Origin of the sequence: Ramlibacter sp., assembly GCF_036676645.1 — a bacterium.
Classification (GTDB): Bacteria; Pseudomonadota; Gammaproteobacteria; order Burkholderiales; family Burkholderiaceae_C; genus Ramlibacter.
The window spans coordinates 109,667-166,209 of the sequence record NZ_JAKFCM010000104.1 but is presented as its reverse complement, the minus strand read 5'-3'; the positions used below and the strand labels follow the sequence as shown (position 1 = coordinate 166,209).

51 protein-coding genes, 1 tRNA gene and 1 pseudogene (2 of these 53 running past the window's edge) are annotated in these 56,543 nt (G+C 64.3%); 11 read left to right on the top strand and 42 right to left on the bottom strand.

The genetic code is table 11. The features are described 5' to 3' along the window. The 9 genes from cofD to V6M57_RS15975 all read right to left on the bottom strand — a co-directional run. On the bottom strand, positions 1 to 685 hold the 5' portion of the coding sequence (gene cofD / locus V6M57_RS16015; RefSeq protein ID WP_332815994.1) for a 2-phospho-L-lactate transferase. It extends 269 nt beyond the left edge of the window; the window shows 685 of its 954 coding nt (coding positions 1–685); it begins with the start codon at positions 683 to 685; the stop codon falls past the left edge of the window. Then, positions 682 to 1,452, bottom strand: coding sequence for a coenzyme F420-0:L-glutamate ligase (gene cofE, locus V6M57_RS16010; protein WP_332815993.1), 771 nt, complete (start codon positions 1,450 to 1,452; stop codon positions 682 to 684). Before cofE ends, cofD begins: the two co-directional genes overlap by 4 nt. A gap of 14 nt (positions 1,453 to 1,466) precedes the next feature. After that, on the bottom strand, positions 1,467 to 2,132 hold the full coding sequence (gene npdG / locus V6M57_RS16005; protein ID WP_332815992.1) for an NADPH-dependent F420 reductase: 666 nt from the start codon (positions 2,130 to 2,132) through the stop codon (positions 1,467 to 1,469). 10 nt (positions 2,133 to 2,142) lie between these two features. Then, the gene (gene cofH, locus V6M57_RS16000) at positions 2,143 to 4,509 is read right to left on the bottom strand and encodes a 5-amino-6-(D-ribitylamino)uracil--L-tyrosine 4-hydroxyphenyl transferase CofH (protein WP_332815991.1); all 2,367 of its coding nucleotides are present in this window, start codon (positions 4,507 to 4,509) and stop codon (positions 2,143 to 2,145) included. 10 nt (positions 4,510 to 4,519) lie between these two features. Then, a complete protein-coding gene (locus V6M57_RS15995; protein WP_332815990.1) occupies positions 4,520 to 5,530 on the bottom strand; it encodes an LLM class flavin-dependent oxidoreductase in 1,011 nt (336 codons plus the stop codon). Positions 5,531 to 5,572: 42 nt separating this feature from the next. Further along, positions 5,573 to 6,538 (bottom strand): tripartite tricarboxylate transporter substrate binding protein, encoded by a 966-nt coding sequence (locus tag V6M57_RS15990; RefSeq protein WP_332815989.1) that lies wholly within the window; start codon positions 6,536 to 6,538, stop codon positions 5,573 to 5,575. A gap of 119 nt (positions 6,539 to 6,657) precedes the next feature. Beyond that, complete coding sequence (ribA, locus tag V6M57_RS15985; RefSeq protein WP_332815988.1) at positions 6,658 to 7,269, bottom strand: GTP cyclohydrolase II; 612 nt, start codon at positions 7,267 to 7,269, stop codon at positions 6,658 to 6,660. After that, the gene (locus V6M57_RS15980) at positions 7,266 to 7,907 is read right to left on the bottom strand and encodes a flavin reductase family protein (protein ID WP_332815987.1); all 642 of its coding nucleotides are present in this window, start codon (positions 7,905 to 7,907) and stop codon (positions 7,266 to 7,268) included. The genes ribA and V6M57_RS15980 overlap by 4 nt, the downstream gene beginning before the upstream one ends. After that, entirely contained in the window at positions 7,907 to 9,088 is a 1,182-nt protein-coding gene (locus V6M57_RS15975; protein ID WP_332815986.1) for a Xaa-Pro peptidase family protein, read from the bottom strand. Before V6M57_RS15975 ends, V6M57_RS15980 begins: the two co-directional genes overlap by 1 nt. A 178-nt stretch (positions 9,089 to 9,266) precedes the next feature. Between V6M57_RS15975 and V6M57_RS15970 the strand changes: the two genes are divergently transcribed. Next, a complete protein-coding gene (locus tag V6M57_RS15970; protein ID WP_332815985.1) occupies positions 9,267 to 10,052 on the top strand; it encodes an IclR family transcriptional regulator in 786 nt (261 codons plus the stop codon). 25 nt (positions 10,053 to 10,077) lie between these two features. On the opposite strand, the gene V6M57_RS15965 is transcribed toward V6M57_RS15970, so the two are convergent. From V6M57_RS15965 to V6M57_RS15925, 9 genes and pseudogenes are all read right to left on the bottom strand, one after another. Then, on the bottom strand, positions 10,078 to 11,049 hold the full coding sequence (locus V6M57_RS15965) for a Bug family tripartite tricarboxylate transporter substrate binding protein (protein WP_332815984.1): 972 nt from the start codon (positions 11,047 to 11,049) through the stop codon (positions 10,078 to 10,080). A 43-nt stretch (positions 11,050 to 11,092) separates the two neighbouring features. Continuing rightward, positions 11,093 to 11,458: a Rieske (2Fe-2S) protein gene (locus tag V6M57_RS15960; RefSeq protein ID WP_332815983.1), complete on the bottom strand. Its 366-nt coding sequence runs from the start codon at positions 11,456 to 11,458 to the stop codon at positions 11,093 to 11,095. After that, positions 11,455 to 11,748 carry a hypothetical protein gene (locus V6M57_RS15955; RefSeq protein ID WP_332815982.1) on the bottom strand — a complete coding sequence of 98 codons (294 nt, stop codon included), beginning with the start codon at positions 11,746 to 11,748 and terminating at the stop codon, positions 11,455 to 11,457. Before V6M57_RS15955 ends, V6M57_RS15960 begins: the two co-directional genes overlap by 4 nt. Before the next feature lie 12 nt (positions 11,749 to 11,760). Then, positions 11,761 to 12,324 (bottom strand): amidohydrolase family protein, encoded by a 564-nt coding sequence (locus V6M57_RS15950; RefSeq protein WP_332815981.1) that lies wholly within the window; start codon positions 12,322 to 12,324, stop codon positions 11,761 to 11,763. A gap of 12 nt (positions 12,325 to 12,336) precedes the next feature. Then, positions 12,337 to 12,987 (bottom strand): hypothetical protein, encoded by a 651-nt coding sequence (locus V6M57_RS15945; protein WP_332815980.1) that lies wholly within the window; start codon positions 12,985 to 12,987, stop codon positions 12,337 to 12,339. Positions 12,988 to 12,999: 12 nt separating this feature from the next. Continuing rightward, the gene (locus V6M57_RS15940; RefSeq protein ID WP_332815979.1) at positions 13,000 to 13,884 is read right to left on the bottom strand and encodes a divalent metal cation transporter; all 885 of its coding nucleotides are present in this window, start codon (positions 13,882 to 13,884) and stop codon (positions 13,000 to 13,002) included. Further along, positions 13,838 to 14,503, bottom strand: a pseudogene (locus tag V6M57_RS15935) (tyrosine-type recombinase/integrase); the annotation flags it as partial. The pseudogene V6M57_RS15935 and the gene V6M57_RS15940, both read right to left, overlap by 47 nt. A 363-nt stretch (positions 14,504 to 14,866) precedes the next feature. Continuing rightward, entirely contained in the window at positions 14,867 to 15,289 is a 423-nt protein-coding gene (locus V6M57_RS15930) for a very short patch repair endonuclease (protein WP_332815978.1), read from the bottom strand. A gap of 6 nt (positions 15,290 to 15,295) precedes the next feature. Continuing rightward, positions 15,296 to 16,603, bottom strand: coding sequence for a DNA cytosine methyltransferase (locus V6M57_RS15925; protein ID WP_332815977.1), 1,308 nt, complete (start codon positions 16,601 to 16,603; stop codon positions 15,296 to 15,298). A 204-nt stretch (positions 16,604 to 16,807) separates the two neighbouring features. Between V6M57_RS15925 and V6M57_RS15920 the strand changes: the two genes are divergently transcribed. Genes V6M57_RS15920 through V6M57_RS15905 form a run of 4 tightly spaced genes read left to right on the top strand, consistent with a single transcriptional unit; the run spans position 16,808 to position 29,525 of the window. Next, a complete protein-coding gene (locus tag V6M57_RS15920) occupies positions 16,808 to 19,624 on the top strand; it encodes a hypothetical protein (RefSeq protein ID WP_332815976.1) in 2,817 nt (938 codons plus the stop codon). A 17-nt stretch (positions 19,625 to 19,641) separates the two neighbouring features. Next, on the top strand, positions 19,642 to 22,368 hold the full coding sequence (locus V6M57_RS15915; RefSeq protein ID WP_332815975.1) for a hypothetical protein: 2,727 nt from the start codon (positions 19,642 to 19,644) through the stop codon (positions 22,366 to 22,368). Between the two features lie 12 nt (positions 22,369 to 22,380). Continuing rightward, positions 22,381 to 28,359, top strand: a complete 5,979-nt coding sequence (locus V6M57_RS15910; RefSeq protein WP_332815974.1) for a DEAD/DEAH box helicase — start codon at positions 22,381 to 22,383, stop codon at positions 28,357 to 28,359. Continuing rightward, positions 28,356 to 29,525 (top strand): RecB family exonuclease, encoded by a 1,170-nt coding sequence (locus V6M57_RS15905; protein ID WP_332815973.1) that lies wholly within the window; start codon positions 28,356 to 28,358, stop codon positions 29,523 to 29,525. Before V6M57_RS15910 ends, V6M57_RS15905 begins: the two co-directional genes overlap by 4 nt. An 84-nt stretch (positions 29,526 to 29,609) precedes the next feature. Here the strand turns inward: V6M57_RS15905 and V6M57_RS15900 are convergent, their stop codons facing one another. Next, positions 29,610 to 30,743, bottom strand: coding sequence for a restriction endonuclease (locus V6M57_RS15900; RefSeq protein ID WP_332815972.1), 1,134 nt, complete (start codon positions 30,741 to 30,743; stop codon positions 29,610 to 29,612). A 317-nt stretch (positions 30,744 to 31,060) separates the two neighbouring features. Here V6M57_RS15900 and V6M57_RS15895 point away from each other — a divergent pair, with 317 nt between their 5' ends. Beyond that, a complete protein-coding gene (locus tag V6M57_RS15895) occupies positions 31,061 to 32,176 on the top strand; it encodes a hypothetical protein (RefSeq protein ID WP_332815971.1) in 1,116 nt (371 codons plus the stop codon). A 91-nt stretch (positions 32,177 to 32,267) separates the two neighbouring features. Here the strand turns inward: V6M57_RS15895 and V6M57_RS15890 are convergent, their stop codons facing one another. Together V6M57_RS15890 and V6M57_RS18545 are read right to left on the bottom strand one after the other, a co-directional pair. Continuing rightward, the gene (locus V6M57_RS15890; RefSeq protein ID WP_332815970.1) at positions 32,268 to 34,097 is read right to left on the bottom strand and encodes a hypothetical protein; all 1,830 of its coding nucleotides are present in this window, start codon (positions 34,095 to 34,097) and stop codon (positions 32,268 to 32,270) included. 618 nt (positions 34,098 to 34,715) lie between these two features. Continuing rightward, a complete protein-coding gene (locus tag V6M57_RS18545) occupies positions 34,716 to 35,441 on the bottom strand; it encodes an endonuclease/exonuclease/phosphatase family protein (RefSeq protein WP_442968840.1) in 726 nt (241 codons plus the stop codon). Between the two features lie 721 nt (positions 35,442 to 36,162). Here V6M57_RS18545 and V6M57_RS15885 point away from each other — a divergent pair. After that, positions 36,163 to 37,710 (top strand): KAP family P-loop NTPase fold protein, encoded by a 1,548-nt coding sequence (locus V6M57_RS15885; RefSeq protein WP_332815969.1) that lies wholly within the window; start codon positions 36,163 to 36,165, stop codon positions 37,708 to 37,710. 372 nt (positions 37,711 to 38,082) lie between these two features. Further along, positions 38,083 to 38,325 carry a hypothetical protein gene (locus tag V6M57_RS15880; RefSeq protein ID WP_332815968.1) on the top strand — a complete coding sequence of 81 codons (243 nt, stop codon included), beginning with the start codon at positions 38,083 to 38,085 and terminating at the stop codon, positions 38,323 to 38,325. A gap of 36 nt (positions 38,326 to 38,361) precedes the next feature. On the opposite strand, the gene V6M57_RS15875 is transcribed toward V6M57_RS15880, so the two are convergent. The 12 genes from V6M57_RS15875 to V6M57_RS15820 all read right to left on the bottom strand — a co-directional run bounded on the left by V6M57_RS15875 (position 38,362) and on the right by V6M57_RS15820 (position 49,009). Then, positions 38,362 to 39,093, bottom strand: coding sequence for a hypothetical protein (locus V6M57_RS15875; RefSeq protein ID WP_332815967.1), 732 nt, complete (start codon positions 39,091 to 39,093; stop codon positions 38,362 to 38,364). Positions 39,094 to 39,442: 349 nt separating this feature from the next. Further along, positions 39,443 to 39,802, bottom strand: coding sequence for a hypothetical protein (locus V6M57_RS15870; protein ID WP_332815966.1), 360 nt, complete (start codon positions 39,800 to 39,802; stop codon positions 39,443 to 39,445). Then, complete coding sequence (locus V6M57_RS15865; RefSeq protein ID WP_332815965.1) at positions 39,799 to 40,014, bottom strand: hypothetical protein; 216 nt, start codon at positions 40,012 to 40,014, stop codon at positions 39,799 to 39,801. Before V6M57_RS15865 ends, V6M57_RS15870 begins: the two co-directional genes overlap by 4 nt. Before the next feature lie 276 nt (positions 40,015 to 40,290). Next, positions 40,291 to 40,653 (bottom strand): YdaU family protein, encoded by a 363-nt coding sequence (locus V6M57_RS15860; protein ID WP_332815964.1) that lies wholly within the window; start codon positions 40,651 to 40,653, stop codon positions 40,291 to 40,293. Further along, entirely contained in the window at positions 40,646 to 41,482 is an 837-nt protein-coding gene (locus V6M57_RS15855; protein WP_332815963.1) for a toprim domain-containing protein, read from the bottom strand. The genes V6M57_RS15860 and V6M57_RS15855 overlap by 8 nt, the downstream gene beginning before the upstream one ends. After that, a complete protein-coding gene (locus V6M57_RS15850; RefSeq protein ID WP_442968839.1) occupies positions 41,479 to 42,957 on the bottom strand; it encodes a DEAD/DEAH box helicase in 1,479 nt (492 codons plus the stop codon). Before V6M57_RS15850 ends, V6M57_RS15855 begins: the two co-directional genes overlap by 4 nt. Continuing rightward, complete coding sequence (locus tag V6M57_RS15845) at positions 42,938 to 43,666, bottom strand: hypothetical protein (RefSeq protein ID WP_332815961.1); 729 nt, start codon at positions 43,664 to 43,666, stop codon at positions 42,938 to 42,940. Before V6M57_RS15845 ends, V6M57_RS15850 begins: the two co-directional genes overlap by 20 nt. Positions 43,667 to 43,668: 2 nt before the next feature. Next, complete coding sequence (locus V6M57_RS15840) at positions 43,669 to 43,938, bottom strand: helix-turn-helix transcriptional regulator (protein ID WP_332815960.1); 270 nt, start codon at positions 43,936 to 43,938, stop codon at positions 43,669 to 43,671. A 288-nt stretch (positions 43,939 to 44,226) separates the two neighbouring features. Continuing rightward, entirely contained in the window at positions 44,227 to 45,414 is a 1,188-nt protein-coding gene (locus V6M57_RS15835) for a tyrosine-type recombinase/integrase (protein WP_332815959.1), read from the bottom strand. Between the two features lie 152 nt (positions 45,415 to 45,566). Beyond that, positions 45,567 to 45,657 (bottom strand) — tRNA-Ser (locus tag V6M57_RS15830). 55 nt (positions 45,658 to 45,712) lie between these two features. Next, a complete protein-coding gene (gene serS, locus V6M57_RS15825) occupies positions 45,713 to 47,029 on the bottom strand; it encodes a serine--tRNA ligase (protein WP_332815958.1) in 1,317 nt (438 codons plus the stop codon). 9 nt (positions 47,030 to 47,038) lie between these two features. Further along, the gene (locus V6M57_RS15820) at positions 47,039 to 49,009 is read right to left on the bottom strand and encodes an ABCB family ABC transporter ATP-binding protein/permease (protein ID WP_332815957.1); all 1,971 of its coding nucleotides are present in this window, start codon (positions 49,007 to 49,009) and stop codon (positions 47,039 to 47,041) included. 35 nt (positions 49,010 to 49,044) lie between these two features. Between V6M57_RS15820 and V6M57_RS15815 the strand changes: the two genes are divergently transcribed. After that, on the top strand, positions 49,045 to 49,485 hold the full coding sequence (locus V6M57_RS15815; protein WP_442968838.1) for an acyl-CoA thioesterase: 441 nt from the start codon (positions 49,045 to 49,047) through the stop codon (positions 49,483 to 49,485). Then, positions 49,482 to 50,618 (top strand): AI-2E family transporter, encoded by a 1,137-nt coding sequence (locus V6M57_RS15810; RefSeq protein WP_332815956.1) that lies wholly within the window; start codon positions 49,482 to 49,484, stop codon positions 50,616 to 50,618. Before V6M57_RS15815 ends, V6M57_RS15810 begins: the two co-directional genes overlap by 4 nt. Here the strand turns inward: V6M57_RS15810 and aroD are convergent. Together aroD and V6M57_RS15800 are read right to left on the bottom strand one after the other, a co-directional pair. After that, the gene (aroD, locus tag V6M57_RS15805) at positions 50,571 to 51,341 is read right to left on the bottom strand and encodes a type I 3-dehydroquinate dehydratase (RefSeq protein ID WP_332815955.1); all 771 of its coding nucleotides are present in this window, start codon (positions 51,339 to 51,341) and stop codon (positions 50,571 to 50,573) included. The genes V6M57_RS15810 and aroD overlap by 48 nt on opposite strands. Before the next feature lie 4 nt (positions 51,342 to 51,345). Then, positions 51,346 to 51,831, bottom strand: a complete 486-nt coding sequence (locus V6M57_RS15800; protein ID WP_332815954.1) for a thioesterase family protein — start codon at positions 51,829 to 51,831, stop codon at positions 51,346 to 51,348. 119 nt (positions 51,832 to 51,950) lie between these two features. On the opposite strand from V6M57_RS15800, the gene V6M57_RS15795 reads away from it, so the two are divergent. Beyond that, a complete protein-coding gene (locus tag V6M57_RS15795; protein WP_332815953.1) occupies positions 51,951 to 52,214 on the top strand; it encodes an H-NS family nucleoid-associated regulatory protein in 264 nt (87 codons plus the stop codon). 4 nt (positions 52,215 to 52,218) lie between these two features. Here V6M57_RS15795 and V6M57_RS15790 read toward each other — a convergent pair whose 3' ends face one another. The 7 genes from V6M57_RS15790 to V6M57_RS15760 all read right to left on the bottom strand — a co-directional run. Then, complete coding sequence (locus V6M57_RS15790; RefSeq protein WP_332815952.1) at positions 52,219 to 53,493, bottom strand: RNA polymerase sigma factor; 1,275 nt, start codon at positions 53,491 to 53,493, stop codon at positions 52,219 to 52,221. A 22-nt stretch (positions 53,494 to 53,515) separates the two neighbouring features. Next, positions 53,516 to 53,929: a VOC family protein gene (locus V6M57_RS15785; protein ID WP_332815951.1), complete on the bottom strand. Its 414-nt coding sequence runs from the start codon at positions 53,927 to 53,929 to the stop codon at positions 53,516 to 53,518. Positions 53,930 to 53,972: 43 nt separating this feature from the next. Next, positions 53,973 to 54,395 carry a YciI family protein gene (locus V6M57_RS15780; protein ID WP_332815950.1) on the bottom strand — a complete coding sequence of 141 codons (423 nt, stop codon included), beginning with the start codon at positions 54,393 to 54,395 and terminating at the stop codon, positions 53,973 to 53,975. A gap of 17 nt (positions 54,396 to 54,412) precedes the next feature. After that, positions 54,413 to 54,808, bottom strand: a complete 396-nt coding sequence (locus V6M57_RS15775) for a VOC family protein (protein WP_332815949.1) — start codon at positions 54,806 to 54,808, stop codon at positions 54,413 to 54,415. A gap of 134 nt (positions 54,809 to 54,942) precedes the next feature. Then, entirely contained in the window at positions 54,943 to 55,299 is a 357-nt protein-coding gene (locus V6M57_RS15770) for a YciI family protein (RefSeq protein WP_332815948.1), read from the bottom strand. 70 nt (positions 55,300 to 55,369) lie between these two features. Then, on the bottom strand, positions 55,370 to 56,245 hold the full coding sequence (locus V6M57_RS15765) for a cytochrome c oxidase assembly protein (protein WP_442968837.1): 876 nt from the start codon (positions 56,243 to 56,245) through the stop codon (positions 55,370 to 55,372). 4 nt (positions 56,246 to 56,249) lie between these two features. Next, positions 56,250 to 56,543, bottom strand: the 3' portion of a protein-coding gene (locus V6M57_RS15760; protein WP_332815946.1) for a dienelactone hydrolase family protein. The gene runs 387 nt beyond the window's last position; only the last 294 of its 681 coding nucleotides appear in the window; the start codon falls outside the window, past its right edge; it ends in the stop codon at positions 56,250 to 56,252.

Genomic DNA, 56,543 nt, shown 5'->3' with positions numbered 1-56,543 from the left:
CCACGAGCGGGCTGACGGCGACGACCGGTGCACGGGTGCGCTGCAAGGCTTCGCGCACCCCCCGCAGGGCCAGGATCGGGTCGATGCTGACATAGGGGTTGGACGGACAGATGATCACGCCAGGGGGGATGCCCGACGCGAGCGCATCGAACCACGTAGCGGACGGCCTGGCCTTGTCGAGGCCCGCGAAGCGGAAGGCGCTCACGCGCGGCTGGCAGTGCCGCCGCACGAAGTAGTCCTGGAACCCCAGCTCGCCCTCGGGCGTTACCACGATGGTCTCGACGGCATCGTCCGTCATCGGCAGGACGCGGCACCTGATGCCCATCCGGCGCAAGATCTCCTGGGCGGCATCGCCGACGGTCGCACCGGACTTCAGCAGCGACAGGCGCAGCAGGTGCATCGCCAGGTCCTTGTCGCCCAGGCTGAACCAGGCATCGACGCCGAGTTCGACCAGCGACTCCTTGCATTGCCACGTCTCGCCGGCCCGCCCCCAGCCGCGTACCTCGTCGTTGCGGCCCGCGATGGCGTACGCCACGCTGTCGAAGTCCGGCATGATGCGCAGGCCGAGATAGTCGAAGTCGTCGCCGGTGTTGACGACGATGGCGAGCTCGTCACCCGCGACCTCGTCCGCGAGCCCGCGCGCGAGTTTCGCGCCGCCGACGCCACCGGAAAATGCGTGGATCACGGGAACAGGTCCTCGCGCTTGCTGCGGATCAGGTCCGCCGCCGTGCCACCGCGCGCAGGCAGGTTCACGCCCCGCACCAGCACCGCCGCGATGCCCTCTCCGGCCTGCCCCATGACGAGCGAAGCCGCCGCCGCTATCTCGTCCGCGCCACCCACCTCGGTGGTGATCAGGCGGAATCCGTGGCGGTCTTCGCGCCCGCGCAGGTCGAGCAGGCAGGGCATGCCGGCCGCGCCGATCGCGGTTCCGATGGTCCCGCGCCGCCAGGCGCGACCGAGGCTGTCGTTGATGAGCACCGGCAGGTGCACGCTAAAGTGCTGCGACGCAGCGCGATGCAGCCGCTCGGCGGACGCATCGGGGTCCTGCGGCCACAGGAGCACCGACTCGCCGGTCCCCTGCTGCTGCACGTTGGAACGGTCGATGCCGGCATTGGCCAAGACAACGCCCGTGCGGTGCCGCACGATTAGCACCTGTGGCGTGGCGCGCACCACCTGCGTCGACTCGGAGAGGATCAGCTCGACGACTCGCGCGTCCTTGCCCGTCTGCTGCGCGAGTTCGAGCGCACGACCGGAGGGCGTGACCGTGTCCAGGTCCACGGTGCGCCCCTCGCTCTTGGACACCACCTTCTGCGCGAACACCAGGATGTCGCCCGCCTGCACGCGCAGGCTCTCCTCGCCGCACATCTGCGCCACCCAGCCTACGAGATCGTCGCCGGCGCGGATCTCCCGCGGGCTGGCGAGTCCGAACAACTGGAGATGGCGCATCGGCATGGGCAGCGGAACGGTCAGCGCAGGCCGCTGATGCGGATGCCGGAGGCCGGCACCTTGTAGGTCTTGTTCAGGTGGATCAGCACCGAGGTGAGCGTTTCCGAGACCACCGAGTTGGCGAGCGGGCCCGCGTCGATGGCCACCAGGCCCATCTTCGTGACCAGGTCGCGGACGATCGTCTTGGCCTCCGGGTCGTCGGCGCATACGAGCACGTCGCAGTCCACAGGCTTGTTCGGATTCATCAGCGCATGCGCCGAGACGTTCTGGAACGCGGAGACCACGCGCACGCCCGTGCCGAGCCTGTCCTGCAGCGCCTTCACGCACGAGCCTTCGGGCGGCAGCTGCACGAGCGACACTTTCGGCGGCTTGAGCGGCACCGTGACGTCGATCAGCACCTTGCCTTCCAGGGCCGGGCGGACCTGTTCGGCCGTGGCCACCTGGGCGGCGTAGGGCACCGCCAGCACCACGACCTGCGCCTGTTGGGCGGCCTCGATCAGACCGGCGCCACTCACGTGGTTCGAACCGGCCTGTGCGTTCAGTTCCGCTGCACGGGCGGCGGCCCGGGCGGCGGCCCGCGAGCCGACCACCACCTTGCAGCCCGCCAGCGCTGCGCGAAACGCGATGCCGCTGCCTTCATGCCCGGTGCCGCCGAGAACGGCGAGGGTCGGGAGTGTGTTGCTCATAGAAATCCTTTCAGTGGCTGCCGGGGCACACCGAAAGCGCGGGCACGTTCTCGGTGATGACGGGAATGCGCGCGAGCCGCGACAGCGGACGCGCGACGGGCTGGTAAAGGGTGGTGCGTTGCTCGGAGACGCGGCCGACCTCCGCCAGCAGCTGCTCGATCTGCGCGGCGGTCACGCCCTGCCCCCACTCGGCGCCGGCCGCGCGCGAGATGCTCTCGTTCATGAGCACGCCGCCGAAATCGTTGGCGCCGGCCAGAAGCGTCTGCTGCGCGCCCTGCGGGCCGAGCTTGACCCACGAGGTCTGGATGTTCGGGATCAGGGGACTGAGCGCGAGGCGCGACACCGCGTACATCAGCACCGTCTCGCGCCAGGTGGGGCCTCGACGGGCCTGTCCGCGCTTGTAGATGGGGCTGTTGGTGTGCACGAAGGGCAGCGGCACGAATTCGGTGATGCCCCCGGTCTCCTGCTGCAGGTCGCGCAGGGCCAGGATGTGCCGGGCCCAGTGGTCGTAGTGCTCGACGTGGCCGAACATGATGGTCGACGTCGTCGGGAGCCCGGCGCGATGCGCTTCGCCGACGATGCGCAGCCATTCGGCCGTCGTTACCTTGTCGGGGCAGATGATCGCCCGCACGTCGTCGCTGAGGATCTCCGCGGCGGTGCCCGGCAGCGAGCCGAGCCCCTTGCGCTTGAGCTCCTGCAGGAACTCCGCCGTGCTCACCCCCAGCGTGGAGGCGCCATGCAGCACTTCCAGCGGCGAGAACGCGTGGACGTGCAGCTGCGGCAGCGCGGCTCGGAGGGCGGAGAGCAGGCCGAGGTAGGTGTTTCCGTCGTACGACGGGTGGATGCCGCCCTGCATGCAGACCTCGGTGGCGCCGCGCGCGACCGCCTCGCGCGCGCGCTCGACGACTTCGGCCACGTCGAGGTCGTACGGGCTCTCCGTAGGCTTGTTGCCGCCCGTGCGCTTGGAAAAGGCGCAGAACCCGCACCGGTAGGCGCAGATGTTCGTGTAGTTGATGTTGCGGTTGATGACGTGGCGGACCACGTCGCCCGCGTGCGCCTTGCGCATGGCGTCGGCCGCATGGACCACGCGGGTGTAGTCGTTGCCGCGCGACTCGAACAGCTTCGCCACCTGCGTTTCGGTCAGCCGCTGCCCGCCCTGCGCGACGCTGACGATGTACGCGATCTCGGTGGGCGTGTGGACCGCGGGCGCGCCACGGGGCACGCCGGGCGGCGCCACCTTGGCCCCGCCTGCGAACCAGCGGTCCTCGCGCGCGAGGCCGAACGCATCCGAGGGCATGAGCAGCTTGCGGTGGTGCGTGGCATCCACCCACTGCGCGCGCTCACGCACGTACGCGGGATACACCGGCAGGCGCGGCGCCAGGGCGAAGCCGGCCGCTTCCAGCTGCTTGCGCAGCGCCCCGATCTGCGGCCAGGCGGCCTCGGGGTTGACGTGGTCGGCCGTCACCGGCGAGATGCCCCCGACGTCGTTGATCCCGGCCGCGATCAGCGCCTGGACCTCGCCCGGCCGCAGGTTCGGGGGCGACTGGATGGAAATGTCTGCGGGGAGGATGTGGCGCGCGGCCGCGATCGTCCAGAGCTGCTCTTCGAGCGCCGCCGGCGCGACGGCCTGCATGGGCGTGCCCGCCTTGGGACAGAAGTTCTGGATGATGACTTCCTGGAGGTGCCCGGACTCTTCGTGCAGGCGGCGGATGTCGCGCAGGGTCTCGATGCGCTCCTCGCGCGTTTCGCCGATGCCGACGAGCAGCCCGGTCGTGACCGGGATGCGCAGCTCGCCCGCCTCGCGGAGCATGCGCATGCGCACTTGCGGGTCCTTGTCGGGGCTGCGGTAGTGCGGCATGCCCTTGTCCATGAAGCGCGGTGCCTTGACCTCGAGCATCAGCCCGATGGACACGCTGACTTCGCGCACACGAGCCAGTTCGTCGCGGCTGAGCACGCCGGCATTCACGTGCGGCAGCAGCGAAGTCTTGGTGGCGACCTCGCGGCAGGCCGCCACGAGGTAGTCGACCGTGCTGGCGTAGCCGCGCGCCTGGAGCCATTCGGCGGCGCGCGGGTAGCGCAGCTCCGGCTTGTCGCCCAGGGTGAAGAGCGCCTCGTGACAGCCGGCGGCTTCGCCGGCCCGGGCGACCGCCAGGACTTCCTCGAGCTCCATGTACGCCTTCTCACGCGCGACCGAGTGGTCGCGCGAGAAGGTGCAGTAGCCGCAAAGGTCCCGGCACAGCTTGGTCAGCGGGATGAACACCTTGGGCGAGTACGTGATCGTGTCGCCCCACGCCAGCCGCGCGATGGCGCCGGCCCGGCGCGCGAGGTCGCCGCATGGCACGGCGAGCAGCTCCTGTTCGAGATCGGTCTGGCTCATCCCGGGTCCCTCAGTCCTTCGGCAGCTTGGCCATGACTTCCTTGGCGAACCACTCGATCTGTTCGTCCAGTTCGGCAACTGAGTTGGCGGGGAACATCAGCGCGCTCACGTGCTGCACCCCGATGGAGCGCAGCTTCTCGATCTTCTGGAGGATCACTTCGGGTGACCCCACGAGGTTGGCGGTGACCTGGTGGCTCAGGTCTCGGCCGGTGTAGGCCAGCGAGACGCGGTGGGCGACCAGGCCGCTTTCCATGTAGCGCTTCTCGGCCAGCTCCATGGTCTGGTCCACGGTGCAGGACAGCTGCGGTGCGATCTCGAAGCCGGCCAGGTCGCGGCCCGCTTCCACCAGCCGGCGCTTGAGCGTGGCGATGCGGTCCTCCATCACGGGCAGCGGCTGCCAGCCCGGCAGCCAGCCCTGGCCGTACTTCACGGCGCGCTCCATCGCCTCGACGTTGTGCCCGCCGATGTACACGGGGAAGGGCTGCGCGATGCTCTTGGGGAACATCTCGACGTCCTTGTAGCTGTAGTACTTGCCGTCGTAGCTCGCCTTGGCTTCGTTGAAGAGGCGGTGCATCGCCTCCAGCCCCTCGTCCATCATGTCGCCGCGGCGCGGGTTCTGGAACCGGTTGCCGGCCCAGGCCTCGAACTCCTCGCGGTAGGCGCCCAGGCCCACGGCCATGATGAAGCGGCCACCGCTCATCTGGTCGAGCGTGATCGCCTGCTTGGCCAGGTACACGGGATCGTGCATCGGCAGCACCGTGATGGCGGTGCCGATCTTGATGGTCCTGGTGGCGCCGGCGATCGCGGCCAGCACGATGAGCGGGTCGTAGAAATTCGGCGGCCGGCCCGGGAACAGGTCTCGCACGTAGTTCTGGGTGGTGATGTGGTCGTTGCCCCAGACCGAGTGGTAGCCGAGTTCCTCGCAACGCCTGGCCTGCCGGATGAAGTCTTCCGGTCCCGCGAAGGGGATGGGGTACATCACCCCCTCGAAGCCTGTCGACAGGCACACGCTGAATTTCATGGGATGCTCCTTTTGCCTTCGGGGTGTCGCGGGACGCGCGGCCTACTTCTGCGCGGTGCCGAGCGCGCCTTCGCGCTCGAGCTGTTGCGCCCGCTGGAATTCGCGCTCGACGAGCGCCTTGGTGTCCTTGCCGGACATGTCGATCACTTCCATGGACATGCGATCCATGACGTTGACGAAGGCGGGGTCGGTCAGCGCCTTGCGGAAAGCGCTCTCCAGCTTCGCGCGGATGGCCTCCGGCAGGTTGGGGGGCGCGATGATGCCCTGCACCGAGCGCAGAAACGGGAAGCCCAGTTCGCGCAGCGTCGGCACGTTCGGCAGGTGCTTGGAGCGCTCCGGCGTGTTGACGGCGAGGACCCGCACGTTGCCGTTCTGCAGGTGCGGCATCCAGACCGAGGTTTCGATGGAGAAGTCCACGTGCTTGCCGAGCAGCGCATTGATCGAGCCCGCCGAGCCGTTCATGGGGATGTGGTCGATCTGGGTGCCCGTGGCCTTCTGCAGGCCGGCGCCGATCAGGTGCTGCGTCGTCACGGCGCCGGCCGTGCCGTAGGTGAGTCGGTGGGTCTTGGCGTGCGCGATCAGCTCCTGCAGCGTCTTGAACGGGCTACTCGCCGGCACGGCCACGCCGATCAGGTTGTCGCCGTAGTAGCTGATGTAGCTGAAGCCCTCGATTGGGTCGTACGCCAGCTTCTGTCCCGAGAGCGCGAAGTTGTACGAAGTCGAGGAAAGCGTGCCGATGGTGTAGCCGTCCGGCGCCGCCCGGTTGAGCTGGCCCATGCCGATCGTGGTGGACGCGCCGGGCACGTTCACGATGACGACGGGCTGACCCAGGTGCGCTTCGGCGGCCTTGGCGAGCGCGCGTGCCGTGGTGTCGGTACTGCCACCCGCCGCCCAGGGCACGATCATGCGGATCGGCTTTTCGGGATACTGGCCCTGGCCCTGAACCGCGGAGGCGACGGTGGCCAGGCCGAACGCGGCCAGCTTCAGGAGGATTCGCTTGGAGATCATCGTCGTTCCTTTCTTGTCCCGTTTATCGGAACAGCGTTCCTGTTATTGAAATTTTAGGTCGAGGTGGGTGGCGTGTCAACGCCGGCTCTTGGATTCCTGCCTTTTCTCTTTTTCGGTGTTCAGCCGGGCGCAGGCAGGTGCCCCAGCTTTTCGCGCTTGGTGCGCAGGTACTGCGCGTTGTGACGGTTGGCGGTGGCCGCCGATGCGATGCGGCCCTGCACGTGCACGCCCAGGTCGGCCATCGCCGCGAGCTTGTCCGGGTTGTTGGTGATCAGCGCCACCGAACGGAGCCCGAGTTCATGCAGGATGGCCGCCGCCGCTGCGTAGCTGCGCGCGTCCACCGGCAGCCCGAGATCCGTATTGGCCTCGACCGTGTCCCGGCCGCACTGCTGCAACCCGTAGGCGCGGATCTTGTTGGCCAGGCCGATGCCGCGGCCCTCGTGGCCGCGCAGGTAGATCACCACGCCGCAGCGGCTGGCGGCGACGTGGCGCAGTGCCGATTGCAGTTGCTCGCCGCAATCGCACCGACAGGAGCCGAACACGTCGCCGGTGAGGCACTCTGAATGGATGCGCACCGGGACGTCCTCCCGCCCGGCCACATCGCCGCGGACTAGGGCGGCGTGTTCGGCCCCCTCCGCGTCGCGGAAGACGTGCATGTCGAAGTCGCCGTGCGCCGTCGGCATGCGGGCCGAGGCCATGCGGCGAACGCGTCCCTGGAGCGCCGCGGTCATCGTGGTTTCTCCTCGGCGGCCGCGAGCACGGCCTGCGGCGTCTGCGCGATCGGCCGCAGCGTGGTGATCCGGCCCAGGGTGGCGTAGTTGGGCCCGGCCAGGCGGCACACCGGGTTGAGCTTGGCCGAATCGATCTTCCCGTCGGCGATGAAGCCATCCCCCACGTGGAAGACGAGCACCTCGCCCACCACGAACTCGGCGCCCGTGTCGCCGTAGGGCGTGGCACTGTGGAACCGGCACTCCATGGCCACGCGCGGTGCCACGAGGCGCGGGACGGCGACGCGCTCGGAGGCCGTCCAGGACAGGCCGAGCAACTCGGCTTCGCTCACCTCCGCTGGGTGTTCGGCCGAGCTCTCGTGCATCGGGCCGAGGAGGCTCTCGTCGACCACGTGCACCACGAACTCGCCCGTGGCGAGGATGTTGTTCGCGGTGTCCTTGCGGCGCCCCGCCCTCCGGCCTGCGTTGAAGCCGACCATCGGCGGCCGGGTGGAAACGTAGGTGAAGGCGCTGAACGGCGCCAGGTTGACCACGCCTTCGGGCGACCGGCTCGTCACCCAGGCGATGGGGCGCGGCACCACGACGCCGGTCAACAGCCTGTAAGCCTGCGGGGCGTCGAGGTCCGCGCCGAGGATCTTCATCACCGCAGCATCAGGTCGCGGGGCAGCGTCATCAGCGACTCCACCCCCGCCTCGGTGACGGTCACCATGTCCTCGACCTGGAAACCGCCGAAGCCCAGCTCGTAGTAGGGCGTCTCGATGCACATCACCATGCCGGGCTGCAGCACGTCCGTGCTGTTTTCCGTCAGCGCCGGCACTTCGTAGCCGTCCAGGCCGATGCCGTGGCCCACGTGGTTGCGGCGGTAATGCGGCAGGCCCGACTTGCGCACCGTGTCCATGATCTCCTTGAACAGCGTGCTGGCCGGCAGACCGGGACGGATGATCTCGTAGGCGCGTTCGATGCCGGCCTGCACGGCGTGGTGGCTCTTCCGAGCGCGATCGCTCGGTTCGCCAAAGGACGCGATGCGGGCGATATCGGCCCGGTAGTGCCTGTAGCGCCCGCCGACGTCGAAGCGGATCGTGTCGCCGCGCTTGAGCTTCCGGTGCGGCGACGGGTCCACGTTGGGCAGCGCGCCGCGCTCGGAAAACCCGATGCAGCCGAGCACCGGGAAGGCGCCGTCGGCCACCGTGCGGCCGTGGAAGCGCAGCGCGAGGTCCGCCTCGCTCTCCCCTTCCCGCAGTCCTTCCAGTGCAGCGAGGATGGAACGCTCGGCGATGCGGCCCGACTCGCGCAGTCGCGCCACTTCCTCGGGCGTCTTGATCGCGCGGAACTTCTTCGAGAGCGCGTCCGAGCGGATCAGCTCCACCTCGGGCGCGAGTTCGCGCACGCGCTCGAACACGCCCGAAGCAAGCCCGTCGAGCTCGATGCCCACGCGGCCTCCCCGCATGCCGGCCTGCCGGAGCGCCTGCGCCAACGCGTGGGCGGGGCTCTCGTGCTCGGGGCCCCGCAGCATCTTGCGCAGCCGCACGGCCTCGGGTCCGCCGCCCTCGGCGAAATCCTCGTACGCGAAGAAGCCGTAGCGGTGGAAGGCACGCACGTAGAGATCCTGGTCGGCGGCGTGGTCCAGCAAGCCGGTGCCGGTGACGACGAACGATTCGCCGCCGGCCTCGCGGGGCTGGAAGGCGTAGGCCTGCGGCCCGCGGCGGATCCACTGCGGCATCGCCCAGTAGCCCGAGAGCCAGGTCACGGATTCGGCCGTGGTGCCCACGAAGCCATCTAGCCCGTTGTCTCTCAGCACGTCTTCGAAAAGGGGGCGGTTCATCAGCATCCGCACGAGGGAGTTCCTTTCATCCTTGCGTTCCGATTATCGGCACGCCGTTCCTATAGGACACGTTCATTCTAGATTTGAGGTACGAAGCGCGTCAACGGGCGCCGCTATGATCGGAACGAGAAGACCGGAACAGTTGCCAGACGCGCCGAGGAAGAAGAGAGCAACGCCCATGCCGGGGCGAAGCGAGGTCGTGATACCGAAGCAAACGGTGGGGGCCTCGAGTGCGCGGAAGATTCTCAAGCTGCTCACGTACTTCACGCCCGATCGCACGCACGCCCGGGTCGAAGACCTCGCGGCGCACGTGGACGTCCCGAAGAGCACCGCGTACCGCCACCTCGCCTTGCTGAAGGAGACAGGGCTCATAGCGTCCGGCGCCGACGGACGCTGGCACCTCGCACCCGCGCTCATCCGCCTCGGCGAGGCCGCGCGTTCTGCGGTCGGGATCATCGAGCTCGCGCTGCCGGCGATGCAGCGGCTGTCGCACCAGACGCAGGAAACCGTGCTCCTGATCGAGCGTATCGGCGATGCAGGCGTGTGCGTGGCCAAGCAGGATGCGCCGCAGATGATCCGGCTTTCATTCGAAGTCGGCACGGGGGTGCCCCTGCACCGCGGCGCAGGCGCCAAGCTGCTGCTGGCCCATCTTTCACTGGAGGAGCAGCAGCGGTATTGGGCGCATGCCACGGCCAATTACGCGGACCTGAAGGGCCGCGTGACCCGGCTCAAGAGCGACCTGGAAGAGATCCGCGCGGCCGGCCACTCGGTCAGCAGCGGGGACCTCATGCAGGATCTCTGGTCGGTGGCCGCACCCGTGCGTCGCGGCAGCGAGGTGGTAGCGGCACTGTCGCTCGTGGGTCCCATCTACCGCATGCCTCCTTCGGCGAAGCCGCAGCTGGTGGACGCCGTCAAGCGCAGCGCGGACGAGATCAGCGCGGAGATCTCCCGCCGCGCCGGCTGAGCGCTCCCGCCGCGCCGGCTGAGCGCTACTCCGGCTTGATGTTGGCCCCTCGGATCACCGCGCCCCACTTCTGCACTTCCTCGGCGACGAAGCCGGTGTAGCGGTGTGGCCCATACCCCGGCGTCACGTCCATGCCGAGCTGCTTGACTTTCTGCCTGAACTCGGTCTTGACCAGCACCTTCTGGATGGCGGCGTCGAGCCTGTCGACGATGGGCTGGGGCAGCTGCGCCGGCCCGGAAACACCGAACCACGAATAGGCGACCAGGTCCTTGTAGCCGAGTTCGGCGAAGGTCGGCACCTCGGGGATGAGGTCGGAGCGTTCGCCGGCCGCCAGCGCGAGTGCGCGCACGCGATTTCCCTTGATCATCTCCGCGTGAGTGGCCAGCACGTCCGTCATCACCTGGATCTGCCCGCCCACGAGGTCCGCCAGCGCCGGCGCGCCGCCCTTGTAGGGGACATGCTGCATCTGGAACGGCACCTTGCGCTTGGCCAACTCGCCCGTCAGGTGGCCCACGCTTCCCAGCGCCGAGCCGTACGAGATGCTCTTGGGGTTCGCGCGCGCCGCCGCGACGAGATCGTTGAACGAGGTCCACGGCGAGTTCGCGCTGACCAGGATCGCAACCGGGCCTTGCGATACCAGGGACACATGGGTGAAGTCTTTCACCGGGTCATAGGGAACGTTGGGCAGCAGCGTCGTGTTGATCGACTGGGCCACCGTGCTGGTCAGGATCAGCGTGTAGCCGTCCGCCGGCGCCTTGGCGACGTGGCCCGTGCCGATTGTCCCGCCGGCGCCCGCGCGGTTGTCGACGATGAAATTGCCGCCGAGCTGCGCCTGCAGTTCGTTGCACAACAGCCGCGCCACGAGGTCGGTGGGCCCACCGGCGGGATACGCCACGACGACGCGCACGGGCCTGGCCGTGGGCCAATCCTGCGCCGCGACGGGCCCCGCGAGAGCGCACAAGGTCGCCGCGACGGCGATGATTTTCCTGCGATTCATCACGAAAGCTCCTTCATGGGTGAATGGAGGCAAGGTCCTCGGACTACAGCACGAGGTAGACGTCGTCGCCTTCGAGCTTGACCTCCCGGCCGCGCAGCCGGACCGAAGAACTGCCCTGGTGGCAGCCGGTGCGGATGTTGAACTCGTAGCCGTGCCAGGGACAGACGACGTGCGTTTCGCTTTCGGAGAAGCGGAATCCGTGCCCCGTCTTGTCGGCTGCGATCACTTCCTCCACGCGCTTGATGATCTTGCCCTGGCACACGGGGCCGCCCGCGTGCGGGCATGCGTTGTCCCAGGCGAAGAAATCGTCCCCTTCGCGGAACACGCCCACCTCCCGCCCGCCGACGAGTACGACCTTGCGGCCGCCCGCGGGCAATTCGGACTTCTTGCAGACGAAGATCCAGTTCATGAGCGCATCCCCCCGGCGGCGATCTCGCCGCATCCCGGCCGCCGGTACCACATGGCAACGTCGAACAGGTTGAGGTTGGCCGCGTGCAGCATGCCGGAGACGGTGGCCACGACCTCGGTCGCGCTCACCTCCGGGCTCACCGGGTGGAAACTCAGGCCGAACTGTTCCGACTTGGCAGCGTACAGCTGGGTCGCCAACGTCATGACGCGCGCGAGTTCCTCGTCCGTCACCGCGGAGAGCTCGCCCGTGCGCAGCGCCTCGCTGGCGCGCGCTTCGAAATCCAGGTTCATGGTCGCTCCTTCTCAGAACTGCTTGAATTGGGGGGGCACTTCGAGGTTGAACACCCTCGCGGCATTCAGGCCCAGGATCTGCCTCTTGGCCTTCTCGTCGATGAAGGGCAGCTTGGTGATCGCACTGGGCAGGTCAAAGTCCCAGTGCGGCCAGTCGGACGAATAGAGCAGCTGCGTGTCGGCCTTGATCGCCTTGAACGTGGCGTGGAGCAGTTCCATGTTGCTCGCCTCCATCGGCTGGCATGAGTAGTACATCTCGCGGATGTACTCGGAGGGCAGGCGCTTCAGCAGCGGCGCCTCCGAGGGGCGCATCATGTATTCGGCGTCGAGCCGCTGCATGATGAAGGGGACCCACGCGAGGCCCGACTCCACCCACACCATCTTCAGCTTCGGAAACCGCTCAGGCAGCCCGTTGACGATCCAGTTGGACAGATGGATCAGGTTGTAGTGCACGAAGGTGATCGCGTGCATCGCCATGAACCGGTTCATCTGGAGCATCGACGGATCGTTCCAGTAGTACCCTGCGTGGAAGACGAGGGGCATGCCGCGCTCCTCTAGTTCGCGGTAGAGCGGCATGTAGTCGTTGTGTCAAACGGGGCGATTGCGCGTCGACGTGACGGTGAAGCCGATCACGCCCGGGCGGCCCGCGAACCGCTTGACCGTTTCCACGCATGCGGCCGGGTCGTTGAAGGGCAGGTACATCAGACCTTTGATGCGGTCGGACTGGGGCAGGATGGATTCGGACATCCAGCGGTTGAACGCGTTTCCCAGGGCGACCTCGACCTCGATCTGCGGGTGCATGCCCAGCAGCAGCATCGGCGTGGGGAACACCACCTGCGTGTGGATGCCCATGGAATCGATGGCACGGGTGACGAGCTGGATGACGGGGTGCACCTTCCCGCCGCGATCCACCTCCTCGAGCAGGCCCGCCTGGTGAGGGATCCGGCCGAACACGTCCTGGTAGTACATGCCCACCGTGTGATTCATGAGCCCGGGCGGGCTGCCCAGCTTCAGCCGGAAAGACTGGGCGTTGTGGCGGATCACCTCGTCGTCGATGAACTCAATGATCTCGTTCCAGAACGCCGTCTCGGTGACGTGCCCGTCGATGTCGACGATGAACGTATCCTTGTAGCGCTCCGCCTGCCGCGTGGCGTGGGCGAGCACGTCGCGCGTGTCGGACTTGATGGTGATCTCGGGCAACTCGCCCGTGATCGCCCCAGAGGGCTTTTCGATTGGCATGGATGGGACTCCTCAGTGGGAAAACAAGAGGGACGCGAGCATCGTCAGATTCAGCAGGACGATTACGGAACAGCATGCCCACGCGAGCGCGCCGAGCCAGCGCGGCGCGGCCAGATTGCCCATGACCGCGCGCGAGGTGGTGAAGCGCACCAAGGGAACCAGAGCGAAAGGCAGTTGGAGCGAGAGCACGACCTGGCTTGCGATGAGCAGCGTGGCGGTGCCTGATTCGCCATAAGCCGCGGTAATCACCATGGCAGGCACGATCGCGATGGCGCGCGTGGCGAAGCGGCGCACCCATGGCGGCAGCGTGCGATGCAAGAACCCCTCCATGACCACCTGCCCCGCCAGCGTGGCGGTTACCGTGGACGCAAAGCCGGATGCGAGCAAGGCCACAGCGAAGGCAACCGCCGCTCCGCTCGCGCCGAGCACCGGTGCGATCAGTTGGTGGGCCTGCTGGAGTTCGGTGACGTCGTTGTAGCCGCGGGTGAAGAAGGTCGCTGCCGACAGGACCAGGATCGAGCCGTTGATGAACAGCGCGAAGAGGAGCGCACCGGTGGAATCGATAGTGGCGCACGCGATGGCAGTGCGCTTTGCATCCTCCGTCGGCCCCACCTCGCGGGTCCGCACCAGCGAAGAGTGCAGGTACAGGTTGTGCGGCATCACCGTGGCACCCACGATACCGACGGCCAGCCAGAGCATCGTGCCGTTGGATAGCACGTCGCCTTTCGGAAGGATGCCGCTCAGTACTGCCCCGAGCTCCGGCTGCGCGAGCGCAAGGTTGTACGCGAAGCAGCCACCGATGAGGAGTACGAGGGCGAATGTCACCGCCTCCAGCGTTCGCACCCCGCGGTCAAATAGGTACAGCAGCAGGAAAACGTCGAGCGCTGTCAGCAGCATCCCGACGAGCAGCGGGAGCGTGATTTCCCGAGGCGCGTTGCGGCAGCACGTCGGAAGGCTTGAATTCCGAGGCGGGATTGCGGCTGCACAGCCCCCGCGTGATCGCATACCGGAACACCTGACTGCAGGTATTCCGAACTCGACGGGCGACGTCTGTGGCTCCACGCCCTTGAACCCGCTCCATCATGGCCACAACGTGTTTGGGCTCAATCTGGTCTACGGGCTTGTGCCCGAGCACCGGGAAGACGTTCCGCTCCAATCGGCTCATCACATCCTCTGCGTACCTCGCGTGCCGCCCTGTGGACCACCTCGAGTGCCAGGCACGAGCGACGGCTTCGAACGATGACTCCTGCGCGATCAGCAGAGCAAGCTTCGCCTCCCGCTTCTCGTCCGCAGGGTCAATGCCGGCCTGCACCTTGTCGCGAGCCTGGTCCCGGGCGGCGCGCGCCTGTTGAAGACTGACCTCCGGGTACGACCCAAGGAGCAGCACTTTCTCCCGCCCCCGGATGTAGTACCGCCACCGCCAGGAGCGCTGCCCGCTCGGTGTGACAAGGACGAAGAGTGAGTTGCCGTCGAACACCTTGTACGGGCGCTCTCGAGTGATCAGGTCGGCCAGTTGCTGGTCGGTGAGACGGCAGTCTGGCTGCCGGGGTCGACGTTGAGGAGTGGTGGTTGCGGTCGTTCAGACATCTTTCGGGTCCTTCAGTTGAAGAAAAGTACCCCGATAGCTGCTGTCTCGATACCCCGATTCGTACCCCGATAAGGTGCTGGATCGTCATGGACGTCCGTGGACCTCAGAAGACATAAAGCCCTGATTTCTCAGGGCTTTATGCTGCTTGGGGGACTTCGATGGACCCCTGTGGACAGGGTCCTGGCGGAGCAGGAGTCCGCCTAAGAGCTAGGTACCTCGGCAAAGAACGAGGGCACGTCGGCTGTACCCAACATCACGCCCTACATGAACCTCAAGGGTTGATTGCCACGGCTAGCCACAGTGCCTCAGCTTTGCAATTACCGCTCCCGCAGCCTCTTCGGCCTTGACGGGAGTGTTTGTTTCGCATTCCCAGACAATCAATACTCGCCACCCCAGCTCCTGCAACCGAACTATGTTCCGCTGATCGCGATCAACGTTTGCCTGGAACTTGGCTCGCCAGAAATCGATGTTCGTCTTAGGCGTATTCGCGACCTTGCAGCCTGCGTGACGGTGCCAGAAACAACCGTTGACGAACAGTACCGTCCTGAACTTCGGAAAAACGATGTCCGGCTTACCGGGAAGCGCCTTGACGTGCAACCGATACCTAAGCCCAAGTCCGTGCAGTGCGCGCCGAAGCAAGAGCTCTGGCTTGGTATCCTGACCTCTGATTCGCCCCATGCGCTCGGAGCGCTCGGCCGGCGTAAGCGTGTCCATTACGCACTATGCAGCCATCCGGAGCACCTCGCCGCGAGCAACCAACATTTGCTTCGATGCTGCCTCAAGCACCTCCGCCACGGCCAGCCCAACAGCCCGGCCCAAGAGCGGCGGGACTGCGTTCCCGACTTGCGTATATCGCGGACATTCAACTTTTCGCCGGCTACCACCGGTGGTGTACTTACCACGGAAGACGAACCAGTCCGGGAAGGATTGCAGCCGCGCACACTCACGAACGCTCAGGATTCGAGGCTCGGAATAGTGAAGGATGTCGTCCGGCAAAGTCGTAATCGTCCTTGCCGGCGCATTGGCATCCAGCGTGCAAACCCTGTGCTTCAACAGTCCGAAACGCTCTCGATCTTGAGCCCCCATCTTGTAGCCAGGACCAAACTCCTCAAGGATCGTTCGGAATCTCTCCGAGACCTTGGCACTGTGATTTGCTAGCCGAGCACTGTCCATCGGCCCAACGTGACCCGATTGCATAAGCCTCTGGTACGCCGTTCGAGGTCCACTGTACTTAGGTTCCAAAAAGCCTGGCGGAGACTCTATGTCCTCGCACTTCTTCGTCCCGGCTCGCGCAATTTCGAGGTCCGAGATCGCATCGGAAGCTGTTGCAGGAACCCGGAATTCCAGACCAGCAAGGAGTTTGTCGCTTTCACGCTGAAGCAAATGGAAGGCAAGACGCACTCCTCCGGGCCTGCCTTCATTTGCGCTCACATGGGCGGCAAGGTCGCGACGGATCCCGATGACGATGAGCCTCTCCCTCTTCTGCGGTACGCCAAGGCGAACTGGGTTGACGATCTCGCCCTCTACGTCGTACTCGTCCCTCAGTGCATCTTTCAACTTTTCAAAGAAAGACCGCCTGCGCTGGCCATTCTTTCCGCTCAGCTCAGAGTGCACTACAGCCATCCCCGGAACGTTTTCGACGATCAGCGCCTTTGGCTTCACCAGCTTGACGACCTTGACGTATTCAAGGAATAGCTTGTTCCGTGGGTCCGCTTCATCCCTCCGGCCAGCGAAGCTGAAGCCTTGACAGGGTGGCCCGCCCGCGATGACATCGATGGTCCCTCGCAGCTCCATTAGGCGGTCCGCATGCCGCAAGAGGAGTTCATCGATTGAGCACTCACGTTCGGGAAACCAAGCACGAGGCCACTCGAACCTGAACTTCTGGTTATTTGCGGACTGTAGGAAGTTCGCGGCGAAGGTGCGGAAAGCCATTGCGTCCTTCTCCACCGCGAGAACGCCGCGCATGCCGGCCATGGATAGCCCGAGGGAAAGTCCGCCGCAGCCGGCAAAGAGGTCGATGAAGCGCACGTTTGATCTGGGGGGGCGGTATGCCGATTTTAGCCAGCTGAACTCGGCGGCCCATCGGCCGCCGCGACCCGCATCATCCTAGACAGGCGGCCGCACTACACCCGGGGCAAGTTCGCGTTGACCGCTCGCCAAAGCTCTGCGAGAGTCGATGAGCTGCCGCAGGTCCTCCATGTACTTCTTTCGACCTCCCCTGCTGGATTCCGAATGACCTGGCAAACCTGGTCGCTTGAGCAGTGGAATGAGGCTTTACTACGCGCGGTCTTCCTTGACCCGAGTCGGGTAGGAAGCACGATCAGCCGAATCGACGCGAACGCTCGGTTCTTAGCCAGATGCACTGGTGACGCAGGGTGCCGCGACGTTGACGCGCGTAAGGCTTTCATCGCCTCCTTCGGCAGTACCCCAAGCTCCCTACGAGCGCGGTTCCATCTGTCGTCGATCATCACCGCTGCCTCGCGGAAGCGATCGATCCCGCCAATCTTTGCTGCGCTCTACCTTTCACTGCTTGCTGCATCGGCCGACGACAACACGTATACGGAAGGAGATTTCAGGAGACGATTTGCCGAATTGGTGAGCCCAATAGAGCCGGGAAACATGGGATTCGAAGATCTACCGGCAATGTGGAAGCGCCTCCGGGAATGGAGCGTCACTCGCGCTAAATCGCGCGGAGATTGTGCAGTTCTCGTGTTGCCCGATCCAAAGCATGAAACCCGCATCGGACACTCCAAGCGCATTGCATTTCCTACCTACAAGGATGAACTCGAACTGCGAAAACTCCTGTCCGAAGTTGGGCTTTCGGCGGACTCGCAGTTTGCTGAAGTCGCAACTGCTGCATACGCGCGGTTGAACGCGTTCTCTCCCTCTTTCAAGGAGGAGCTACGGGAGTTTTCCACATTACTTAGCAGAGCGGATTTTCACGCCGCGTACGACTCTCCCTTTTGGGGGGCAATACGAGACATCACGCTCGAGGAAGAGGCGGCGCGGCAAAGAGTACGGGGAAAAACGTGGATCCAAGTCGACGTCTCTGACACCAATGCGCCCCAACTCTATGTGTTGCTGGATGCTGTTGCAAAGGCTCGGCTCGCCCCTCACGTCGAAACCATTCAACTTGGATTGAGGGGCGACGACACGTACGTTCTGTCGGACGGTTCGGCATACCCCGATCTACAGACCTTGGCCGGTCTGTTTCGACGCCATGTAACCATCAGGGAGAGCAAGGCGGGCAAGGAACTGGCGGAAGGTTGGCTCGCCCTTTTCCCAGATGCGCTCGGCACGTTCTCCACGGACGGAGCCCATTACGACAACGGTCCAGCATGCTTCGTTGTGAAGTCCACTCTCGCGACGCAGCTTGAGCTGCAATTGCGTCACCTTGGGATTCCTTGGATTCAGCTTGGCGAGGAAACCACCCTGGATGGCTGGCGTGGATTCCTATGTCGCGGCATCAGCACGAAAGGACTCGCCAGGGTCCTTGCAAATGCGCCACCCTCAGTCCGACGCATGATCGGCGCCGGCTGGAGCCCACCGAGACCCCGCCTTTCAGGGGGCGCCTGGGTAGGCCGGGCTTTACTCCTCAGCCCGGCGAGCAACCCGAAGGTGCGGATGGATGGAGCAGTGTCGGGGTACCTTCGCTTGTTCGGCTTCGAGGGCGCCGAACTACTGCGCGTTGTACTTGCGCAAGACGACGAAGGCTCGTTCCAACCCATGGCTTCCGAGCTGTCTGGCACAAGCGAGGCAGCGAGTGCAGAGTACATGTTGGAACGGCACGATGGGAGCGTGGAAACCTTGAAAGTCTTCCTCGTTCCAGTAGGCCTGCCCGGTTCTCCTCAAAGCATCAAAGACCGATCACGTTGGCTGGTGGACGGCCGCCGTGGCACGCTTGAGGACCTCGACGGACGCGAGGCGCGTGTCGCGTCAGCTGGGCCTACGTCAAAGTGGCCTCGCGATGTCAGGTTCGTTTTGGACGTCCCAGCAAAGGATTCGCCGCCCGTTGTTGACGTACTCAGGGTGGATGGCTTGGTAGCGCCGTGGCATTGGCTGGCTGAAGCACTTTTTGTTCGGTTCCAGAACCGGAGCACCCTCACGTTCGATCTCTTGGAGGAACACCTTCAAGGAGCTGCCACCGCCTGCGGCCTACGCCCGTGGCAAGTGCGGCGGCTACTGTTCGCGGGTCAGTGGCTGCGGACCCTGACAAACCGCAGCACGCCGCACAATTGCGTTGCCCTTTCCGAGCGGCAGATAAGCGTCTCACTCGACGGCGATCGGGTGGTCGGCCGAGTGGTAGGGCTGCTATGCCAGCACGACGTTACCCGAATCCGCTCATTCATGAACGGAGGCGAGTCGTGCAGCTGGGTCACGTCTCGTGGCATTCCTTCGTTGGGATGCCTGGAAGTCGAACTCGATGCGCCCTCTCGGGCACATGAACTTGCGCGTGAGATTGGGTTCGCATCCGTAGTGAACCCAGATGAGGACGCTCCGTTTGATGGCGTTCTCCCCGAACGTACGGCGATCCAAGTAACTCCATCGCCCCCGATGGGTACTCCCTTGGAAAGCTGGAATGCTCCTGCGCGGAAATGGGAACCATCCGGAGCTACGCCAGGGGATGCATCCACTGGTTGCGTACTACGCAGTACCCGGGGTGAGAGGACACTGATTTGGGTGAAGCTCTCCGACACGGCCTATGCAAGAACTGATTCTGTCCTCTGGGCATGGTTGCTCTCAGAGGCCCTGCAAAGGAAGAGCCTTGCAACGCGAATGATCGACGGCTCGCTATGGTGGCCCAAGTCCTTGCTGGAACTGCCAACACCAATAAATCGATGGTGGATGCTTCACGGGGGGGGCTGTATTGGCATCGCACCGTCGGGGCACACGGTATTTACCGGAACCATGTTACAGAAGCGCGCGCTGGACCTTGGTTGGCCGGCGGATCACCGCGACGCACCTCGCCAAGGCGTTGGCGTGGCTCGTCGCGAACTTGCGCTGCGGATACGCCGCAGGACGAGTGGTGCTAGGCGGCCCTTTCAATAAACCACCCAGAGTTAGCAGTGGCACATCGAAATTCGACACCAAGAAACAAGCAGATTGAATTGCTTTTCTCGCTAGGAGCCGAGGAGCACGAACTCGCTCGCTGCATCGACGAATCTCAGAAACGCCTGATCGTCGCGGGAGCCAAGGTCCAGAACGTTCCCGCAACCCCCAAGCAAGCTGCAGCGGTACTTGCGACGTTTCCGGACGCAGCTTTACGCATCGTTCGAGAGTGGTTCTTGAAGAACTGCACCTTCGACGACGCCAGGCAACCAGAGCTTGCGGTCGAGCTTCTGAGGAATCTGCCGCAAGAGCGACTGCCAGATGCGCGGCTGAAGCCGGAATGGCGTGCAATCCTGGCGGGATTTGTTCGACCAAACCCGCCCGCAGAAATCCTGGACTTCGTCCGGCCCGCTGAAACTCGGCGAGCTGTTGCGCATGTTCGCTCCAGCGACGAGAAGGACCCTACCGCACTTTTCGGTGAGATTCTCGGAGGGCGCGAAGTGCAGGCCGGCGACGAACCGCTGGTTGGATTTGTCGCCGCCCTCGCCGCCTTAGTTAAGGGAGACGAGGCTTCGTTTCAGCGATCCCATGACGTCCTTGCACAACAGCCCGCCGGTCGTTCCTTGCTGCCCCTGCTCACAGGGATAAAGGAACAGCAGCCACGCACACCTCGATCATTCGATACCAGACCCAAACGTAGCTTACAGGACTCTCCGGACTTTGATCCTGAAGATGTCGCAGTGGTCGCCCAGGTCAGCAATCAACTTGAGGGCGGGCAAGTCTTCGCGCACGTCCTGGGAGTGGTCGGCCCATCTGGATTCATTGAGCTATCCAGGGACGAGGCGAAATCGATCTATCAACATTCCGGCGACATCACAGCGTTTCCGAAAGCAGGGCCTCCTGGCTCATACATCGTCGGCGCGACGTCTACCTGGAGGGTTGAACGGAAGGCAACCGACAAGCCGACGCAATTCGTCGCGTCATCCGTGCTTGGTCGAGTCTATGACGTGGTCAGTGTCCCGCACGGCTCCACTGATCCGGATGCCCTGAGGCAGTGGCTCCAAACTGAATACTCTGCCCCACAAGGGTGCTTGCCATTATTCGAACTTTCGGACGGGCTCCTACTGAGGCCGCCGGCAGAGGCATCGGCAGGACTGGCCAGCTATCGGTTCGACAAGCCGTTGGATGCGTTCGCGTCCGTCCATGGCGTTACCCTAAAGGGCGGCCGGCGCATCGTAATAGGGCCACTACCAGCATCTACGGCTAAGTTGGACTGCGCACCTCCACTGCTGCTGTTGAAACGCTTATTGCGCGCCGAGCACCTGTCGCGGGGGTTTCCTCCTTTCACTCGGGCGCAAATAGCCGCTCTCTGCGAATTTCTCGAAGCCGAGCAAGGCGAGCAATGGGGTTCCGCGCTGCACAGCGCACGCGAGCGCTTGGAGCGCGCAGTTGGACTACGGGAAGGCATCGCTGATGTGATAGACCAGCTCATTTCAATACCACAGATAAAGGCTCGCATTGACGCCGAGGTCGCAGCTGCCAGGGAGCGGGTGGTAAGCGACCTCAATAAGGAGCGCGAGGCGACAGATAAATTGAGGGATGAGCAGCGCCGGCTTACTGAAAGTCTGGAGGGCGCAAGGAAGGCAGCCCGCGAACAAGAGGCCACTCTAGCGAAGAAGATCAAATCCGTTTTCGAGAAGGCGAGCGCGGAAGGCCTAGATACCCTCGCCTCAATAGCACTCTTCCGCGGCATCGTGGGAGACGCCCAACGTGCAACAGCATCTTCGGCGGCGCCGATCTCCAGCCCCTCAAGTGAGTTGGATGCCGACATCGGCAGGTTCACTGTCGGAGCGCCACTTAGATCGGCAAAGGACATCAAGAACGCAGTAATGCGCGCAACCTACGCTACCGGTCTCAGCGGCCAGATGCTGGCGGGGATCGTCGCCGCGGGACGTGCCTGCGGAGTGGTCGGCCTCCACGGAAGGAGACGTGACCAAGTAGCGTCAGTTCTAAGCCACGTTCTCGCTAGCGGGACGCGATGTTCAATATCCGTCAGTGCGGATGTTTTCGGGATGACTGACTTGCTGAGGACGCCTGCACTCATCCAATCTCCCTCTGCGTCGAGTGCCATGCCGCTGGGCGAGTTCATTTCGGCGCAGTCGCGGCATGGCCGGTCGTCCATGATCAGACTCAAAGGAACAAACCGGGTACCTCCTGAAACCTTCTTACCGGATCTCCTTTCAGCGCTCTCACAACCGCTCATTGAGCGGCGCATTGCGTGGGATGACCGAGGGACCGCAAGGCTGTGTGATCTAAGCGCGCCGTTGATCTTCCTTCTCGAATTCGAATGCGGAACAGCGACTTTCCCGATCTGCGAGCCGTTGTCGCTAGAAATTCCCATCGTCAGCGTAGACCACGTCTGGGGGGATGAACCGGAGCCAGATCACACCGTAGATTCGACGCCTTCCGAGATGACTCTAGAGAGTTGGTGCGATCTCGCACCAGAAGCGCCGCTGGAGACGATTCACAAACCAGAGAGCGCCATTGCAGGGATAGCCGAGAAGCTGGGCACCCATCCAGCTGAGACGGGCCTGCTCGCTGCAGCGCTGCTGCGCGCAGGAAGGCCGGGCCAGTCGGTCATCTCCGCTAACACTGGTGGTGGAGTGCCGTCCTATTTGGAAGCGCTCGTAGAAGCTCTAACTACGAGCAAGGCCCCCAGCTTCACGCGCGGAGCCGAAGATTGAGGAGGTACCACAATGCAGAATCCACTCCAGACATTCCAGTCCATCCAGGACTTCTACATCACCTATTTGGAAACTGCCTTCCGCATAGGTGACCCCGAAATCCAACGCAAGAGGCGCCTCTTACTCGAAACACCCGAAGCGTTATCGACGGAACCGTTCCTTGAGCCGCTGCCGCAATATCTTGACTACGGGTTGAGGATCGACGACCTAAGCGACAACGAGCACGGCCGGACATGGCTGCCGGGCTTTTCTCCTCGCGAGCGCCAAGCGTTCATCGACCTTTGTCTTGCTGGATTGATCCCAGCAGACAAGGCGGAACCAACCAAGGGGCGGTTCAAGCTCTTCACGCACCAGCTCGAAATGTTAAGGAACGGGATCGGTGTTGCGTCCCCGGGGATAGTCACTTCTGGAACAGGATCGGGAAAGACAGAGTCATTTCTCCTCCCAATACTGGCAGCAATTTCCCGCGAAGCAACTGGCTGGACTCCTAGCCCCCGCCTTGGCAGCTGGGTTCCATGGTGGAAGGACGAGGAAACTTGGCCCACGTTCCCCCGTGAGGCCCCATGGGAATCGTCCACCCGGCCGAAAGCCGTACGCGCGCTGGTCCTGTACCCGATGAACGCCTTGGTCGAAGACCAAATGGTCCGGCTACGACGCGCACTTGATTCCGATGCGGCTCACACGGTCATGTCGAGGCACTTCGGCGGCAACAGAATCTTTTTCGGGCGGTACACGGGCGCCACGAAGGTAACCGGCTGGCTCGAACATCCGCGCATCAAAACCAAGCAAGAGCAGGAGCGAGCCGCACGTCGGGTCGCCGAACTCAGAAAGTACATGCGCTTGCTGGAAGAGACCCACACAAAAGCAGTGAACGAGCTCTCACGAGGCCGAAGCGGTACAAGCGATGAGTCACTGCCGTTTAATTTTCCCCGACCGCTTGGTGGCGAGGTTGTAAGCCGATGGGACATGCAACGGCACCCCCCTGACATCTTGATTACGAACACGAGCATGCTGTCTACGATGCTCGTGCGCGAGATTGACGAAGGCATATTCGCGCAGACGCGGGAATGGCTCCAAAGTGATCCGAACGCGTACTTCTACTTAGTTTTGGACGAACTGCACCTGCAACGCGGCTCCGCAGGCACTGAGGTCGCCTACTTACTCCGTGCAGTCCTCGAGCAACTGGGGCTGCATCATCCTCAGCACAGGCATAAGCTTCGGGTCCTTTGTTCCAGCGCCTCCCTCCCTGTAGACGGTGATCTGGGAGAGCAGAGCCTGGACTACTTGTGGGGCTTCTTCGGCAACTCGGGTTTGCCGTCGTCGGCTAAGCGCGAAGACTGGCGATCTGCAATCGTCCGGGGGGCGTCTCCTCAGGTGCCCAACGAAGCGTTCACGGGAAGGATCGAAGAGTTCCGGGACGCAGTCGACCAGATGAAGTCGCAGGTGGAGGAGTCACAAGGACTCCCAACCGCTGCCGCATGGGGAACGATTGCAGAAGCACTGGCGCTGCCTCCTCACACAGGACCGACAGAAGACCTAGCCGCGCTACTTGTTGCGAAGGCGGGGCGCCTCTTGGAGGTAGGTTGTACTTCTGGTGGCGCCAGCCGCGCGACCGCCATCAGCAACGTGGCGGCGAACATTTTTGGCAGGCACCAAGATGCGGTCGCGGCCACACATGCGCTGGTGTGGCTCCGGTCGTGCAGTGACAAGTGGGACTCGTGGTTTGGACGTGAATTTCCCCATGCGTCGGCCGCGCCAAGATTCCGGGTACATACGTTCATACGCGCTATAGAAGGTTTATTCGCCGCACCCCGGCCCGCGCCCATTGGGCTACCGCTTCGCGAGAGGACTGACCTGCTATTCGGAGACCTAACCGTTGAGTCCGGCGTCCGCTATGGCCATGAAATTGATGGCAGGCGGACCCGACGGGTAGACCTGCTGTATTGCGAGTGTTGTGGCACTCTCTTCTTCGGCGGTCGAAAGGGACGCGCAGCAGGTGGTCAGGTGGAGCTCTTGCCGAATGACCCGGACACCGAATCACTGCCGGAACGCGCGAAGGTCAATCAGGTGGAGCAACGATCCGCGGAAGAATACGCGTTGTTCATGCCTGTGGTCAGTCGGTTCGCACCCATCGGGAACGAGCAGCCTGACTTCGATGATGCTCAAGGTGCCTGGAAGCAGGCCGAATACGACACGTTCTCAGCAACGATCACCCCGAGCCCCCCGATTCTCAAAGAATCCGACCGCATTGCCGGGTGGTTGTACCACGTAGATCCCGACCCGGCGAAGTTCCGGGGCGAGATTCGGCGAAATCAGAGTTCGTGGACGGATTCCGGTTCGGCCCTTCCTTTTCAATGCCCCGCCTGCGCCATCTCATACCGCAAGGCTGGTGGGCGGAGTTCGCCGATACGAGGGTTCCGCGTCGGTTTCGCGAAGACAACGCAGTTGCTCGCGAGTTCGCTTATGGCGGAACTCCAGAGATCGAAGCCGAACGAGCGGCTCGTTTCGTTTTCAGATAGCCGGCAGGACGCAGCGAAGGCCGCGTTCGACCTAGAGGGCGGCCACCACGACGACGTCAGACGCGAGCTCGTCGTACGCAGCATGCAGGAGATCGCCGACCGGCTTGCCTCCCCTGAACAGATCCAGCGGGACATCACTCGCGCATCGAGCCGGCAAAAAGAGCTGGTGCTGAAGGACGAACGGACTGACGACGAAGAAGACGAACTGGCTGAAATCAGCAGGACGATAGCCGAGCTTCGGACCAAGCTGAAGCAATCAGCACAAGACTGCCTTCCTCTCCGTGACATCGTCGAGCCCATCGAACCACAGATGGGAGCTCCGTTGAGGCCGCTGCTCGCCGGACTAGTCCAGGCCGGAATTCACCCGATAGACCGGACAGGCGTTTCCACGGTACCTGAATCTACAACCACAGGGATAGCCTTTGCGTGGCAGCAGCTGTTCGAGCGAACTGCGGGTGCATGGTGTTGGGCGCGAAGCCCAAGTCGCATTGATGATTATTCGGCCGCATTCCGGTGCATCGCGACGGAACTTCTGAAGCTTGTAGGCGGCACCGTCTTCAGCAAAACTTACTTTGCAGTCGAAGAGTCCGGATGGGGATATCCGTGCCTCCCGGTAAGAGAAGGCATTACACGTGCCCAGCTCGCTAAGTTCGACGCGATGCTGCGGGTCTTAGCGGATTCGTACCGGCTCGACCCTTCTCCGTTCGATGGACCAATATCTATTTGGTCGACGGGCGCAGATGCGATGAGGATGCGCAGACTGGCCCACTTTCTCCGGGCGGTAGGTTCAGCCACTGGCGACGATCCCCTAACGCTTGCAGACGAACTCTTGAGCGAAATGCAACGGGCCGGCCACCTTGGTGGCATCGTATCGATTGCCAACTTGCACTACAAGCCAGTCGCACACGACGCACACTATTGGAGATGCGTGAACTGCGGGCGCATACACCTGCACCGCGGCGCGACTGTGTGTACCCGTTGCGGGACATTGCTCGCAGACGACCCCAACGGAACAGTGACAGAACTCAGGGCGAGTAGTTTCTTGGGCAAGCGGATCCTGCTAGCCAAAGGACTGGGAATTCGCAGGATGCGTGCCGAGGAACTCACAGGCATGACCAACAATCCCGCCGCGCGATTGCGAAGGTTCAAGGGCATCTTGATCAACGACGAGGATGACATACTGCCGCTTGGTTTCGAGGGTGCCGCAACGGACCCAGAGCTTGACATGCAAGCGAGAGTCGTCGACGTCTTGTCAGTGACGACAACGATGGAAGTCGGAGTTGACATCGGGGATCTACGTTCGGTCTTCCAAGCCAACATGCCGCCTCAGCGCTTCAATTATCAACAGCGAGTCGGTCGCGCTGGGAGACGAGGCCAGGCGTTCTCATTTGTCTTGACGGTGTGTCGGAGCAAGAGTCATGACCTGCACTACTTCCGCAATCCCGCACAAATAACAGGCGATCCGCCCCCGCCACCGTTCCTTACTACGACCTTGAACCAGATTGCGAGTCGGCTGATTCTGAAGATCTGGTTCGTCGCTGCATTCAGGGAGCTCCGCAGGACGCATGCACGGGGCTGGCCGGGAGACGAACTACGCGTTCAGCCGGACAATCACGGAGAATTCTTTAGGGTGCGCACGCTGAGGGAAGCACGCCCGAAATGGCTCCCCCGGATCAAGGCTGCCTTGACGAGTTGTGAAGCGATACGAGATCAGTTTGCGCTACTCTGTTTCCAAGGGGAAGCCGCACGGACTGCCGAGGTACTTGCCGCACTGTCTGTCGAAGCCGCATTGCGGTACATAGAGATTGTTCTAGAAGATCGATCGCTCCAGGCGAAGGGGCTTGCGGAGGCACTGGCTGAACACGGTTACTTCCCGATGTACGGCATGCCCACACGCGTGCGACTCCTACATACGCGACCGACAGGAAAAGGCAATGACTTGAAATTCCTGTCCATGGACAGGGATCTTGATGTGGCAATTCAAGAATTTGCTCCAGGGAAGGTGCTAGTCCAGGACAAGCGCAGGTATTTCACTGCCGGGTATGCCGGCGAGACGTTGCAGAAGGACTGGGCTAGTCCTTCCCGCTTCAACGCGGAGCCCCGGGAACTTGGCATTCCTCGGTACTTGGTGGAATGCAGCGTCTGCCTATCTTGGTCTCGTGCCTCAACCCCAACTGCACCACAAGGCACTTGCCTGGCATGTGGCTATGACCTGAGCGGAAGCTCGGTTCACACCGCGTACGCTCCCTTTGGATTCATCACGTCGCTCGTGACCAAGAAGCCGGACGAATCTGGCGAGGAAAACACCGCACGGGCGGCCAAGACCAGTGTTGCCGAGGCGGAACCGCTGGTTGCAACAAAGCTAGAAGGCTCGAACGTTCGCATTGGGACGAGCACGCAATCGCAGGTGTATCGCCTGAACAGAGGCGAATTTCGGGACGGTGCTTGGGTAGGTTGGCACGCGGATCAAGGCGACATCGTCGTGCCGTATCGAAACGGCGGCCCGCAACAGAGGCTATACGTGAACGGAGTATGGATCGATCCCCAGGCCGCACAGTTGGACTCGAGTTCTTCTCCGATCAGCAGCAGGTTCGTTCCACGCGGCGAGCACTCTGGTCCGTTCTATCTAGCAGCGCCGAAAGTCACGGACTCACTGGTCTTGGTGCCTGATGAATTGCCGCCTCAACTGGCGATCGTCGCCACCAGCCAACAGGGTCAACGAACCCTGTCGTCCGGATTCAGAGCCGGCGCCTTGTCCGCTCTCTTCCTTTTGGTGAACCATGCATCGCGCGAGATCCTCGATGTCGACCCCGACGAGTTCGAGATCCTAGAGCCGAGGCTACAAGCCACCGGAGACGGAGCATTCCTGCCAGTGCTCCAATTGTGCGACGACCTTGTCAATGGCTCAGGGCTCACTAATCGCCTTTCGCAACCGTCCGTTGGATCCAGCAGTCCCATCATCTGGGATGTCATACGCCGGGTAGCCGCGACGCCGTCGCAATCGCCGCTTGCCGATTTGTTGGCTGAAGAGCACGCGAAATCTTGCTACACGGGCTGCTATAAGTGCTTGCACCGGTACGGGAACCAGGCCTATCACGGTTTACTCGACTGGCGTCTGGGCCTCGACGTGTTGCATCTTCTCTTGTCCCGTACTTACGTAGCAGGATTCGATGATGACTTCTCGTACCCGGGCGTTCACGACTGGCCAGAAATTGCGAAGAGGCTTGCGAGCGAGGCGGCTGCCTTACTTGGCGGGGAGGTTACCGTACTCGACGGAGTACCTACCTTCCGGCTTGCAGCGCGTCGCTGGGCGGCAGTCGTTCACCCTTTCTGGTCTGTGGATAGGCTCAAGGATTCAAAGCCAGAGTTGGACTCGTTCGGCTTGGAAAATGATCTTCAGTTCGTGACGACGTTCGACCTGTCGCGCAGGATGGGAGAATCGTTATCAAGGCTCAAGGAGGCGAATCCTTGACTTTGGATGGCAGCAAGCGATCTGGATCTGCAGCAGCGCTGCAACGAACTAGGCCCATCCGACCATCCAAGCTAGGACTTTTCAACCTCTGCGCGCTACGCTACCTATTCGAAACCGAACGGCCGGATCTGGAGCGACTGAGCCCAGCGCCGGCTGCGCTCCTTGGATCTGCGTTCCATAAGGTTATCGAGACTGGACCAACTCAGAACGAATTGTCCGGCAAGCTCGTGCGAGAGCTGATACGCGACGAATTCCGGAAAGCTGTCCTGTCGAACGGTGGGTGGCTTGCACGATGGGCGTGTGCACGCGAAGGTATCGATTCGGTGTTGCCAAGATCGCTGCTGGATCAAGCCACGCAACTTACCTACCACGAACTGAAGCTCAGACCAATCGCAGCAGGAAGGGCGGCAATCGCGCGCGGAGATTTCCCGAGCGAAAAGCAGATGAACCCATTCGGGAGCGAACTATGGCTTCACAGCGATAAGATGGATATCGAAGGTCGCGCAGATCTAATCGAGCAACGAGGCTCTGTAGTCCATGTTGTCGATTACAAACTAGGCGCGACTCGTGCGGGAGAGCCGAATCCTGACTACGTCCTACAGCTCTCTGCGTACGCCATGGTCGCATTGGAGAGGCTTGGTCCTCGAAAGGTGGTTCTTGAGCTCCGCAGCCCGCGAGCGACATGGGCCAAGGAGCTGGATGACGGGCTGCGAGCTAACGTGCTCCAAACATTGCAGCAGATCCAGACTGTTCTGCCTAAGCATGAATATATTTCATCGGAGGCGCTGGCGACGCCAGGAACACACTGCATGACCTGCAGTTATCGCCCATCATGCACGACGTACGCGCGTGGACTGCTAGGCAGAACCCCCAGCGATTTTCTATCGCCGTACGACGTCGCCGGTAGCACGGAATCCACGACTAGCTGTGATGGCTTCACAACTATTCGCATCCGAGCGGAACCTGACGACCGCGCCGTCTCGATCACCGCAGTTCCGAGCGCCATGCTCGATGCTCTTTTGGGCGCAGGTTCGAACGTTGTTGCTTACTCCCTCAAATCGCCCGAGACCATGGGTCGCGGCAGATATGTTGCCAACTTCCATGCCTGGAACCGCATCACTGCCGTTGACTCGGCTTATTCGTGCTCAATAGGATTTCGTCAGTAGGTACGCGTCGCCGCGTTCACGCATATGGGTCCGGTGCATCGAACAGCGCCTCTAATGCACTTGGCTCGTGATAGCCAGCCTGCATCAGCACTTCCGTGATATCGCGCGCGCAAAGCAGAAGAATCGGGTGACCATCCTCCCGAACTTCCTCATAGACCTGCCGTCCATCACCGAGGTCGTGACCAGGACACCAAATTGGCGCTGCCTGATTCTTGAGATTAGCCGAGCCACTTCCTTGACCCCGACCGTTGTTCCCGGTTGGCCATTAGCGGGCGGCTTGTAGCATTTCGCCTCCAGGGCAAATTCGGCGAATACCGGATCGGCCCCAAGTCCAAGCCGATAGCGGCCGAATGCATCCCTGCCTCCGTCAACCGCCGCACGAGTGACGCCGTCGATGATCACACGTGCATCCATGAGCTGGAAAACGCGAGCGGCAAACCGTTCGAACCCGTGAGGGTCCTGTGCATAACGCTCCCACACGCGATTCAGTAGGGCCCACTTACCTTGCGTATTCGGCAACTGCTCCTCTACGCTGCGGCTCACCCGGATCGGCGGGGCCGCGAGCGGGGCATATTTACCTGTTTGCACCCAATCACGCCACTCCTTCGGTGCTGCCGCAACATCAGGACGGACATTGCTCAGGGTATCCAGCCACTGACGACTGGCCGTACTGCACTTCAGCACCGTGAAAATCGCGCGGTAGTTTTGAAACCGCTGTCCACCGGTGCTTTTCCAAACAGCGACTAGATCGTCCGTCGCCGACACGCCGGGAAATCCAGGAACCGCCAATCCCAAAAACTGCACGGACCTCGCGCTACCGGGAGTTGGTGAGCTCCGGAACACAAAGAAAGGGGGAATCAGATCACGTGAGGCGGGCGTTTGGTGCAAGCAGGTGAAGACCTGTTGCAGCAAACGATTCCCTCCTTTAGCCGTGTCATGCAGCTCGCTTCCCGGCCTCCGGTTGTCGCCGTAATACGTAAACTGACCAGTGGCCGCGTCCAGGCTGTCAGGCCAATCCGTTTCCGCCCCGCTGGTGTACAGGACGACGAAGCTCTCGCGACCTGCCACACGGCGCTTCCGAAATCCTCCTTGATTCCCTGCGCCGGCAAGCAACTTCGAGATGGGATCGTCGCCAGCGTGATTCTTGCGCCCTCCCTCGTAAATTCGATCTACGATGAGGTCCGAACTACCGAGATCGGCGAATGGGACGATCTGCATGGGTCTCCTTCTAGCTCCGATCAGCGTTCCTGCATGTGGTCAATTACCCGAACGAGCTTTTGATTCGGCCGCAACCATGTTTCTCGCGCATGTTGGAAGCTCAGGGCCGACGTACCGCAGCTGCCGGCGCGACCGGGCGTCATCGTAGCTCAGCTTCGCCTTGCCTTGACAGCCTCCGCGCGGACCTGCAGGACGAGCGCGATGTGGCCGAGAGGGCCTGCGATTGCTTGGAGCGGCCCGGGCGCGTCCGCGTGTTGTAGTCCGTCGCTAAGCGAGCGGGATACTTCGACTAAGCTTCCGTGATTCAGCTACACGCCATGGAACGCACGTTTCGCTATACGTTCGAACCCGCAGCACTGGACCCGGTCAAGGCCCCTTTGGTAAAGCTTGACGTGGGGGATATCGAAGATGCCGCACTGAGGGAAGTGCTTCAGACGCCAGGTCCAGCACTAGGAACCTGGAATCTTTTGGACGCCCTTCTCACGCGCACTGGCGCTAATACGCCGTTTGTCTTCCAGGAGCCATTGGGCCAAGCAAGAGAAGTCAAGGTAGCACTCTCGGGGCTATTGGGTCGTTTTGTTGCTCGCGCTTATCTCGAGCGCTACTTTGGGCTCTCTGCCTTTGCTCATTTGGGGAAATCCAATCTAGTGCTGGATCCAAGGCGCCGGATCTCCGTCGTCCGCATGGCACGTGGCGATCTGCCGGATTGGGTCGCCTGTTCTGCCACTTGGACCACCCCTATGATTGCGGAAGCGAAGGGGTGTCACGACCGCGGCGGTCCCGGCAAGGCGCTGGCGCGCGCTTGGTTGCAGACGCAACGTGTGGCGATAACCCACAACGGAGCCCAGCTCACCGTGAAGAGGATCGCGGTTGCGACGCGGTGGGCCTCGGCCAAGGCGGGCACTGGTCTGCCGATGATGGCGGTTCAAGACCCGATAGATTCGGGGAAGGACCTTTCTCCTGAAGACGAACGTGCGATGGTCATCGGCCTGTTGCGCCGGCATCTGGCGACGTTGCTAGCTCCGCTTGGCCATTCGCAGTTGAGTAGCTCGCTAGTCAATCTCACATCTTCAAGAAGACCAGAGAAGACACTTATCGAAGAGGCGTTGAAATCGCTGGAAAACACGCGTCTGTCCCATGTTGCACCCATTGACCGCGAACTCGCTACTGATGGGCTCGTCGGCGGTACCGTGACACGTTTGGGCGTCGTTGCTGGCCACCGCCTATCCAGATTCGATGAAAAAACGCTGACTAGACTCGACCTACGGCCTCGCTTCATTGGTGTGTCGCGTCGAATCGTGCGGACCGCGATACTTGGACATGACCTTGCCGTCGAGGGCCAGCGGTCGGGCCTGATTCAGCCGCCAACGGTTGCGCGCGGCGACGAGGTAAAAGGCTGGATCATTCCCCTCGATAGCCCAGACAGGTTTTAGCAGTTATCAGTTTGGCGAGCGGTGGAGGGATCTCCGGCATCCGCTTGACCTGAACAGACCGGGAGCGCGGTCCCGGCGTCCGGGGCTGATGCTACAGAGCACGCGCAGGAAAGCCCCCCGCCTCCCCAGGTGTGGCTCCATCTTCGATGCGGTTCCAAAAATCGTGCATATTGAGTGTCGATCCCCCAACTCGAATTGAAACCGGGATCGGATGGACATTGGGTACCCGCGCGTGCTCTTCAAGCAGTCGCGCATGGATGTCTCGCAAGGACCGCTCTGAAGGGCCAATTTCCATGCGCACACGGGCGAATTGTGGCCAAACCGCCATAGCCAATCCAGGAGCACCGGTCTCGATGCCGTAACCTTGGGTGCGGATAGACGACCTTGAAATGGCGAAGAGCTGAATGCTTCTGACGGCCTCGCGACGTTTCTGACTGAGCCGCAGCGACTTGTCGAGCGCGGAAACGCCGTTCTCCTCGATCCAGGACCTGACCTTGCAGGACCAATCAATCAGTTCGGCCGAAAGGTTTGCAGCCTTGCTTCGGAGTTGGCGCACGTCGTTGGTGGAATAGTCTTGCCACTTCAACTGAAAGAGGCCGACATCCCCGGTGAGCCGGTCGAATACGGTCGCGTCGACGTCCGTCAAGACTGCATTGCCGCGGCGCAACCTGAGGTTGCCGGGGAAGCAGATGTATCGCCGGCCGCCGAACATCGCGTAGAGGTGCTCCCGCATCCAGTCCTCTCGGTCCGCGGCAAGGGCGTGTTCAGCGCGTGCATCCAGCCACTGGTGCTGGGTTCTGGCGGCAGTAAAGGGATTTCGCGTCAGGCACGAGACCGGCCGCAGTACAAAGCCATTGCCTAGGTCGAAGAGCAAGGGAATTAAGGGCGTCGAGTGGTCTGCCAGCTTCTTCGACTGCTCCGATGTCATAGCGAGCGCGTTGAACACGGAGTGAACTAGGGGCTCGGGTCGGCCGCTCATTGTGGAGATCGACTCTTCCAACACATTCCTCGGCCCCCAGATGGTCAGGCTCTGGGCGACCGACACTTCGCCAAACAGCTTCTTGGCGACCGACACGCAGCCGAAGTGCTTGGAATGCAGACTAATGAGCGCCGCGCCCACAGCTGCGATGTCGGCGCCACTGATCGAACCGAGCATGGCTTTGGCATGTATGCCCGCGTCTTCACGCCAAAGGCTCGCAAGAGCGAGAGCCTCGGCCATGTAGTGCTCGTCTACCTCGATTCGCGCGTCATAGGAGACCATGACTCCACGCCCCGTGTCCCACGGTTTGACGAGCGGCTTGATGAACTCCTCGATGTCGGGCCTCAGCCACTGCGTGACCGGCGGATCGGCCAAGGCCATGTAGTTTCCCGGCATGCCGGGCGAGCGCAAGGCGTCTTGCATCGAAGCAATCGTCCACCCCGCGCTCGACGATTGCAATCCTGCCTCGGCGGCCTTTAGTCGGTCCATCTCGGTGGAGTCGGCAAACTGAGCCCGGGCGTCTTTCGCCATGCGTATGAAATACTCATCCCCATTCGGGGCGATCTCCACGAGTCCCCGCTCGCTCATGTCGGCGAGCCGGCGCAGCAGCGACACCTTGCCAAACTCCTGCATGAGTGCGGCCGCGTAGCCACGGGATTCTTGAGTGCTCTCCATCAAGGGGAAGGCGCCGGGTTGATCCAGTGGTTCAAAGAGCTCGGCGACCGCCTTGTTCCATCCCCAATACATCAGGTCAAGAGATTGCGCGACTTTGTCGCTGTCGCCGATCAGGGCGGGAGCATGCGTTCCCCAGTAGTCCATCGCCCGTACCGCTTCGATGAACAGGATAAACCGCCCCATCCGATCACGCGGCAATAAGCTGCGGACGGCCGCGAGATGGTTATCGGCCAAGCCTCTAAGGACTTGGGCAATTGAATCGACCATGGCTCAGAGTTGCGATACGCGGCTGGGCCCAGCGGCGTGACACCGGGCGCCAAGGATTCCTAACGAAAAGCATTCTCTCCTGACATTCGGGACTGTCGTGGCGCCGCCGGGGTGCGCAGCTGTGACCGAGGGAGCAGGCGGCCGGGTCCGCATGGGGGCGAAGGCCATGCATCCAGTTCATTCCGCATCACGACTGGCAAATTGACGCCGGAAGTCTGGCAGCTGACGCTGTGCCGGGCAAGTCCTGAGTACCCATGCCCGATGCCGCCGCCAGAGCTCCAACCCGTCCTGGGCTACCTGCATCGAGATCGCCAATTCCGCACCATCTGCACCACGTCGCGGCCATGACCAGATTTGCGGAGTAGGGTAAGTCCCTCAGTGAGGTGCGTGTCGAATCGAGAGCCCACCGCCAGCTACTCGCGAATCAGGCCCTCAAGCATTTTCGCTTTAGCCTCTCGGCACACACTCACTCACCTCCAATGGCGCGCTGTACAGGTGCGACTTGGACGCCTGCTCAGCTCTGCGAGTGGTCCTCTTCCGCGGACGCCGTCAGTTGGTTATCGCTTCAAGCGCGGGGAGAGCTACGCTCAGTCGCGGCGCACACCCGGATCGCAAGGGCTACGCCGGGATCAGTACCTCGGAAATGAGGATCGCATGATCAGGATGCCCCCTCTTTCCCCTAGACTTGTCGATCCACGACCAATCGTACTGAGGTCCATTCACCTTCATTCCGGAGCTCACGTAGAGATGATCGATTCTGCGGGTGCCTGACGGCCCGCCGTAGCTGGCTCCAGCCGAAGGCGTTCCGCAGATCCAGCCCAACCCCACGAGGCGCTGCAAGTAATCCCCGCACTGATTCGAGGGGTCTCCGGGATCCGTGTTCAGGTCGCCAGTGAGGATTGCCCTCAACTTCGCGAGTGGTGCAGCACTTTGAGCCAACCAATCCCATAGGGCCCGCTTGTGCGAAACATTGAAGTCACCACCATACGGCACTCGCACGGCTAGGCATTGCATTTCCAGCTGCGGGAAAAGAACGTGCAAGAAGTTCGGAGGTGCAGACGGATGAATGGGGGGCGCCTGCAGTGGGCCGAGCGCCAACGCGAATCGGCTCGCCACCAATATTTGATTTTGACGGGGCACGTGCGTCGAGATCAAAGCATGTTGAAGTCCGATAGCGCGCAAGTCTGAAATGAACCCAACATTGCTGTCACCCGCCACGAACTCTGTGAGAACGACCAGATCCGGCGCATGTCGGTCGATTTCGTCGAGTACCCATTCGGGAACAGCGCGATGCGCAGCTCTATGGTCAAGATTCCAGGTGAGGGTCCTCAAACGTGTTTGCACGGATTCTCCGTTGAACAAAAAACTCGCTGGGGCACAGCTTGGACAGAGCCAGCGAGCAAATTGCCCGCCTTCCTGGGTAGCTTCCTCGCAAGGTACTGTCAGCGCGACCGCTTAGGTCGCGAACCGTAGATTACTCAGGACCGTGGCGATGGGGAATCCTCCTCGTCCGCAACCCCGCCTTCCAGAGATTCCGCCCGTTTGCCGTTGACAGCCGAGCAATGCGGCAGCAAGCTCTCTTGGCGATGAGAGAGGAGGACTCGAAATGAATGATGCGGACGCGAGCTCGGAGCCAAGTAGGGGATTAGGTCAATCGCCTGCGTCCAGCGTCAATGTTCCTCTGGGCGGACAGACGGTGCAGCCGCAGACAGGATCGATGGAGGTATCGCCCTCGCCTCCACCACCGCGGCCCCCATTGCCACCACCAGCGGCCTACGCCGGAAGCCGCCACGCTTTCGAGTCGCTGGCGAATGCAGCAGAGAGAACTTCGGCTGGTGAGGACCTCCAGTTGCGCGTGAGCGACACCGTGCAAGCCTCAGACCGGCCGGAGGCCTCAGTAAGCAGCCCGGCACAGGTGAACGAGGTCGGATCAGCGGGCTCCAAGCATGATGGGACGGTGACTCGAATGGCCACGGGTCAGGCGAGCAACCGCGGCACACCCGATGGCAGGGCGACCTCCGGATCACCCGGTACCTCGACCCCGCCTACAACAACTGCGAGCATCGTGCTCGTGCAGGTTGCACAAGATGCTTCGCGAGCGGAAGATGTCGCGGAAGCGGACGCGCTCTCGCGCGAGAAGATCGCGGCTGCACTGGCGCAGCTTCTTGTTCGGAGGCGAGACGAGAAGCCGCTCGCGGTGGCGCTCTTCGGTGCATGGGGCGCCGGCAAATCGACCTTGATCCACCTTGTGCGCCAGCAGCTCAATAATCCCGCAGTGCCGTTCGAGTGTGCCGAGTTCAACGCCTGGAAGCATGAACGCGTCGACAACATGGGTGCTGCGCTTGCGCAGAGCGTCGTCGATGCACTGATCGGTCAGATGGGGTTCTTTCAACAGCTTGGAATCGCGCTGAAAATCTCGGCGGCGCGCAAGGCGCGTGTGCGCAGCGCGATCGCGAAAACGGCGAAGTCAGCGAGCGACGGATTGAAGCTTTGGCTGCTCACGTACATCGTGCCGTTTGCGTGGCCGGCCTCGTTGCTATTGCTGACACTCATATTCCTCGGCTACGCCATCTTGTCGGACTCAAGACTTAGCTGGCTTGCAACATCCATTACCGGCACGGCAACCGTGATCATAGGATGGGTCGCGGCGCACGTGGCAGTGTTCAAGGGGCTCATGGAGTCCTTCAAGAAGGCCGCTAAAGACCAAGCGCTGAAGGACAAGTTTTTGCTCCCTGACTTCTCTGAGAAACTGGGGACGGCGCACGAGATTGGAAGGACGCTGGAGGACCTCTGCCAGCTCGCATTGCGCAACAAGGGTGGCCGCCTCCGAAAGCAGCTTCTCGTAGTCGTCGACGATCTAGATCGCTGTACCCCGGGCGCGATCAAGCAGGTGTTCGACGCGGTCCGACTCGTCGCACACATACCCGGCGTGTCGGTGATCGTTGCTCTAGATCACCGGATCGCATACGCGGCGATCGGGAAGTTCTTCTCCGAATTCGGCATCGCGGATCGTGAAGCGAGCCAAGTGTCCCGCGATTACCTCGGTAAGGTGTTCAACGCCAGCGTGGTGCTCGAGGATCCCTCTTCCGACGCGGTCGAGCGGTACATCCGTGTCCACATCTTTGAACAGCCGAGCGCATCGGCCGCCCAATCGCCCACCGAGGTGCCAAGGGAAACCGATATAACTCCCCGCGACGCAGCAGCGCATGAGGTTGAGGCATTCGTTGAATACGCGAAAGAGTTCGGCTTCACGAACCCGCGCGAGCTGTGGAGACTAAGGCAAACCTGGTCGCTGCTCAAGGGAATCGGCTTGCCCTCCCCAACACCGGAGCCGCTCATGCGTCAATGGATCCGCCACATGTTCTTCCGCGAGCGGCTGCTGCAAGGAAGAAACCAGGAAAGAAAACTTGCAGACCGATACCTCGATACTTTCGCCGGTGACGTTCCTGGCCCCCTTGCCGTCATGATCAAGAATTTCCAGCAAGTGGCACGCGACCTGCAGATTGGATTCAAGGAGCGCGACTCCAAGATACTGACCGTGCTGCTTCCTGCGGCGCCGCCAGAAGTCGGCAAGCCGGCGGCCGGCACCACCACCAGCGAAGTTCACGGGTGAGCAGCGAGGTTGGTCTCATTCCCCGCTTCAATGCACTCAAGCGCGGTCCGTTGGCTTCAAACGGGAGCGTCCAGGCGTAAAGCGAGCACCAACGCCTTTGCGGCTTGGCATTCGACTGCCCCGAACCAGCGCTACGAACCCTTCTGCACGGGCGCGCACGGCCGAAGCACCTCACCTGTCGCTTACGGGCCGGGATTGTTTTTCCGTCGAGATGTTGGGTGGGACGGCGGGGCCGCGGCCTTCGCCTTTTACGCCGCAGCTTTGGCCGGCGGTGCTCGGCGGAGGTAATCTCCGCCGTGAGTTCCATGCTCCGCGCGCTTGCGGGGTTGCCGGGCCGTGCTCAGCACACTGTTTGCCGGAGAGAATCGCTGCGTGAGCGACCAGCTTCTGCGACTCAAGACGCTCCAAGCGTATGGAGCAGAGCGTGAGCACGTCTTTCCCTCGAAGACGTCTTTGGCATGGTTCCTGCGCCGACACAAGCCAGCCCTCATCCAGGCTGGCGCACTGCTGATGATCACCGGCCGGTGGTTTGTCGACCCTGAAAAATTCGACGACTACGTCATATCCGAAGGCCGCTCGGCGGCAGCGCGGCATGACCCAGAGTCTGGTGAATGATGACTCCGCGGCGCGAGCCGCTCGTTCGCCGGGGCCCTAAGAGGGTCTCAGGCGCTCCTCAAACCGTCGGCGCAATTCCTCGAATTTGCGATCAATATCTTCCTGAGTCATCGGCTCTGGGGTTGGCGCTTGAATCGGGTTGTCGACCGGTTTCAGTCCGTAGGCCTGCCGCTCCAAGGCGATCACTTGTTGCATCGCTGTTGCGAGGTCGCGCACCGCTCCGGCATGCGCGGCCAAGCTAATCGCGTGGAGCATTGACCGCCTGCGCCGCGGCGTCGGGTCTCGTTCAGTTTCCTCGATGACCATCTGCTGGAGCAGGTCTCGGTTTTCGGCGGCAAAGCCAATGAGATCGCCCAACTGCTCGATCAGAGTCCGGGCACGATGCAGTCGCACGCGCTGCTCGCGCACGACCTCAACCACTGCTCTACTGGCAAGGCCGGTGATCTCGTCTTCTTGCCTCGTGGTTCGCGTTTGCGTAACTGTCCTCGCGCCCGCGTGAGCGGTGCGCACACCAGCGAGCACGTGGGCTTCGCTTTTTCCTGGATCGGCAGCGAGGATCTCCCTGGCTCGCTCCATGACTCGCGCTTTCAGGTCTCGCGTCCAGGGAGCGGCACGCCCCTCCGCGTCCACCGCATTCTTCGCCCACTTGCGTACGGCAGCCTCGCTGACCCGGTGCTTGCTAGCGATGCATCGAACCGACAGCACACCGGCACGGTAGTCCGCTTCGATGCTCTGCAACACGTGCAGTTCAACACGCTGGTTAGCCATCGGAACGCACCTTCCCCCGCGCGCTGCGGGCTCCGGCTCGCCTCACGTCCTCGCGAACTTCCACTGCTTCCCAGCCGGCGCGCTGCGCGAGCACCCGGCAAGCCTCCGCGGCTGCGCGCAAGGCGTAGCGCCTGGCGCAAACCGGCCGGATGGGCGCTGAAGCCCGCCATGCAGTTTCATCCCACGCAGCCGCAGAAGTGCCGTCTGCCCGAGCCGCCAGATGTTGGCGCATGGCTTGCTCTCGGGCTTCGGGTGGAATGCCAACGACCTTGAAACCGTAGTGGCAGCCTTCAGCGGGCGGGGCCTCACCGGTGTCATCGTCGAAAAGACTGGGGGTGTTCACAACGCTTTACCCTCCGGCTGCTTGCGCGCACGGCCGCACCTCGATTTCGACCGCGTAGGTGCCGCGGCGCGCGGGGCGCCGCTGCGCGTAGATCCACGTGACGCGCGGGTCGGAGTCGGCGACCTTCAGCCAGTCAGCAACGCCATCGCGTGTGGCCTTCAGGCTTCCTTGCAGGTTGTCACCATCCAGGTCCTTCGCGCCCAGCCGCGTCATTGTTACCGAGCACGGCAGCATCCCGACGCCACATGAAATGAGCGCCCAGTACGTGCTCTCCCTGTGGACCTTGGCGCGCCGCGCTCGCGCTGCCCAGTGGCAGCGCGCATTCAGTTCGCTGATCGTCTTGATCGGAACCAGCACTCTGATCATCGCCATCCTCCAGCAGGCTTGCAGTAGCCGGAGGGGATCCGGAAAACCTTTTCGCTTCTCGGACAGCGCCCCAGCGTGACGCCGCCTTCAGAAGCGTACGTTACCTTCAGGCCCGGGAACACCTCACGATATTCATCGACCAGCTTGGCGACGGTTGGCATGCGTGCGCGGTTGCGCGACTTGATCGCAGTAGTGTTGATTTCATTCTTCATGGCCGGTATTCAGATGAGCGTTAGCGAATCTGGTGAAGGTGAAGGTGAAGGTGAAGGTGCATGCTCAACGGGATGCGAGGGGCGACTGCGACTTCTTGCAACCGCAAAGGGCGGCGAATGCGATCGCAAGCCAGGGACTTGTGTGCCGCGCTGCGGTCGCAATGCAGCCGAATTGCCTCACCCATGCGGTCGCGCTCTGATCGCAGTGCGCCTGGCATGCGGTCGCAATGCGGCTGCCATCGAATGCGTTAGTTGTTCGGTAGCGGCGGAAGCGGGTCACTTTCCGTCCTCCCCTTGGACGTGGCGCCACTTCGCCTTCGCACCGACCGTACCGGCGCGCGACTTGCGCTCGGTGTTCGCGCGCGCCTTCTCCCACTCCCGCCGGACCCGTTTTTGCAGCCACTTGCCGCCGGCAACTTCGAAGAAGCGCTGCAGTCGAGGCCGTGCTCGATCCCATTGCGCCTTCGACAATCGCGTAATTCGTCGCAATGCCTCCTGGTCATTGTCGAGTGCGCCACCCTCTTGCCATGCCGCGAGGATCAACAGCAGGTACGCTCCGTGCTCCTCCGTCGTGAGGTCCATGGTGTCCCGCAGGTAGTCCGCAGGGTAGAAGGGCATCCACGTGTCGTGCTTAGCCATGGCGTCCCCTGAGCTGTTGAAGCGTATCGCGGAGCGCCTGCGAGCACTCGAATAGCGACACCGCCTGATGGAGGTCGTTGAAGTCGTGACCTGGCGTGGGTGGCACGAAGTAGGGCCATCCGGTCTCAATCGCGGCACGCTGCCCCACCCCCGACTCATCGTTGTCCGCGACGACGAGGCCTGGTTGCATATGTGATGCGACACGTTTGAGGTTGCCCGCGCTGAAGCAGACAACCACGCGATAGCGTTCACGCAGCGCCCTCAATGCCGCCTGGCACGACAGACCTGTTGCGTAGCCTTCGCACAGCACCGGCGGACCGCCGCTGTCGAACGTGAACGTGGCCCCGGCCACCTGCTGGCCGCGTAAGAAGCGCTTGTCGCCGTTCTCGCTGATGAGCTGGCAGCCGACAAGTCCCTGGTCGGCATACATCGGCACAACCAGCAGGCGGACGCCGTTCCTGACCCAGACGTTTACGAGCGTGTCCGGGAAGCCTTTGCGCGCCAGGTACGGGTGCGTGGCGCGTGAGCACCGGCTCACTATCTTGGCCGCGAGTTCAGCAGCCGCGGCCCTGTCCTCGGCGAGCCTGTCCTCAATGACCCGCCGGTCGAACGGGACGGCTCCCGGCGGCTGGCTTACTTCACCCCGCCACAATGCGGGACGCGGCATGGTGGCGTGGTTTTGGGCAAAACCGTAGTCGCCCATCAAGCGGACGGCACCGTTCTTCAGCCTCGGATGGTCGACGGTGGGCAGTCGGCGCCACTCGCCCAGGGGCGGTTCGGCGTCGATGATGATCCCGAAGCTGCGGGCGAAATCAACAAAGGTCGTCACGCGATCCTCCGTCGCTTCGCCCACGCGATGTCGCGCGATGTCACCCAGCGGCGACACTCCGGCGTGGGAGGCCGCGGTACGTCCTCCAAGCCGCTCGGCCACTCGTTGAACTTTTCGTGATACTTCGCGAGCGCCCAGCGCCGCGGATCCTTACGCCCTCGCTCGTTGGCGATCGTCAGCAGCCCGCTCAACCACGCCTGGCGCGTCTCGCGAGGTACGGTCGACCGCAGTTCCTGCATCTCGCCCGGCGTGACGATCACGTCACAGCGCCGCTCGCGCACGTGGCCACAGTTGGGGCACGTGTCCCCGAACAACGGCCAGAGATGCCCGCATGACGAGCAGAACGACTCCTGCTTCTCCGCTGGCGTCGGTTCGCGCAGTGGCCGCTCCACGTCTTCTCGGAGGCGGTCCACGCCGTTGGCATAGATTTCCTCCCAGGCAGTTCGGAAACGCACGAAGTTGCCGGAATGATCCAGCCAGAGCGCGAACGGCTTGCCATCGCAGCTGCGCATGACGCGCCCGAGTTGCTGGATGTGAGCCGAAAGGGATTTCTTGAACGGGCGCGCCGAGATGCCGATCATCACGTCCGGGACATCGAACCCGTTCGTCAGGATGTCGCAGGCGATCAAGCCATGGACGCGCGAATCGGGCTTCCGGAACTCCTCGATTGCCGCGTGGTTGAACTCCGTCGTGTCCCGGTAGCTGATCGCCACGAAGTTGTAGCCAGCCTCCGAGAACTGTCGCGCGAGCTCGGTCCCATGGGTCACATTGGCGCAGAAGACGATCGTCTTGCGCGGCCCGCCGAAGACCTCATGCGTCTTCTCGATCCACTCTTGCACGATGTCACCGGTGATCCGCATGCCGCGCGTGGCAACAGCAGCGGGAGTCCACTCGCCGCGACTGGTCTGCGCGCCGGTCATGTCGATTTCCTTGGCGACAAACACGCGAATCGGTGCGAGATAGCCGCGCGCGACCAACTCCTGGGTGGTGGCTCCGCACACCACGTGGGAGTAGGTCGCCGACAGGCCTGGCGTGAAAGGCGTGGCCGTGAGTCCGATGCTGCAAACGTCGGGGTTCGCGCGGATGAAGTCTCGGATCATCCGGCGCTGGGCATGGCACTCATCGACGATCAGCAATTCGACACCCGGCAAGCTTCCGCGCTTCTCCAGCGTCTGGGCGCTGCAGATCTGGATCTGCTCGTGCGGGCGATAACGCCAGTGACCCGCCTGCAGAACACCGTGGTCCACCTGGTACTTCGCGAGCCGCTGGCTCGTCTGCTCACACAGGATGATCCGGTCGAGAACCATGGCGGCCCGCCGGCGACGCCGGGTGGCAGCGACCATCAGCTCGATGGCCACCTCCGTCTTGCCCCCGGCGGTCGGCAAGTAAAGGATCTGGGCCCGGTGGCCGCTGCGCACCGCGCAACGCAGTTCTTCGAGCGTGGCCTGCTGGTAGTCACGCAGCTTCACTGGCATCCTCCGCGTCGATCCGACGCTCGGGCGCACGCAGCAGCGCCGCCAGTTCACTGGCCAGTCGATCACGCTCGGCGGTGACGGCCTCGAGGAGATCCGTCAGTCCCTTATTGCATCGCCGCAGCGCGTCGATCTCCTCCGCCGCGGAGCGCGAGCGCACTCGAATTGTTTGGGCGGGCGCTGCTCCTCCGGTCGCGTCAGCGCACTCACGCTCCTGCCGTACACGCAGTTCGGTCGCCGCCTTGCTGGCGGACATTTCCCCCGTTCGGACCTTTTCGGCGAGTGGCGTGTCGATCACCTTCTTCACGTCGGTAATCGTGCGAACGCTGGTGCCAGCCTCCGCGGCCATCTCGGCGCTCGTCGTCAGATCGGAAGTCGCTTCCGATTTACCTTGCCCCCTGCGGTGCCACGCCTTGCAAGCCACAACGGCGTAGGCACGCTGAGACGGGGACAACTGCTTGCGCCGGTACAAGTTGTTCGAGAGCACGTACGATCCCGGATCGTTCCCGATGTAGTTCTCAACCTCGACCTTGCGTCCGAGCGCGGCGCAAGCCCTCGCGCGGTGCCAGCCGTCGAGGACCATTCCGTCGAGCAGGATGACCGGCCACCGCTGGCCGTTCCTCTCGATGTCGCTCTTGAAGTGCTCGAACTGCTCCGGCGACATGTCGGGGAACGCTTCACTGAGCGGGTGCCTCTTGAACTCCAGGTCCATGGCTACCGCCTCCTCGTCTTGCAGCGCCGGGGATCACTCGAACGGGTGTCACGCAGCCAGGCGCGCACCTCACCGACATTCCACGCCGTGATCCGCCCCGCGAGCCTGTGGGGCTGCGGGAAAGCACGACGCGCGACCAGGCGCCAGAGCGTCGGGCTGCTGAACGGCAGAACGGGTGCGGCGGCAGTGTGACGACGACTGCGCACCAGGTCAGCTTCGCGAACGAACGCGTCGTCCGAGAGCTTGTCGAAGTCAATGGGCTTGTGTTCCATGGCATCCGCATGAAGCGAAGCGAGATGCTAGGAAGGCGCCAGGTGCGCGGCGGAGCGCGCGGCAGCGGCGTGCAGCAGTTAAAAGACAGGAATGTCCCTGAAGAATCAGAGACTTACGGCTGCTGCGACTGTGCGCGGCCCGCAGCCGTCCCGGCGCGAGTGCGCGTGGCGAAACAACTGCCTAAGTCCTTGATTTTTCGATCAGTTTTTGGCCGATCACCAGGATTTTGAGTGGCGACGTTCTGGTACAGCGGCTGGTCGTAGCCCAAGAACATCACGCGGTCGCATTCAGCGCGAAATCGCGCCGCTATTACCCAGGTAGGCTGCCCAGTCTGCCAAGAGCCTGCGCCTTTGCTCCAGCAAGTCACCGCGTCGGTAGGCCGCTTCCACCTTGTCGCCGATGGTGTGTGCCAGTGACATCTCCACCGCCTCGCGCGAGTACTGCGTGCGCTCCGTGGCCCAGTCCTTGAAGCTCGAGCGAAAACCGTGCGGCACGCCGTCGACCTTCATGCGCCGCATCACGGCCAGCAGCGTCATGTCACTCAGGAGCTTCTTGTTCGCAGACGGGAAGACAAGTTCAGTGCCCTCGACTCGGGGCAGGTCGGTCAGCAGGGCAACCGCGGCATCAGACAGCGGCACGCGGTGTTCCTTGCCGGCCTTCATGCGTCCGGCGGGCACGGTCCAGAGTTTTTGGCCCAGGTCGATCTCAGGCCATGTCGCGCCGCGCACCTCGCCCGACCGAGCGGCGGTCAAGACGGCGAGTTCCAGGGCGCGTGCGCCGATGCCCGTTTGAAGCTTCAGCGCTGCGTAGAACGCGGGTACCTCGTCCAGCGCCAGCGCCTTGTGGTGCTTCACCTGAGCAACCTTGCCCGGCGTCGGCAGCAGCTTATCCAGGTGCCCGCGCCAACGCGCGGGGTTCGGTCCTTGCCTGTAGTGCTGCACGGTCGCCCAGTCCAAGATCTGCTCGATCCGTCCGCGCACGCGAGTTGCCGTCTCGGTCTTCACCGTCCAGATCGGCTTGAGCACGGCTAGCACCTGCGTCACACCGACGTCAGAGACCAGCAGCTTGCCGATGTGCGGATACGCGTAGGTCTTGAGGGTGCTGGTCCACTGCGCCGCGTGCTTCGTGTTGCGCCACTCGGCGGACTTGGCGTCGATGAACTCGGTTGCGCACTGCTCGAAGGTCTTGTGCGACGCTTGTTTCGCGAGCAGCGCGCTCTTCGCCTCCCGGCGCACGAGGATCGGATCGACGCCCTTGTCGATGAGGTCGCGCGCCTCACGCGCCTTCTGACGTGCCAAGGCCAGATCCACGTCCGGGTAGCCGCCCAAGCCCATGTCGCGCCGTCGGCTGCCGATGCGCGCCCGCAGCACCCATGATCGCGCCCCGGTATCGGAGATTTGCAGCGCCAGACCGGCGACTCCGCCGACCACGTAGTGACCTGGCTTCGTCAGTCGACGCACGGCCAGCGGTGACATCTCAGCAACTTTTCGCGGCATGGCGGCACCCAACTTCGTACCCAACCAAGATGGTGCGATTATGTGCGATGTCCTGAGACGGCCTGAAGTGACAAACCTCCTGTTTTCCCAATGAAAAAGCCCCTCGAGGGGGCTTCTTGCTTGGGGCGTCTTGGCGGAGCAGGAGGGATTCGAACCCTCGATACGGAAAAACCGTATACCGGATTTCGAGTCCGGCGCATTCGACCACTCTGCCACCGCTCCTGAATTCGGTTCGCGTGGTGCGAAGCCGCGCATTCTAGCGCAGCCGGCAGGCTGATCAGGGCGCCGGGACCAGCACCGATTCGCCGCCCAGGTAGGGGCGAAGCGCCTCCGGCACCTCGACCGAGCCGTCGGCGCGCTGGTAGTTCTCGAGCACGGCGACGAGCGTGCGCCCCACGGCCAGGCCCGAGCCGTTCAGCGTGTGGACGAGTTCGTTCTTGCCCTGCGCGGTCTTGTAGCGCGCCTGCAGCCTGCGCGCCTGGAAGGCCTCGCAGTTGGAGACGGAGCTGATCTCGCGGTAGGTGTCCTGCGCCGGCAGCCAGACCTCCAGGTCGTAGGTCTTGGCGGCACCGAAACCCATGTCGCCGGTACACAGCAGCATCACGCGGTAAGGCAGGCCGAGCTTGCGCAGGATGGCCTCCGCGTGTCCCGTCATCTGCTCCAGCGCTTCGTAGCTCTTCTCGGGGTGCACGACCTGGACCATCTCGACCTTGTCGAACTGGTGCTGGCGGATCATGCCGCGGGTGTCGCGGCCGGCACTGCCCGCCTCGCTGCGGAAGCAGGGCGTGTGCGCGGTCAGCTTGATGGGCAGTTGCGATTCGGCCAGCACCTCGTCGCGCACGAAGTTGGTCAGCGACACCTCGCTGGTCGGGATCAGGTACAGCGCCTGCTGCTCGTCCGACGACAGCCCCTCCTGCCCGCCCTTGCTCACGGCGAACAGGTCGGCCTCGAACTTGGGCAACTGGCCGGTGCCGCGCAGCGTGGCTTCGTTGACGATGTAGGGCGTGTAGCACTCGGTGTAGCCGTGCTCGCGCGTCTGCACGTCCAGCATGAACTGGGCGATGGCGCGGTGCAGCCGGGCGATCGGCCCCTTCATCACCGAGAAGCGCGCGCCGCTGAGCTTGATGGCGGTGTCGAAATCCAGGCCGAGCCGCTCGCCCACGTCGACGTGGTCCTTCGGTTGGAAGTCGAAGGCGCGCGGCGTGCCCCAGGCGCGCACCTGCACGTTGCTGGTCTCGCCCTCGCCCACCGGCACGCTCTCGTGCGGCAGGTTGGGGATGCCCAGCAGCAGCGCCTGCATCTCGGGCTGGATTTCATCCAGGCGATGGGCGGAGCGCTCGAGTTCGGTCTTGATGCCGGCGACCTCGGCCATCACGGCGTCGGCCGACTCACCCCTGGCCTTGAGCTGGCCGATCTGCTTCGACAGCTGGTTGCGCCTGGCCTGCAGTTCCTCGGTGCGGCTCTGGATGGTCTTGCGCTCGGCTTCCAGGGACCTGAAGCCCTGGACGTCCAGGTAAGGCTGCGGCGTCTTGCGCGCCTCGAGCCGGGCGACCACGGCATCCAGGTCTTTGCGGAGCAGGGTGATGTCGAGCATCGGCCGATTTTATTGGGCCAGCGCGTCCGCCTCGGAGACCTCCCCGCTCTGCCGCTGCAGCGACCACATCTGCGCATAGCGCCCGTTGCGCGCCAGCAGTTCCCGGTGGTTGCCGCGCTCGACGATGCGGCCGGCGTCCATCACCAGGATCTCGTGCGCGTCGATCACCGTGGACAGGCGGTGCGCGATCACCAGGGTGGTCTTGTTGCGCGCGGCGCTCTTGAGCTCGGCCTGGATGGCGCGCTCGTTGGCCGAATCCAGCGCGGAGGTGGCCTCGTCGAAGATCAGGATGGGCGGGTCCTTCAGCAGGGTGCGGGCGATCGCCACCCGCTGCTTCTCGCCGCCCGAGAGCTTCAGGCCGCGCTCGCCCACCAGGGTCTGGTAGCCGCGTGGCGTGCTCTCGATGAAGGCGTGGATGCGGGCGGCGCGGGCGGCCTCCTCCACTTCGGCGCGGCCGGCGCCGGGGCGGCCGTAGGCGATGTTGTATTCGACGGTGTCGTTGAAGAGCACCGTGTCCTGCGGAACGATGCCGATGGCCTGGCGCACGCTGGCCTGGGTGACTTCCCGGATGTCCTGCCCGGCAATGGTGATGCGGCCCTGCTGCACGTCGTAGAAACGGTAGAGCAGTCGCGCGAGGGTGGACTTGCCGGAGCCGGACGGGCCCACCACGGCCACGGTCTTGCCGACGGGAATTTCGAAGCTGACGTCGTGCAGGATGACGCGGGCCGGTTCGTAGGCGAAGGTGACGTGGTCGAAGCGGATGGTCCAGTCGATCTGCGATGTGGGCAAGGTGGCGGCGTGCGTGCCCCCACCCCGGCCCTCCCCCAGAGGGGGAGGGAGGAAGCCCGGGGACGCCGCCGGAGCGGGAGGGAGTGACGACAGGGCTGCTTCACGCAGGGCGAGCGCGCCCGGCTTGTCGGCGACCTCGCGCTCGCGGTCCATCAGGGTGAACATCTTGTCCAGGTCGGTCAGGCTCTGCTTGATCTCGCGGTACAGCACGCCCAGGAAGTTGAGCGGGATGTACAGCTGGATCATGAAGGCGTTGATCATCACCAGGTCGCCCAGCGTCATGCGGCCGGCGACCACGCCTTCGGTGGCCAGCCAGAGCATGGCCACCAGCCCGGTGGCGATGACCAGTTGCTGGCCGGTGTTCAGCAGCGAGAGCGTGCTCTGCGCCTTTAGGCGCGCCCGCCGCAGGCTCTCCAGGCTCACGTCGTAGCGCCGCGCCTCGAAGCCCTCGTTGTTGAAGTACTTGACCGTCTCGTAGTTGAGCAGCGAATCGACCGCCTTGGTGTGCGCGGCCGAATCGAACTCGTTGGCCTCGCGTCGGAACTTGGTGCGCCACTCGGTCACGATCACCGTGTAGACGATGTAGACGACCAGCGCGCCCAGCGTGATCCAGGCGAACCAGGCGTCGAAGCGCACCGCCAGGATGCCCAGCACCAGCGCCACCTCGAACAGGGTCGGCACGATGCTGTAGAGCGAGAACGAGATCAGCGACTCGATGCCGCGCACGCCGCGCTCGATGTCGCGCGTCATGCCGCCGGTCTGGCGCTCCAGGTGGAAGCGCAGCGACAGCGAATGCAGGTGCTCGAAGGTTTGCAGCGCGATGCTGCGGGCGGCCCCCTGGGTGGCCTTGGCGAACACCAGTTCGCGCAATTCGGTGAACAGCGTGGTGGACAGCCGCAGGGCGCCATAACCGAGCAGCAGGCCGGCCGGCACCACCAGCACGGCGGCCGGATCCCCGGGCTTGAAGCTCATCGAGTCGATCAGGTGCTTGAGCAGAACAGGCACGCTCACGTTGGCCAGCTTGGCCGCCACCATGAACGCGAGCGCGATCGCCACCCGCCACTTGTATTCCCACAAGTACGGCAGCAGGCGCTTGAGCGTGGCCCAGTCGGCGCCCCTGGGAGGAGGGGCACCGGGCGCGGCGGCAGGCGGGATGTAGCGGGAGGAAGTGGCGTCGCCGTAACGGCGCATCGGGGACAATCCGGACAGTTGCTCCTGGAGAGATTGTGCCCACCTCCGCGAATTCAAGCGCCGCGACCGGCTCGTCCCCGCTCGGCCCAGCCACGCCGCCCAGCGACAAGGAGCTGGTGCTCAAGGTGATCCCGCTGCCGGCCGACACCAACGGCAACGGCGACATCTTCGGCGGCTGGGTGATGGCCCAGGTCGACCTGGCCGGCTCGGTGATCCCGGCGCGCCACGTCGACGGCCGCATGGCCACCGTGGCGGTCAAGGAGTTCATCTTCAAGCAGCCGGTGCGGGTGGGCGACCTCCTGTCCTTCTACGCCTGCGTCACGCACATCGGGCGCACCTCGATCACGGTGCAGGTGGAGGTGTTCGCCGAACGCCACCGGGCGCAGGGCCAGTTCGTCAAGGTGACCGAAGCCACCGTGACCTACGTGGCCATCGACGACAACGGCCGGCCACGGCCGATCGAAAAGCGGACATGAGCGACCCGCGCGAACCGCCCGACCCCCTGTTCTCCCCCGCGCTGGAGCACAAGACGCTGCTCTGGCTGGTGGTGGGCTTCACCTTCGCCTTCCTGTGGGTGCTGTGGCCGCTGGCCGGCGCCGTGTTGTGGGCGATGTTCCTGGCGATCGTGTTCTTCCCCATGCACCAGTACATGCGGCGCCGCGTGGTCAGGCGCCGCTCCAACCTGGCCGCCTTCCTGACGCTGCTGTCCATCGTGCTGATGGTGATCCTGCCCCTGTCGCTGGTCAGCGCGTCGGTGGTCGAGCAGGCGTCGGTGCTGTACCAGAGCATCAAGTCCGGGCAGTTGCAGCCGGCCCAGTGGCTGCAGCGCATGATGGACGCGCTGCCCGACTGGGCCCAGTCGATCCTGGCGCGCTTCGGCCTGTTCGACCTGCCTGCCGTGCTGCAGCGCGCCGGCGAGCTGCTCACGCGCAGCAGCCAGGCCATCACCAGCAGCCTGGTGGGCATCGGCCAGGTCACGCTGGACTTCGTGGTGTCCTTCTTCATCATGCTGTACGTGCTGTTCTTCCTGCTGCGCGACGGCAGCTCGCTCACCGCGAGCATCGAGCGGGCGGTGCCGCTGCGCCCCGAGCAGACCCACAAGCTGCTGTCGCAGTTCGTCACGGTGGTGCGCGCCACCGTCAAGGGCAACGTGGTGGTGGCGGTGATCCAGGGCGCACTGGGGGCACTGGCGTTCTGGGTGCTGGACATCCCCGGCCCGGCGCTGTGGGGCGCGCTGATGGCGGTGCTGTCGCTGCTGCCGGCGGTCGGGGCGGCGCTGGTGTGGGGGCCGGTGGCGGTCTACCAGCTGTTCACCGGCCACCTGCTGGAGGGGCTGGGCCTGGTGGCCTGGGGCGTGCTGGTGATCGGCCTGGTCGACAACCTGCTGCGGCCCATGCTGGTGGGGCGCGACACGCGCATGCCCGACTACCTGGTGCTGGTGGCCACCGTCGGCGGCATCAGCCTGTTCGGGCTCAACGGCTTCGTGATCGGGCCGGTGATCGCGGCCCTGTTCCTGGTGTGCTGGAAGCTGCTGACCGACGTGCGCGAGGAGGCGCCGGCGTCAGCGGTCCTGCCCGCCGGCGCGAAGGACGGAGAGCCCCCGGCGTAGGGCCTGCAGCGGCAGTTGCCCGGGCGCCGAGGCCTGTTGTCCCACGGCAAAGGTCAGTGCCGAGCCGAACTCGCCGCCGCACAGGCGGCTGACGGCGCCCAGTGCACCCATGGCCATGCCGGCCACCGGGATCCGCAATTCCTCGCTGGCCTGCAGCGTGGCCTGCAGCAGCGCCAGCACGTCGCTGCGCTGCCGGGGCATGACGGCGATCTTGGCGATATCGGCGCCGAGGCCCTGGGCCTGGCGGAACCGCTCCAGCAATTGCTGCGCCGGCGGCGTCCCGGCGAAATCGTGGAACGACAGCAGCAGCGCGATGCCGCTTGCGCGCGCGGCGTCGCGCACGGCGGCGATGTGGGCCGGATCGGCCGCGACCTCGACATCGACGATGTCGGCGGCGCCTTGCCGGCAGACGGCCTGGTACAGCTCGACGACCTGCCGTTCGGCCAGCGCCACCGGCTGCCCACCCTCGCGCTGCGACCGGCGCGTGAAGAGCAGCGGCACGCCGGCAGCCTGCCGGATGCGGGCCGCCGTTTCGACCACCTGCGCCGTGTCGGCGATCGCCCCGAAGAAATCGACCCGCCACTCCAGCAGGTCGGGCGGCTCGCCGGCCACGGCGGCCACCTCCGCCAGCAGCGCGTCGCCGTCGCGCCCCACCAGCGGCACGCACACGGCCGGCAGCGCGCCGCCGCCCAGGGGCTGTCCGCGCAGCGCGATCGGCTTCATGGCGTCAGGAGACGATGTAGGCGCCGGCGCCGGCGCACAGCAGCTTGCCGTCCGGCCCCAGGAATTCCATGCGCGTGGAGCCCACCCGCGAGCCCAGGCGCAGGACCTCGGCGCGCAGCTCGAAGTGGTCGCCGATCGCCGGGCGCAGGTAGTCGATGCGCAGGTCGATGGTGCCCAGCTTGGCGAAGCGCTGCAGGCGCGCGGCCGGCGGCTCGTCCATGTGGCGCGCGCCAATGGCCGCCAGGCAGGCCAGGCCGCCCATCGCGTCCAGGCCGGCGGAGACCACGCCGCCGTGCAGGCGGTTGTAGGCCGGGTGGCCGACCAGGTCCCTGCGCATCTCGATGCGGCCCACGGCGCGGTCGGGCTTGAGGCTGGTGATCTTCAGGCCCAGCACCTGGTTGAAGACGATGCGGTCCTCGAAGATGGCCTTCAGGCCGGCGATGAACTCCGGCTCGAACTCGATGCCGGCGGCGGGAGGGTTCCTGGTCATGGCCCTCCATTGTCCCGCACCCGGCGCCGGCTCGTCGGTGGAAGCCGTCCGACGCGCCCGGCGCCCGCCCGGGGCCATACTGGCCGGCATGGGCGGGGCGCCCGGCGGAAAGGACGGACGTGAAGAAGAAGACGTACAGCCAGATGCTGGAAGAGATCGAACTGCTGAAGAAGCAGGCCGAAGAGGTACGCCGCCGCGAGGTGGAAACGGTGATCGCGCGCATCAAGGACGCGATCGCGTTCTACGGGCTGACCGAGGAGGACCTGGGCTTCCGGAAAGTGGAGAAGGCGCCGCCGCCGGCACCCGTCCCGGCCGAACCGGCGACGAGGAAGAAGCGCAAGTCGCGCTACACCGAGCGGCCGCTGGCCGGGCCGCGAGGGTGACGCCTCAGCGCGGGGCCAGCCCTTTCGCCCGCTCCAGCAGCAAGGCCTTTTCCCGCGCATTGCCGGCCAGCGCGGCGGCGCGCTCGAAGGCGGCACGGGCTTCGTCGCCGCGGCCCAGCCGGGCCAGCAGGTCGCCCTGGATGCTGGGCAGCCACTGGTAGTTGCGCAAGGCCTTGTCCTCCAGCAGCCGCTCCACGATCGCCAGCCCCTCGGCCGGGCCGAAGGCCATGCCGACGGCCACGGCGCGATTGAGCTCGACGACCGGCGAGGGCGCCACTCGGCCCAGCTGCGCGTACAGCGAGGCGATCGCCGGCCAGTCGGTCGCATCCGCGCTGGCGGCCCGCGCATGGCAGGCCGCGATCGCCGCCTGCAAGGCATACGGCCCGCGCTGCGGCGACAGCGCATCGGCACGCGCCAGCGCCGCCAGCCCGCGGCGGATCAGCAGCCGGTCCCAGCGCGAGCGATCCTGCCGGGCCAGCAGGATGGGCCGGCCCTGCGCGTCGGTGCGCGCATCCAGGCGCGAGGCCTGCAGCTCCAGCAGCGCCGCCAGCGCGTGCGCCTCGGCGGCGGCGGGCGCCAGTTCGGCCAGCATGCGGGCGAGCCGCAAGGCCTCCTCGGCCAGCGCGGGGCGCGTCCAGTCGTCGCCGGCGGTCGCGGTGTAGCCCTCGTTGAACACCAGGTAGACCACCTCCAGCACCGAAGCCAGCCGCGCCTGCAGCTGCTCGCCGCGCGGCGCCTCGAACGGGACCCGGGCGTCGCGCAGCTTCTGCTTGGCGCGCACGATGCGCTGCGCAATGGTCGGCTCCGGCACCAGGAAGGCCCGCGCGATCTCGTGCGTGGTCAGCCCACCCAGCAGCCTGAGCGTGAGCGCCACGCGGGCCTCAGTGGGCAGCACCGGGTGGCAGGCGGTGAACATCAGCCGCAGCAGATCGTCGCCGATTTCGTCCTGGCGGACGGCGTCCAGCGCATCGGTGAAGTCCGGCACGATCAGCGCCTCCTGCGCTTCGAGGTCGCGCCCCAACTCCTCGTGCTTGCGCGCCAGCATCTGCTGGTGGCGCAGGTGATCCAGCGCGCGGTTCTTGGCGGTGGCCATGAGCCAGGCGCCGGGCCTGTCCGGCAGCCCGTCGCGCGGCCAGCGCTCCAGCGCGGCCACCAGCGCCTCCTGTGCCAGCTCCTCGGCCACCGCCACGTCGCGCACCATGCGCGCGACGGTGGCGACCACCTTGGCGGACTCGATGCGCCACACGGCGGCGATGGCGTCATGGGTGGACGAGTGCATGGACGGCGCGTCGCTCGGGGCTTCAGGCGTTCGGCGGCGCGGCGGCCGGATCCATCCAGAACACTTCCCACACGTGGCCGTCGAGGTCCTCGAAGCCGTGCTGGTACATGAAGCCGTGGTCCTGCGGCGCGTTCGGCGCGGTGCCGCCCGCGGCCAGCGCCTTCTTCACCATCGCATCGACTTCCTCGCGGCTGTCGCACGACAGGGCGATCAGCACCTCGGTGCCCTTGCGCGCGTCGGCGACGGGCTTCTTCGTGAAGCCCTGGAAGAAGGGCTCGACCAGCAGCATCGCGTAGCTGCTGCCGTCCTCGATCACCATGCAGGCACCCTGCTCGTTGCTGAACTGCGGGTTGAAGGAAAAGCCGAGCGCGCCGAAGAACGCCCGCGAGCGCTCCATGTTGCGGATCGGCAGGTTGACGAAGATCTGGCGGGGCATGGCGGCTCCTGGGTCGGTTGAAGTGCGGGTCCGATCGGGCGGGTCACTCCAGCGTGCCGAGCTTGCGGAAGCGCTCGGCGCCCGGGATGCCCTTGCGCTCGAAGTCCTCCGCCCCGTACAGCGGGCGCACCTCGATCTCGCCGATGCGGCCTTCGCCCATGGGGTTGGGGAAGCGCCGCGCCCAGGCCAGCGCTTCCTCGCGGTTGCGCACCTGGATCAGCGTGTAGCCGGCAATCAGTTCCTTGCTCTCGGCGAAGGGCCCGTCGATCACCTGGATGCGGCCGCCCTCGTGGCGGATGCGGAAGCCTTCGCTCGACGGCTGCAGGCCATTCGCATCGAGCAGCACGCCGGCGCGCGCCATCTCCTCGTGGAAGGCGGCCATCTCGGCCATCATCTTGTCGGTGCCGGGGGGGAATTCGCCGGCCTCGGTCATGTCGGTCGCGCGGACCATGATCATGAATTTCATGTCGGGCTCCTGCGCGATCAGCCGGCCATGGGCAGCGGCTGCAGCATGCTGGAGCGGTTGCCTTCGGTGTCGAGGAAGGCGACGTACGCGCCCACCCCGGGGATGTCCATCGGCTCGCCCAGCACCTGGCCGCCGGCGGCGGCCACCTGGCGCATCGCCTCGCGGATGTCCTGCACGCCGATCACGATGCCGGGCTGCTGCGCCGGCATCGACGGGTCGGCGGTGAAGAAGCCGCCGTTGATGGCACCGCGCGGCGCATCCGGGCGGGCGTCGGTCTCGGCGGTGGTCACCAGCACGTAGTGCCCCATCTCGGGGCCGAGCATCTGGCATTTCCAGCCGAAGGCGCGCTCGAAGAAGCGCGCGATGCGATCGCGGTCCTTGCAGGGCAGCTCGAAGTGGACGACCGGATTCATGCATGTCTCCTTGAACGGGTGCGGGCGCCCATGCGCCCTCACCCGTACGACGAACCCGCCCCGCCGCGATCGACAGGAAGATCGGGGTCAGATACGGATTTTTCGGCCGCCCGCAAATTCGTATCCGACCCCGATCAGCTGTAGCACGGGCCGAGCTTGCGGACTTCGACGGTGGCCCAGCGCGCAGCCGGGCATTCGCGGGCGATGGCGAGGGCCTGCTCGCGCGAGTCGCAGTCGAGCAGGAAGTAGCCGCCGACCATTTCCTTGGCTTCGGCGAAGGGGCCGTCCAGCAGGCGCGCCTGGCCCTCGCGCACCTGGATGCGCGCGGGGGTGCCGTCGCGCCAGCTGAGCGATTCGGCGCCCTGCAGCAGTCCGCGTTGCTTCAGGCTGGCCGCGAAGCGGGTCATCTGGTCGTAGACCTCGTGGCCCTCGGCTTCGGTGCGGGTGGCGCGCTGGCCGGGGGGTTCCATGATGAGCAGCATGTAGGCCATGCGCGCCATGCTATCGGCTTCAAGCGGGTCGTGCAGCGACCTTCGAGGTCATGCACGGAGCCGAGGCCCCTCAGGCCCGCTGCCGGGTCAGCAGCCGGCCCAGCAGGGCCAACGCGGCAATGACATAGGCCAGCCCGGCGGGTACCCACATCACCAGCCCGCCGAGTTGCTGGTCTTCGAGCGCATCGATGCCCAGGGCCGTGGCGGCCGGCCCGTAGCCCTGGTACCAGGGCATGGGCGACAGGCTCAGCAGCGCCCCCAGCGCGGCGGTGTGCAGCATGGTCGTGAACAGCGCGCCGACCGCCTGCCCGGCGCCGTGCGCGCTTCGCGGATCCCGACCCAGCGCGGACCACCAGAAGAACAGTGCGCTGACCAGGAAGCTGGCGTGCTGCAGCACATGCAGCCCCTCGTGCCGCAGCGCCGCGTCGAAGAACGCCGGCACGTGCCACGCCCACAGGGCCACGGCGTGCAAGGCCCAGGCCACCACCGGATCGGTCAGCGCCGACCACGGTGCGGCCAGCGAGGTCGTGGCAACCCAGCGGCCGATCCGCTGCCGGCCCGTGGTGCCGAAGGCCCAGGTCCAGGCGGCCAGCGGCCGCCCCACCACCAGCAGCGGCGCGGCCACCACCATCAGCAGTTCGTGCTGGACCATGTGCGCCGAGAACAGCCGGCTGCCCAGCGCATCCAGCGGCGACACCAGGGCGGCCAGCAGCGCCAGCCAGCCGCAGCCGAATGCGGCCACCGTGCGTGGCGCAATGCCCCGGCCCCAGCCGGCGTGCGCCCACAGCCGCCAGACGCCCCGCGTGTAGAACAGCACCGATGCGGCCATCAGCGCCAGCAGCCAGGGCTCGGTGTTCCATGGCCAGGGCGACCCGGCTACCGCATCGCCGAGGCCATGGGCGCCGGCCGCCGCCGGCAGCAGGAGCAGGAGCAGCAACCGCCCCATCGGCTCAAGCGTGCTGCTCGCGCCGGGCGAGGTGGGCCACGAACCAGTTCGCCGCGGCTTCGCCGACCTGCTCCAGCGCACCCGGCTCCTCGAACAGGTGGGTCGCCCCCGGCACCAGCAGCAGGTCGTGTTCCACCCGCAGGTGCTGGCCGGCATGCCGATTGAGCTGGACGACCACCGGGTCGGACGACCCGACGATCAGCAGCGTCGGCGACTGCACCTCCGACAGCACCACCGGCCCGGCCAGGTCCGGCCGGCCGCCGCGCGACACCACGGCGCCGATCTGTCGACCCAGCCG

What these genes read in the sequence shown, in the direction of transcription:
- cofE (WP_332815993.1), bottom strand. Translation starts at nt 1,452, where the DNA reads ATGCCGATGCGCCATCTCCAGTTGTTCGGACTCGCCAGCCCGCGGGAG.
- npdG (WP_332815992.1), bottom strand. Translation starts at nt 2,132, where the DNA reads ATGAGCAACACACTCCCGACCCTCGCCGTTCTCGGCGGCACCGGGCAT.
- cofH (WP_332815991.1), bottom strand. Translation starts at nt 4,509, where the DNA reads ATGAGCCAGACCGATCTCGAACAGGAGCTGCTCGCCGTGCCATGCGGC.
- V6M57_RS15995 (WP_332815990.1), bottom strand. Translation starts at nt 5,530, where the DNA reads ATGAAATTCAGCGTGTGCCTGTCGACAGGCTTCGAGGGGGTGATGTAC.
- V6M57_RS15990 (WP_332815989.1), bottom strand. Translation starts at nt 6,538, where the DNA reads ATGATCTCCAAGCGAATCCTCCTGAAGCTGGCCGCGTTCGGCCTGGCC.
- ribA (WP_332815988.1), bottom strand. Translation starts at nt 7,269, where the DNA reads ATGACCGCGGCGCTCCAGGGACGCGTTCGCCGCATGGCCTCGGCCCGC.
- V6M57_RS15980 (WP_332815987.1), bottom strand. Translation starts at nt 7,907, where the DNA reads ATGAAGATCCTCGGCGCGGACCTCGACGCCCCGCAGGCTTACAGGCTG.
- V6M57_RS15975 (WP_332815986.1), bottom strand. Translation starts at nt 9,088, where the DNA reads ATGAACCGCCCCCTTTTCGAAGACGTGCTGAGAGACAACGGGCTAGAT.
- V6M57_RS15970 (WP_332815985.1), top strand. Translation starts at nt 9,267, where the DNA reads ATGCCGGGGCGAAGCGAGGTCGTGATACCGAAGCAAACGGTGGGGGCC.
- V6M57_RS15965 (WP_332815984.1), bottom strand. Translation starts at nt 11,049, where the DNA reads ATGAATCGCAGGAAAATCATCGCCGTCGCGGCGACCTTGTGCGCTCTC.
- V6M57_RS15960 (WP_332815983.1), bottom strand. Translation starts at nt 11,458, where the DNA reads ATGAACTGGATCTTCGTCTGCAAGAAGTCCGAATTGCCCGCGGGCGGC.
- V6M57_RS15955 (WP_332815982.1), bottom strand. Translation starts at nt 11,748, where the DNA reads ATGAACCTGGATTTCGAAGCGCGCGCCAGCGAGGCGCTGCGCACGGGC.
- V6M57_RS15950 (WP_332815981.1), bottom strand. Translation starts at nt 12,324, where the DNA reads ATGCCGCTCTACCGCGAACTAGAGGAGCGCGGCATGCCCCTCGTCTTC.
- V6M57_RS15945 (WP_332815980.1), bottom strand. Translation starts at nt 12,987, where the DNA reads ATGCCAATCGAAAAGCCCTCTGGGGCGATCACGGGCGAGTTGCCCGAG.
- V6M57_RS15940 (WP_332815979.1), bottom strand. Translation starts at nt 13,884, where the DNA reads ATGCTGCTGACAGCGCTCGACGTTTTCCTGCTGCTGTACCTATTTGAC.
- V6M57_RS15930 (WP_332815978.1), bottom strand. Translation starts at nt 15,289, where the DNA reads ATGGACACGCTTACGCCGGCCGAGCGCTCCGAGCGCATGGGGCGAATC.
- V6M57_RS15920 (WP_332815976.1), top strand. Translation starts at nt 16,808, where the DNA reads ATGACCTGGCAAACCTGGTCGCTTGAGCAGTGGAATGAGGCTTTACTA.
- V6M57_RS15910 (WP_332815974.1), top strand. Translation starts at nt 22,381, where the DNA reads ATGCAGAATCCACTCCAGACATTCCAGTCCATCCAGGACTTCTACATC.
- V6M57_RS15900 (WP_332815972.1), bottom strand. Translation starts at nt 30,743, where the DNA reads ATGCAGATCGTCCCATTCGCCGATCTCGGTAGTTCGGACCTCATCGTA.
- V6M57_RS15895 (WP_332815971.1), top strand. Translation starts at nt 31,061, where the DNA reads ATGGAACGCACGTTTCGCTATACGTTCGAACCCGCAGCACTGGACCCG.
- V6M57_RS15890 (WP_332815970.1), bottom strand. Translation starts at nt 34,097, where the DNA reads ATGGTCGATTCAATTGCCCAAGTCCTTAGAGGCTTGGCCGATAACCAT.
- V6M57_RS15875 (WP_332815967.1), bottom strand. Translation starts at nt 39,093, where the DNA reads ATGGCTAACCAGCGTGTTGAACTGCACGTGTTGCAGAGCATCGAAGCG.
- V6M57_RS15870 (WP_332815966.1), bottom strand. Translation starts at nt 39,802, where the DNA reads ATGATCAGAGTGCTGGTTCCGATCAAGACGATCAGCGAACTGAATGCG.
- V6M57_RS15865 (WP_332815965.1), bottom strand. Translation starts at nt 40,014, where the DNA reads ATGAAGAATGAAATCAACACTACTGCGATCAAGTCGCGCAACCGCGCA.
- V6M57_RS15860 (WP_332815964.1), bottom strand. Translation starts at nt 40,653, where the DNA reads ATGGCTAAGCACGACACGTGGATGCCCTTCTACCCTGCGGACTACCTG.
- V6M57_RS15850 (WP_442968839.1), bottom strand. Translation starts at nt 42,957, where the DNA reads ATGCCAGTGAAGCTGCGTGACTACCAGCAGGCCACGCTCGAAGAACTG.
- V6M57_RS15845 (WP_332815961.1), bottom strand. Translation starts at nt 43,666, where the DNA reads ATGGACCTGGAGTTCAAGAGGCACCCGCTCAGTGAAGCGTTCCCCGAC.
- V6M57_RS15840 (WP_332815960.1), bottom strand. Translation starts at nt 43,938, where the DNA reads ATGGAACACAAGCCCATTGACTTCGACAAGCTCTCGGACGACGCGTTC.
- V6M57_RS15835 (WP_332815959.1), bottom strand. Translation starts at nt 45,414, where the DNA reads ATGTCACCGCTGGCCGTGCGTCGACTGACGAAGCCAGGTCACTACGTG.
- serS (WP_332815958.1), bottom strand. Translation starts at nt 47,029, where the DNA reads ATGCTCGACATCACCCTGCTCCGCAAAGACCTGGATGCCGTGGTCGCC.
- V6M57_RS15820 (WP_332815957.1), bottom strand. Translation starts at nt 49,009, where the DNA reads ATGCGCCGTTACGGCGACGCCACTTCCTCCCGCTACATCCCGCCTGCC.
- V6M57_RS15810 (WP_332815956.1), top strand. Translation starts at nt 49,482, where the DNA reads ATGAGCGACCCGCGCGAACCGCCCGACCCCCTGTTCTCCCCCGCGCTG.
- aroD (WP_332815955.1), bottom strand. Translation starts at nt 51,341, where the DNA reads ATGAAGCCGATCGCGCTGCGCGGACAGCCCCTGGGCGGCGGCGCGCTG.
- V6M57_RS15800 (WP_332815954.1), bottom strand. Translation starts at nt 51,831, where the DNA reads ATGACCAGGAACCCTCCCGCCGCCGGCATCGAGTTCGAGCCGGAGTTC.
- V6M57_RS15790 (WP_332815952.1), bottom strand. Translation starts at nt 53,493, where the DNA reads ATGCACTCGTCCACCCATGACGCCATCGCCGCCGTGTGGCGCATCGAG.
- V6M57_RS15785 (WP_332815951.1), bottom strand. Translation starts at nt 53,929, where the DNA reads ATGCCCCGCCAGATCTTCGTCAACCTGCCGATCCGCAACATGGAGCGC.
- V6M57_RS15780 (WP_332815950.1), bottom strand. Translation starts at nt 54,395, where the DNA reads ATGAAATTCATGATCATGGTCCGCGCGACCGACATGACCGAGGCCGGC.
- V6M57_RS15775 (WP_332815949.1), bottom strand. Translation starts at nt 54,808, where the DNA reads ATGAATCCGGTCGTCCACTTCGAGCTGCCCTGCAAGGACCGCGATCGC.
- V6M57_RS15770 (WP_332815948.1), bottom strand. Translation starts at nt 55,299, where the DNA reads ATGGCCTACATGCTGCTCATCATGGAACCCCCCGGCCAGCGCGCCACC.
- V6M57_RS15765 (WP_442968837.1), bottom strand. Translation starts at nt 56,245, where the DNA reads ATGGGGCGGTTGCTGCTCCTGCTCCTGCTGCCGGCGGCGGCCGGCGCC.